Here is a 57,671-nt window from a genome sequence, read left to right on the forward strand (position 1 = left end):
AAGCTGCATTATGGAGAACATGTGCTGGCCGACAGCAATGCTTACCAATTGCACATCTCGAAGCAGGAAGACCTTGCGGGATTACCGGAAGGCATTGTCGAGGCGGCGCATGAACTGGCGAAGGAAGAGGGCAAGGAAGGCTGGATCTTTACATTGGACTACCCGAGCTATATCCCCTTCATGACCTATGCCGACAACCGTGCGCTACGGAGGGAGATGGCGATAGCAGCGGGTAAAAAAGCCTACCAGAACAACGAGAACAACAACACGGATATCGTGCTAAAGATCGTGAACCTGCGCCACCAGCGGGCGCAGATCTTAGGCTATGCTTCCCACGCACATTTTATCCTTGAAGAACGCATGGCCAAAGATCCTGAGACGGTGAAATCATTTCTCGGCGACCTGCTTGCGAAGGGTAAACCTGCAGCGCTCCGTGAATTTGATGAGCTATCGGCTTTTGCCAAAGAACTTGACGGCTTGGATCAGCTGGAAAAGTGGGACGGCAGTTACTACAGCGAAAAATTGAAGCAGCAACGCTTCAACCTCGACGATGAAAAATTAAAACCGTATTTTAAATTGGACAATGTCCTGAACGGTGTATTTGACATTGCGCACCGCCTGTTCGGTCTGAACTTCAAAGAGGTGGGCACCATCGACAAATACCATCCCGAAGTACAGACCTTTGAGGTCCGTGATGACCATGGAGGGTTGGTTGCGATATTTTATGCGGACTTCTTCCCACGGAAGGGAAAGCGAAATGGCGCTTGGATGACGTCATTTAAACCCCAGTATCGACTGCATGGTGTAAATGAACGTCCTCATGTGTCCATTGTCTGTAATTTCTCCAGACCGACACCGACGAAACCATCGCTGCTGACTTTTAATGAGGTCACCACATTGTTCCATGAATTCGGCCACGCCCTTCACGGCATGCTTGCAGATACCACCTACCCTACCTTATCCGGAACCTCCGTTTATTGGGATTTCGTGGAGCTGCCAAGCCAGATCATGGAAAACTGGTGCTATGAAGAGGAGGCGCTGAAATTATTCGCCAAGCACTACGAAACCGGGGAGCTTATCCCGATGGAGTATGTCGAAAAAATCAAGGAAAGTGCGTCTTTTCTGGAAGGATTGGCCACCGTTCGTCAGATCAGCTTCGGTATGCTCGATATGGGTTGGCATGGCCAGGACCCATCGGCAATCAAAGACCTGAAGGCCTTTGAAAACGAACAGTTCGCGCCTACCCAGATCTATCCGGATGTGCAGGAGAATGCCATGAGCCCATCTTTCTCCCATATCTTCAATGGCGGGTATTCCTCCGGCTATTATTCCTATAAATGGGCAGAAGTATTGGATGCAGATGCATTCGATTATTTCAAACAGGAAGGGATATTCAATCCGGAAGTCGCACGGAAATTCAAGGAAAATATTCTATCCAAGGGCGGGACGGTCCATCCGATGGAGCTCTATAAAGCGTTCAGGGGACAGGAACCTTCCGTCGAACCACTCCTCAGACGAGCAGGTTTATTGGATTAAAACATGGGCAGCCAAGGGTTCAACAGATCCCTTGGCTGTTATTTACTTCACTAGCTAATATTTACTACATTTGACCATGCAGATTCCCATTAAGAATATGGTTTGCCCGCGTTGCGTGATGGCTATCGAACAGATCCTCGACCGCATGGATATCCCCTACAGTGAAGTCAGCATTGGGAGTGTAAATTTGGAAAGGGACCTGCAACCGGAGGAGCTGCAACGATTCGATCGGGAATTGCAGGAAATTGGCTTTGAAATCCTGCAGGACAGAAAACAGAAGCTTGCGGAAGAGATCAAGGTTGCCCTATTGGAAATGATCAATATGCCAACAGAACAACCCCTCAAGACGTCAACCTGGCTTTCCGAGAGATTCAATCTGGAATACACTTACCTCAGCAGCGTCTTTTCGGAGGTACAAGATGAAAACATCGAGAAATACCTCATCAAACTCAAGATCGAAAAAGCGAAGGAGCTCATATCCTACGACCAAAGCATGGCTGAAATAGCCGATCGCCTGCAATACAGTAGCGTAGCCCACCTCAGCAATCAATTCAAGAAGATAACCGGCATGACACCTTCGGAATACCGTAAAAATGTGCAGTTGAATCAAGGTTAAAAGAACAGAAGCGAAATAGTTACACCCCTGCCGGGTTTAGGTGGTGTAAAATGTACCCCATTAATGATAGCGTTATTATAGTGCGATCAACAAGCCCCTCACTGTCTCAAATCTCACATCTCATATCTCACATCTACCCATAAAAAAATAGGGGGTGTTTTTTGAAAACACCCCCTTTTTTTTATGGGCTAGAGCCTACTTCAAGTTATCTCTGTAAACTTTAGCTTTCTTTACTTCTGTTTGGATATCTTTACGGGAAGCATCGTACGTCAACACTTTCTCGTAATCTGTTACCGCTTTGTTGTAGGCTTCAGTAGCTGCAGCTTTGTTGTAGTTTGCAGCTCCTTTAGTACCTGTAAGGATACCTAGGTCACGGTAAGCGATTGCACGGTTTTGGTACAATTTAGCATCGTTCGCATTTACAGCGATTGCTTTTGTATAGTCAGCAACTGCAGAAGTCAATAAAGCTTGACGTTCTTGGTTGCTCAATTTTAGATCTTTGTTAACTGCCATGTTATTGTTCGCTTTCGCTTTGTAATAATATGCAGAAACATTCTTAGGGTCTAATGAAATAACCTTGGTGAAGTTAGCGACTGCTTTTTTGTAATCGCCGTTCTGAAATTGAGAGTAACCCAATAAATAAACTACTTCTGGTTCACTACCTGCTTTAGGAAGTGCTTTCTCAAATTGACTCGCAGCAGTTTTAAAATCGCCATCTAACAATGCTTTCTCACCGGCGCGTACGTTCGGGTCACTGTGCTGTTCTTTTGTCTGTGCTTGTGCACCCATCGTAGCTAAAGCCAATGCCACTGTAGCTAATCCAATCTTTACTGATTTCATCTGCGTATTTAATTTATTAAAGTTCATATCCGATTTTTATGTTGTTTTCCAATAATGTACGTGGTTCTCACGTATAGAGTAAAAATCCATCAAATAGTTTAACCGAACAACGAATAGTTATAAACATTTCCACATTTCAACGCTTTGTCTACTACCGTCCCTTTCTTTGGTCAAAAGTGACAAACGCCGTTCGATAACTGACGATTTAACAGATACGTTAACTTATTAGCATAAAATGTACCAAAAAAAACTCTTGGCACTTCCCTTGCATATCATAAGTAACATAAACATTAAAGATAATAAGCCGACAACGCTGACAACTTGTCGTTCTCGGCATGAAATAAAACATATGAGCAAATTTGATTCATTCAACTTTAATCAAACATTACCTATCATAAACGAAGAAACCGAATTCTTTCCTTTATTATCCCAACAAGATGAGGACGAGATGCAGAATGCGGAGGTACCGGAACAACTTCCGATCCTGCCCCTGCGCAATACGGTTTTATTCCCAGGGGTAGTGATTCCGATTACTGTTGGACGCGATAAATCCATCAAACTGGTAAAAGATGCCTACAAGGGCGATAAAACCATTGCGGTGGTCTCCCAGAAAGATATGAATGTGGAGGATCCTACTTTTGAGCAGATCAATAAAGTGGGAACCGTAGCGCATATCATCAAGATATTGCAGATGCCCGATGGCAATACTACAGTTATTATCCAAGGTAAACAGCGGATCAGACTAATGGAGCTTGTCCAATCGGAGCCTTACTTGATCGCGCAGGTCGAGCGTTTCCCGGAAGAGAAACCGAAGACCAGCAGCAAAGAATTCAAGGCTTTGATATCCTCGGTTAAGGAGTTGGCCCTGCAGATCATCCAATTATCGCCAAACCTACCTAGCGAGGCGGGCATTGCGATCAAGAATATCGAAAGTCCAACCTTCTTGGTGAACTTCATTTCCTCCAACCTGTCGCTCGAACTGGAGCAGAAACAGGATTTGTTGGAGATTAAGGATTTCGTCAAGCGGGCAAAGCTGTTATTGGAGCACCTGACCACGGAAATCCAGATGCTGGAGCTGAAGAACCAGATTCAGAATAAGGTTCGTGTTGATCTGGACAAGCAGCAGCGCGACTATTTCTTAAGCCAGCAGCTGAAGACCATCCAGGAAGAACTTGGCGGCAGCACGCCGGATTTGGAACTGGAGGAATTGAAGAAACGCGGCAAGGCCAAGAAATGGCCAGAAGATGTAGGCAAACATTTCCAGAAAGAACTGGAGAAGTTGGCACGCATCAATCCTGCTGCGGCGGACTATTCCGTTCAACTCAATTACCTGGAGTTGCTATTGGATTTGCCATGGGGTGAATTCAGCAAGGACAATTTCGACCTGAACCGTGCGGAAAAAATCTTGAACAAAGACCATTACGGCTTGGATAAGGTTAAACAACGTATCGTGGAGTATTTGGCTGTACTGAAGCTGAAGAACGACATGAAAGCGCCTATCCTTTGTTTGGTGGGTCCTCCAGGAGTCGGAAAGACGTCGTTGGGGAAATCCGTCGCGAAGGCATTGGGTAGAAAATATACCAGGATGGCGTTAGGTGGTATCCGTGATGAAGCGGAAATCCGCGGTCACCGGAAAACCTACATCGGTGCCATGCCGGGGCGTATCATACAATCCCTGAAAAAGGCAGGCACGTCAAATCCGGTATTCGTACTGGATGAGATCGATAAATTGGGATCTGATTTCAAGGGTGATCCTTCCTCCGCGCTATTGGAGGTTTTGGATCCGGAACAGAATACCCACTTCTACGACCATTATGTGGAGATGGAATATGACCTTTCCAAGGTGATGTTCATCGCAACGGCCAATTCCCTGAGTGGAATTCAGCCTGCATTATTGGACCGTATGGAAATCATCGAGGTGAATGGATATACCATTGAGGAGAAGATAGAAATTGCGAAGAAGCACCTGTTGCCAAAGCAACGCGAGATGCACGGCATCCAGGCGAAGGACATTGCACTGAAACCGAAGATGATCGAAAAGATCATTGAAGAGTATACACGGGAATCGGGGGTTCGTGGTCTGGAGAAAAAGATTGGTTCTGTGGTTCGCGGTATTGCAACGCGCATTGTCATGGAGAAGGATTATTCACCGAACCTTTCGGCAGAAGAAATTGAGGACATCCTCGGCGCACCGATATTTGACAAGGATCTCTACGAGAACAATGACATTGCTGGTGTGGTAACTGGACTTGCTTGGACTTCTGTAGGTGGTGATATCTTATTTATCGAATCCAGCTTAAGCCCGGGTAAGGGAAAATTGAGCCTTACGGGTAACCTCGGCGATGTAATGAAGGAGTCTGCTGCCATTGCCATGGCCTACCTGCGGTCCCACTCGGATGAGTTTGGCATCGACTACAAGGTGTTCGACCAATGGGATGTCAATATCCACGTTCCTGCGGGTGCTACCCCGAAGGATGGACCATCAGCCGGTGTGACGATGCTGACGGCGCTTGCCTCCCTGTTCACCCAGCGGAAAGTGAAATCCAAATTGGCCATGACCGGCGAAATCACCCTACGCGGAAAGGTGCTACCGGTTGGCGGGATCAAAGAAAAAATCCTTGCAGCCAAACGGGCAAACATCAAGGAGATCATCCTTTGCAAAGCCAATCAAAAGGATATCCAGGAAATCAAGGAAGACTATGTGAAGGACTTAACCTTCCATTATGTGACCGACATGAAGGAAGTGGTGAAACTAGCGCTTCTGGATGAAAAGGTAAAATATGCAAAGGAATTGAATCGCGCAGATTAAGACCTTTAGACTATAGATTTTAAAAAACCTGCCTCCACTCTGGAGTGCAGGTTTTTTTATGTTTCAGGATTGGTTGGGCGCATCCTTTTCTCCCCCGTCATGGGAATCTTAAAACTTCCGTTTCATTTCCATCCCTCCTGAAATTACTGTATGTTTGCAACAATGAATCCCACAAGTAAAACTACTCGTTTTATTAGCAGAGTCATCACCTCTCCCCTTTTGATTTATATTATCAGATGTCTGATAGGTTTTGTGATCGGATACCTCCTATATCTTCGCTTTAAACAATTCGAGATTTTCTGGGCTTTATTATCCATTATCCTGGTTATTTCACCGGAGGAAAAGGATTCCAAGCGGCTATCCATCGAGCGATTTAAATCGAATTTCGTCGGTTCTGTTGTGGCGATGGGATGCGTATGGCTGTTGCCCAAATCCGTGTACAGCATTATGGCGGGCATCGTCATTACCATTATCCTATGTCGGGCCTTCAAAATTCTGAACATGGCACGTGTTGCCATCGTGGCGCTGCTGATCATTATGATCGAACCGCACCATACTCAAGTGGCCTATACGCCGATCTACCGCGCGCTTTCTACCGGTATAGGTTGTATTATCGGTCTAACAATCGTCATTGCTAGCTCGGGCATTATCCATTTCCTGCGCAATAAATACCACATCTTCACCAACCCTTCGGATTAGCGGTTACCCATTTGCTCCCCTTTTCGGGCAGAATCCAATTAAATCCTTATTTTTGTTTCAATGATCGAACTTTACACAGACGGGGCATCCAGCGGCAACCCGGGACCTGGCGGATACGGAACTATATTACGTGCTATCTATCAGGGGGCAAACCCGGAATTTCAGGGTAAATTGATAGAGAAGGAATTTTCGGGCGGTTTTCGCAAGACGACCAATAACCGAATGGAACTGCTCGCCGTCATCATTGGCTTGGAAGCCTTAAAGAACCTCAATCAACAAGTCACGATCTTTTCAGACTCCAAATATGTCATCGATGCTATCGATAAGCGTTGGGTGTACGGCTGGATCAACAAGGGTTTCCAGGGCAAGAAGAACAAGGATCTCTGGATGCGGCTGATGAATGTCTATAAGCTCCACCAGATTAAATTGGTATGGGTCAAGGGGCATGCCGGCCATCCGCTGAATGAGCGATGCGATCAGCTCGCCGTTAAAGCCTCAAAGGACAAGAGCAATTGGAAGATCGACTCCGTATTCGAAGCCGAAATGCAGAAGGGAATGGATCTGTAAGGATCCTTCAACGCTAAGCTAAGTAACTCCGAGGTTTTAACTTTTCAAATGCCATCGGTAGGAAATCGATAAGATCAGTTGGCAACATACTGATTTCACCGAACTTTTCCTTTGCCAAATCCGCGGTCAAACCGTGTATAAATACCCCTAATTTTGCCGCTTCGAGCGGAACATATCCCTGTGCCAACAGGCTGCAAATGATCCCCGTGAGGACATCACCACTACCGCCAGTTGCCATTCCCGGATTTCCCGTAGAATTGAAATAGCAGGAACCGTCTTCGTCAATGATGGCTGTGTGAGCGCCTTTGATCAACAGGATAACCCCATGCGCTCTCGCAAAAGTTTTCGCCATTTCGATTTTTTCATAATCATCGGACCATTCGCCGATTAAGCGTTGCAATTCTTTGGGATGTGGGGTTAGAATAGTTTGTCGTGGTAGGAATTTTAGCAGATCCGCATGTTCCGAAAGGATATTGAGCGCATCAGCGTCCAGGATAATGCGTGCTTGGGACTTGAGATCCTGCATCCATTTACTAAAACCACGAACGGTAGATTCCCCCTTTCCCATACCGATCCCAACGCCAAAGGCTTGAAAGTTGCCATTATTTGAGAATTCTTCCAGTTGAAGCTTGCCACTATCCACCGAGAGCATCGCTTCCGGAACTGTAGATTGTAGAATAGGATGACCGATCTGTGGCACAACGGCTGTCAACAGGCCACAGCCCGACCGGAGTGATGCACGAGCACTCATCACGACAGCTCCCATCTTTCCTTCGCTGCCACCGATCAAACAGGCATGACCGAAAGTTCCCTTATGGGAAAACCGCGATCTTGGACGTAACAAACCTGCCACATCCTCGGCCACCGTATAATGGTATGCACCTTCGGCCTCGTCAAGTGCTTGCGTATCCAATCCGATATCCAAAACGGTGAATCCTCCTACCGCATAACCATATGCCGGGAGCAACAGATTGAGCTTGGGTACTTGGAAGGTATAAACTTTATCCGCATGCACCATCGGTGCACCAGAATCGATTAAACGGTCTGTCAGCAATCCCGAGGGCATATCGATGGATACCACAGGACCACCGAATCCATTGATCCGCCGAATAATGTTTACCCAGGAAATACCCAACTCCGAATGCAGGCCAGAGCCAAATAGACAATCGATGAGTAAGCCTGAAGCGGGCAATTTCAAATCATCATCAAGCGTGAACATCTCCTTTGCACCCAACTTCTGTTGATTGATGAGATTGTCGGGACTGTAATTTTCCGAGTGCAATAACTTAACCTCAACGTTATATCCCTGTTCGCCCAAAATACGTCCGATGGCCAGACCATCGCCGCCATTATTACCTTTTCCACAGATTATAACGATGGGCAATTCCTGTAGCCCTTCTCCAAAATCACTTTCCATTGCTTCCACAGCTTTCAAAGCCGCGCGCTCCATCAGCTCCCACGAGCTGATGCCCTGCCGTTGAATGGTTAACTGATCGATAAGTTGAAGTTGAGCGCCGTTCAGGATTTTCATGGGACATACTGTTGATTGATATAAATTTAAGGGAATATTTACTTTATGGAAAAGAAAAAGAAAATCCTCCGATCCTTTAAAACAAAAAAGCCTCCATTACGGAGGCTTATATCATTATGTTAATTCGTTAGTTCAAGTGCTTATGGAAGAAGCCCATCATTGCTTTGTAAAACTGGATCTGATTTTCTTCTTTTCCAAAACCATGCCCCTCATCGTATTTCACCATGTAAGGCACATCGACTCCTTTATCACGTAGTGCTTTGACGATCTGGTCTGCTTCGGCAATCTTTACGCGTGGGTCGTTTGCTCCCTGTACCACGAATAGAGGCGCTTTGATCTTATCCACATGGAACAATGGCGACACCTCTTTGGCGATTGCGGCCTCTTCTGCATTATCCGGATCGTACCAGATTTGATAGAGCATCTCGCGATAAGGTTTCCAGTATTCAGGGATGGAGTTCAATAGGGTAAAGATATTGGACACACCTACGTAATCCACACCAGCCTTATACAGGTCCGGTGTTTTGGTCAATCCCCGCAATACAGCATATCCGCCGTGGGAACCACCGTAAATGGCGATATTATCCTTATCTGCCCAGCCTTGCTCGATAGCATATTGCACACCATCTTCCACATCGTCCATTGCTTTGCGGCCGATTTCCTTGAATCCTGCTTTCAGGAAGTCCTTGCCGTAACCTCCGGACACGCGGAAGTTCACCTGCAGGGTTGCATAGCCATGGCTCGCAAACAGTTGTGTCTCCGGATTGAAACCCCAACTATCCCGCACACCCTGCGGACCGCCATGCGGGTTCACGATCAATGGCACTTTCTTTCCTTCCACAGCGGCCTTCGGCAACGTAATGTAGCCATGTAAGGTCAACCCATCCCTGGATTTGAAAGTGATTGGGCGCATTTCCGCCATATCCTCTTCCTTCAACTGTGGCATCAGGTCATACAATAGCGTTACTTTGTTGTTGACGGCATCCAAGTGATAGTACTTTCCATATAGTCTATCGCTCTGCACCATCACCAAGTATTGGTCCTCATTGTCCGTCTTACCGACAATGGAGTATTCATAGTTCGGAAATTCTTTCTTGAACTGCGCATAGATCCCCTTGAATGTGCTACTTTTCGGCTCGATCTCCACGCGCTCACCTTCATAACCTACATAATCAATTTCCCAATTGCGCTTACGCGACAAGCCCAGGATCGTTGCATCGTAATCGGCATTCGAATAGATTTCCTTAATGATCTTCTTTTGACCTAGATCGTAAAGCACGATTCTAGCTTTATCCGAATCCAGGTTGGTGAGTACGTATGCCTCATCCGGATTCTTGGAGGCGTAATTGAAGGACAGGATCGAAAATGTATCATACCAATTAGTCGTTCCGAACAGGTCAAAATCAGGTTTTCCCTGTTGCTTGTAAAAGAACTGGGTCTGGATACCGTTAAGCATTTTCGCATATCCTCTCAAATTACCATCCTTATCGAACTCATAGCCAACAATGGCATTCTCCGGGTCGGTATTCGTATACAGTTTCTCCATTTCGCCCGTATGGATATTCACCTTATAGGGCTCGAAGATCTGTTTATTATCCTTGTTCATTTGGATAATAATGAAATCTTTCTGTTCTTTCAGCATGTTCAGGATGCTCGCTTGCACGCCATCGAATGGTGTCAGGTCAATACTCTTGGTACCGTCGATATTCACGGCATACAGGTGATAATTTTCATTTCCACCCTGATCCATCACATACACCAACCGCTCATCATTTACCCAACCCATACCACGGATCAGTTCATCCTTTTCTTCAATTGCACGAACTACTTTTCCCGTTGCCACTTCTTTCACCATCACATGGCGCTTATTATTGGCATCCTTCTCCCTGTAGGAGATATACTTGCCATTTGGCGACAGTTGGAATCCAGAAGATTTCGGCTTGGCAAAGTAGTCTTCGACCTTGTAGGTATAGTTGCCGGCACCCAATGCGATCAATTTTTCCAATTCGGCATCGGTGGATACCAAGGAAGGATCCCCAGGCTTGCTGATCTTGGTTTTCTTCAGCTGCAATGGCATTTCCATACCCATTTGTTTGAAGGTCCCTTCAATCGTTTCCCCCTTCAATTCGCCCTCGTAGGTAAATCCAGCCTGATCCAGACCAAGTGTGAGTTTGTTATTTTCAAATTTAGCGGTTGACATCGGCAGACCGGACGCACCTTGAGCGGGAATGTCCAACGTCGCTGATAAACCACCGTCCTTTTCGGCAAGGTGGAATACCATTTCCAATTTCTGTCCTTGGGCGTCGATCTCGCCCTTCCAATCTCCTGTAATTTGAGCTTCTGCGGTAATCATCCCCAAAAATACAAATACAGTGAGTAAGATGTGCTGTTTCATACAAGATTAAGTTTATAGATTAGTCGTATTCATAATCAATTTGTTACAGCAATAATACTAATTAAAAACCATGAATAGGAAAAATTATTTCATATAGATTAAAATAAAATAATCCTAGCGATCCCATTGGTGTTGCTGCGATGAATGAGGTCTGCTTTGGCACATGTATATAGCTTAAAAAACGTACTTCTCTCCTTTCGTAAAAAATATTTTTTGTCAGCACCCACATTCGAAAAACACCGGCGCACGTCTTGCCACTAATCTGCCTAGCAAAGGTACCTTATAAACGTTTAATCCTTAGTTTTCTCTTTACCTATAAAACAACAATAACACACTCACAATCAATATCTTAACACAAAATTAACTGTTTAACCTTCAAATTTCAGCCTGGACCTTGTCTGAGGTGCGTCCGAGGTGAGAGCGTACTGAGACCGTGGTGAGACCGTGTCTATAGACACGCTTCCACCCCGATTACAATGCGCTCGCACCACGGATGCACCTCGAACAAGGTCTACATGTGCTCCACAGCGATTTCACCGATCGGCTGAAAAACGATATTCGTCATGGTATACGTAAATCATGTAGAAAAATCACATAGTGACAGCGTGGTCAGCTTGCGGAAATTGCAGAAAAAAAGTGGAATAAATGAAGAACCTTCAATTTGTCTAAAGAAGTGCGATTATTGTGATTGCTTGGCTCAATATACTAAATATTCCAGCATCTAACGGAATCTTAAACGTTTAAGTGGTGCCGATCCGAAACCACCTGAAATCAGTTCCTATTCCACATCAATATCCAGGTACACATGGTCTGTATTCATGAGTGCCCGGATGTGGAGCGGGACGATATTTTTAATCCCTGCGCAAAGCTTCCAATGGTGATCGGTTCAATACCGACAGGCTGTTTAACATCCCGATCACAACGGTCGCTATAACAATAGCCAGCAGTATCAAAATGATTGTGGCAATTGGCACTACAAACGTCACCTCAAAAACAAAATAGGCGAGCAGAAAACTTGCCAAAATCGCCAATATAATTCCCGTTAAGGCCGATAATAAGCCAAGGAATAAATACTCACTGATGGTGATCATATAGATTTGATGCTTGCTTGCACCCAAGGTCCGCAACAGCACATTTTCCCTAATCCGTTGATATTTGGATATGCGCACAGAAGAGATTAATACAATGATTCCTGTCAGGATACTGAAGCCGCCCATGAACTGGATGACAAAACCGATCTTATCCAGAATCTGCTGCAGGATCTGCAGTACCGTATTCATATCGATGACGGAAACATTGGGAAAACCATTGACCACCTGCTGCTGGAATTTGGAGGATTCCGTTTCCGTAGGCACTTTGGTCATCATGACATAAAACTGGGGTGCTTTATCGATGGTACCCTTCGCGAAAACAACCCTAAAGTTGGATTGAAAGCGATTCCAATCCACTTCCCGGATACTACTGACCTTCGCCGGTACGTCTAACCCCTGTACATTGAAAATCAGGATATCGCCGACCTTTGCCTTGAGGTTTTCGGCGTAACTTTTATCCAAGGATACCGCCGCAGTGTCGCTAGGACCGACTTCCGGTACCCATTCCCCATCAGTCAGTTTTTCAGCGATAGTCAAACTGTCTCGGTAGGTCGCTCGGATTTCTCCACGGAAAGCACGTGTTGATGCATCGGCACTCGTGTCGGCAACCGTCTCTTCCAGCCCACGGCCATTGATCTTCTCCAGCTGCATCGTGACAATCGGAACGGACTCCATAATGGGATATCCTGCCTGTTGAGCCAAGCTCTCTAGGGAATCCTTTTGGGATGGCTGAATATCGAATAGCAACATATTGGCTTGATTCTGCTCTGAAGAAAGCTTCACACGATTGATCAATAGATCCTGGACCAAGAACATGGTTGTAATCAATGCCGTCCCCAATCCTATCGAAACGATCAGGATACTGGTCTGGTTATTCGGGCGGTACAGGTTCGATAGTCCCTGCCGCCACAGGTAATTCCATCCTTTGGGAAAGAACCGACGGACCAGCCCCGTAAATAGTTTCGCCACACCGTACAACAGCAGGAAGGTAATGCCCACACCGAATACAAACACGATGGTCTGGATCCAGTTGTCCATCTGCAGTCGTGCAAACAGGGTTATAAAACCTATGATCAACAGGTAGATCCACCATTTCAATGGATCTTTGAACAGGCTTTCTTCCTTATCGGTTATCCGCAAAGAATTCAACGGCGAAATATTACGTACGGCCAATAGCGGCAGCAGCGCAAACAGCACGGCAATGATGACGCCCAAGACCATACCTTCCACGATAGCAAACCACGATATCCCTGTCGTGATGGCGACTGGGAGCACGTCCTGAAGGACCAAAGGGATCAAAAACTGGATGAGCGACCCTAAAATGGCGCCGATAAACCCGCCCAATAGGCCGATTCCGGCAAACTGAATCAGGAAAATAAAGAAGGCCTGTTTGGCGGTGGCACCGATACAGCGCAGAACGGCCACGGACAGCAACTTCTCCCGGACATAGATTTGTACCGCCGAGGAAACACCGATACAGCCGAGCAGGAGCGCAACAAATCCCACGAGTTCCATGAAACTGGCCAGATCGGCAAACGATCGGCCTGTATTTTCTTTGGTCGTCTGAATGGTCGACGACCTCAATTGCGTCAGTTCAATGCGCTTCTCCCATGCTTTCAAACGTTGATCGATGGGATATCCCGGAGGCAATTTAAAATAAAAATGATGTTCAATCCGGCTTCCCTGCTGCCGCAGTCCGGAATTTTCCAATTGCTCAAGTGGCACATAGATGGTCGGGGCCATCGCACCGGCAAACGAGGTGGAACCCGGCTGGGAAAGAATATTGCCGAGTATGGGGTATCCGTTGTTTCCCAACTGGACACTATCCTTTACCTGCGCATTGAACTGCAACATCAGGGAATTCTCGACAAAAACCCCTTTTTGCTTTCCGAACATAGAAAATCCGTCGGTTGGTTTGGTCTCGATTTCCCCATAAAAAGGATAGGGTCCCGTTAAGGCGCGCACCTGCACCAACCGGGAGCCATCGGCTTTCGGGAAGCGGACCATGGAAACAAAACGTTCCTCTTGAGCATAGCCAACACTGATCGCCTTCATGGAATCGATAAACGCTAGGGCTTCCTTGGTCGGTTCCTTACCGGTCTCCAGGTGCAGGTCCGCTCCGATCAACCCGGCAGCCTGCAGGTCTATATCTTTCTGCAGGTTGGTATTGAAGGTATTCATGGCGACCAGCGCCGCAATACCCAAAATTATGGACGATATAAATAAAAAGAGTCGGCCTCTATTCTTGCGGCTGTCCCGCCAGGCCATCAAAAAGATCCATTTCCAATTCATTGTACACGTCCTCCCTTGATTGGAATGATCTTCTGGGTCTTAGCCGCCAGGTCCATGTCGTGTGTCACAATGACCAAGGTCGTTCCGGATTCGGTATTCAGTTGGAACAGCATATCCTCAATGATGACACTGGTTTCGGCATCCAAATTCCCGGTCGGTTCATCGGCAAAAAGGATCTTGGGTTTATTCGCGAAGGCCCGCGCTAGGGAAACCCGTTGCTGCTCCCCGCCCGATAATTGGGAAGGGTAATGGTCAGCGCGTTTTCCAAGGCCTACCCGCTCCAGCAGGGCCATGGCTTCAGTTTGTTTATTTTTCATGCCCCGCAATTCCATGGGAACCAGCACATTTTCCAGGGCTGTCAATGTCGGCAGCAACTGGAAATTCTGGAACACAAAACCCACATGCTCATTTCGGATGGCGGCCAATTTATCTTCGCTCAACCCCGTCAGGTTGATGCCATTCAGGATGATATCGCCTTCAGAGGCTTTATCCAAGCCCGCGCAGAGTCCCAATAGGGTGGTTTTCCCACTACCAGAAGGGCCAACAATGGATACCGTGGACCCCTCCTCGATCTCAAAATTGATATCCTGAAGGATGGGAAGTTGTTTGTCGCCGATAAGGTAATGTTTGAAAACGTGCGCTACACGCAATATCATAGTTGATGTCATGGAACTAAATTTATAGATAATTTTTAATTAAATTAGCTACATGAATCACAAGAACGTCCTACTATATGCAGTTTTAAGCTTTTTTTTACTTATATCTTGCAATTCGACCGGCAGTAATAGCCGGGCAGAAAATACAGCCGACACCAGTGCTATCGAACAGCCCAAGGTGGAGAAGAATAAACGTATTCTTTTTTTCGGAAACAGCCTTACTGCTGGTTATGGTCTGGATTCCAAGGATTTGGCCTTTCCGAACCTTATTCAGCAGAAAATAGACTCCTTAAATCTTCCTTATACCTGCGTTAATGCTGGATTGAGCGGTGAGACCACGGCAGGTGGTTTGGATCGGATCGATTGGATCCTAAAAGACCCTGTTGATGTCTTTGTTCTGGAGCTGGGCGCGAACGATGGTCTTCGGGGCATCTCCACCGAAACAACTACTAAAAACCTCAAAGCCATTGTGGAGAAAGTACGCAAAGCGTATCCCGATTGCAAAATGGTGCTCGCCGGCATGATGGTCCCTCCGAGCATGGGAGAAAAATACTTCAATGATTTCTCGGCAATCTTTCCGAAGGTAGCCAAAGAAGAGAATATGACCTTGGTTCCATTCCTTTTGGACCGCGTGGCGGGAATAACAGCCTTAAATCAATCGGATGCCGTACATCCGACCAAAGAGGGTCAGGTCATCCTGGCTGAGAATGTATGGAAACATCTGCAAGGTATATTGTAAGCGAGCAGATCGCTAAAAAAGAATAAAGGGGATACGCTGCGTATCCCCTTTATTCTTTAGCTTATTTCAGGAACACTTCCTGATGCAGTTGCGTCACATCGACATTCGGAAATTGCCTATCAAAGTCGATCAGCACATCGGTGGAATCCACTTTTCCATCCCCGTTGGAATCCCAATCCATGGCCACATAATATTTCACCTTATCCCCTTCATTGATGGCAGGTTTGATCAGGGAGGTATGGTCCACAGGAATGTTAAATTCTACAGAGAACGGAATGGTAGCGGCTTCGAAGTCTACTTCATCCAATAAGGTAGCTTCCACATCGGCCACATTTTCGGGCACAGCAAATAATTTCATCTTTCCTTTCGGGTTGGTAATACCAGAGTCTGCCTCGCCCTTAAATTCAACCGTCATCAGCGAAGGCTGTTTCTCAGCTTCACCAGAACCTTTTAGGCCACAGCTTGCGAATAGCAAGGCGCCCAAACTGAATAATACAAATGATTTCATAACTTATTTGTTTTGATAATTAAATATAACATTATTATATTAACTATAATGATTGGTCATCATAAATATAACAAAAATTTTTGTTAAAGGTTTTTACAAATTTTCAACCCAAGTTTTTGGTACGAAAACCATAACCATTCACATAGGGCAATAAAAAAACTGCTCAATCTCTTGAGCAGTTTCCTATACGTTTTATTGTGGATTGCTTATCCGAACTGACCTTGGATATAGTTTGCAGTCATCTCATTTACCGGGTTGGAGAAAATCTGGCGTGTTGGTCCTTCCTCTTTCACTTCTCCCAAATACATAAATACCGTTTTATCGGCAATACGCTGCGCTTGCTGCATGTTGTGTGTTACGATGACAATGGTATACTTCTCTTTCAGGTGGGAAATCAATTCCTCGATCTTCAAAGTACTTACAGGGTCCAGAGCGGAACAAGGTTCATCCATTAAGATAACCTCAGGGCGCAGGGCCACGGCTCTCGCAATACATAAGCGTTGCTGCTGACCACCGGATAACCGTGTTGCCGGCATCTTCAGATCCCCTTTCACCTCTTCCCAAAGGAAAGCTTCACGCAGGGCCTTCTCAATAACGGATTTATCGTGCGGCAGGTTGTTGATTTTCAAGCCGTACGCGATATTATCGTAGATACTCTTTGGAAAAGGGTTGGCTTTCTGGAATACCATACCGATACGCTTCCTGATTTCCGTTACGGGAACGGTACGGGAATAGAGGTCCAATTCTTCCAAACGCAAGTTTCCAGTGATCTTCGCATCAGGAGAAAGGTCGTGCATGCGGTTGAAGGAACGCAATAAGGTACTCTTACCGCAACCTGATGGACCGATCAAAGCGGTGATCTCATTCTCTGCGAACTGCACATTGATATCTTTCAGGACATGCTTTGTCCCGAAACTAATATTTAGATTTTCTGTAGATAGCTTAGTTTTCATTCTTTCTGTACTTATAACGAATATAAAATGCGGTCAGATTCAATAGAAAAACCACAATGATTAATACCAATGCCGTACCATATGCAATCGGGCGAACTTCATCGATCGATTGGTGCTGGGTAGAGAGCATATATAGGTGGTATGGCAGCGCCATGAATTCCTGATTGATGTAGCCGCTGGTACCGTTGATATAGAATGCAGCGCCCGTAAACAGGATCGGTGCGGTTTCACCGGCAGCGCGGGAAAGCGTCAGGACGACCCCGGTCAATATGCCCGACATGGCCGAAGGGATCACGACATCTTTAATGGTTTCGAATTTTGTTGCACCTACCGCTAGGGCAGCTTCGCGGGTACTGTTGGGTATCCGCATCAGGGCTTCTTCCGTCGTGGTGATGATATAGGGCAAGGACAGGAGGCCTAAGGTAAGGCCGGCAGCGATCAGGGAGGTCCCGAACTGCAGGGCCTGTACAAATAGGGCCAATCCAAATAGACCATAGATGATGGAAGGAACACCGGATAGATTCCGGATGGATGCCCGGATGGTTCTGGTCAACCAGTTGTCCTCTGCATATTCTTGCAGGTAGATGGCACAGGCCACGCCAAAAGGGATGGCGAACAGGGCGGTGATCAAGGTCAGCAATACGGTCCCGATAATGGGTGTGATAATCCCCCCTTTGGTCATGCCGTCCGTAGGGACTTTCGTGACAAATTCCCACGACAATTGGCCGGCACCCTTGGAAACAATTTCCCAGATCACAACGACCAAGAAGAAACAAACCAACAAGGTACTGATCAATAAAGTACCCCATTCTACTACACTGGATAATTTATTGGTTCTACGCAGCATGATATTTTCTAAATCGGTTAATAAAATATTCACCCAACATATTCGCTGCCAGGGTCATGATAAACAGCACTGTCGCGATGGCGTACAGGGCAAAGTAATGTGTCGTTTGATAAGGTACCTCACCCATTTCGATGGCGATGGTCGCTGTCATGGTCTTTACAGAATCGAACATGCTGCTCGGCATGATGGCGGCATTACCTGTGGCCATCAATACGGTCATCGTTTCTCCGATCGCCCGTCCGACCCCCAACATCACTGCAGCAATAATACCCGGAGCGGCCGCAGGTATGATCACCTTCCGGAGGGTCTGCCATTTGGTGGCTCCCACGCCATAACTGGCTTCCTTATAGGTTTTCGGCACCGCATGGATGGCGTCCTCCGCAACGGTGATGATGGTCGGAAGCGCCATAACAGCCAACAAGATTGCCCCGTTCAGGGCATTCAAGCCATTGGATAGGTCTGCGATACTCGCAATACCCGGACTAACGACTACGATTCCCAAGAATCCGATAACTACGGAAGGGATAGCCGCCAGCATCTCAATGGTAGGCTTCAATATATTCTTTAACCGTGGGCTAGCATATTCAGCAATGAATGCGGCTGTTCCAATCCCTAGCGGGATCGCGATCACCATAGCACCGAAGGTCACAATGGTGGTACTTAAAATCAATGGCAACATTCCATATTGTGGATTCTTTGCCGTTGGGTTCCATTCCATACCGGTAATGAAATCCAAAGGTCTTACATCCATGAAGAATGAAAAGGAATTGTAAACTAACATGGCTAGGATACCACCCAATAGGGCAAGTACCAGGAACCCTGTCGCCTTGAAAACGTACTTGAAGAATACGTCCAAGGATAAGCGTGCTCTATATTTCATTTGTTTGGTTTTCTAAGATGTAATATCCATGATCCTCAATCTGCTGTCTACCGGCAGGGCTTCGCTCATAGTTGATAAACTTGCGCACCTTTTCCCAGGACTCAGCTAGGATAAATTGATACAATGGTCTTTGAAAAAAATAGGTACCTGCATTGATTGCCGATTGGTCCATTGGAGAGATGGCTACCTCCCCTTTTTTCGGCGCTATTCTCAAGATTTTCACGTTCTGGGAAGCTGATGGATCGTGCGCCACATACCCTGCACCGACATAACCGACGCCCGTTTTATCGGCTTTGACACCTTCGATAATCTGTGCATTTCCGGTCATTTCTTTTGCGGTATTGGAGAACTCGATCTTTAGCTTTTTCTTGACGAAGGAATGGGTACCGGAACTGCTCTGTCTTCCGTAGATGTTGATGGGCATAGCTTTACCTGTAATGGATTCCCAATCGCGAATTTCACCGGAAAGAATTTTACCGAGCGTCTCCACGTCGATCTCCTCCAAGGGCAGATCTTTGTGCACGATAAATGCGGTCGCATCCTCAGCGAATACAACAGTCTTGATTTCTATATCCTTATCCTTGAACTGTTTTACTTCCTCATCCGAAAGCGGTCTGGAAGAATTGGCGATATCTGCTTGTCCATTCATGAGGGAAGTGATCCCTAAACCGGATCCACCACCAGAAATAGCAATGCTGAAGGTTGGATCAACTTTCGTAAAATTCTCAGCTAAATTTACGGCTAAATTTACCTCCGTATCCGAACCCTTCATCTTAATGGAGCTGGCCCCACTGCTGCAGGAAGCGAGGAAGAAAACCCCGAGCAAACCCGCGCAAGGAATGATTTGATTAAGTCGTATTCTCATCCCTGCAAAATTGAAAATTAGAAATTAACAAATTGTTAACTCAAGATTACCTAATCTGTCGAATTCAGGAATTATGTAAATAAATTGTAATAATCAGATTAAGCCGATGTTAAGTATTAGAATGAAATTAGCTGAATCACAATAAAATCTTCCCCTTGTAACTTTTTTGTCCCGATGTAGACCCCGACTATGTAATAGGCTGGAACGGCATATTGTTCTTTTACATATTCTAAAAAAATAATAATTTGCAAAAAATACTAACTATTTATGAGCCACGGGAAATTACGTGAGGACAAGACTTGCCTCAATTGCGGTCACACTGTCAACGAGCATTTCTGTCCGCATTGCGGTCAGGAGAATACAGAGCCGAGACAACCCTTCCATTACCTTTTCACCCATTTTTTTGAAGATTTTACCCATTACGATGGTCAGTTTTGGAAGACGATGCGCTATCTGCTATTCTCTCCGGGCAAATTGACCAAGATTTACCTATCTGGAAAGCGACAGGGATATGTCCCTCCTGTCAAACTGTATATCTTTATTTCCTTTGTTACGTTCTTTCTGGCGTCCTTTATGTCGGTCAATACCGGCGGTGACAGCAGCCATGGCGAGCACGCTGTTGTGGATAGGAATGAAAAAACAATCAACCTGCAGGATTCTATCCTGAACCGCGCTTTAAAGGACCCGGATCTGACAGCTGAAGATTCAGCCTTTCTCATCAAAACCATAGGCAATAAAAAGGGAAAGCAGCTAGCAGATGGTCTGCTCGGCATGACCGAAGACGAGGGGGCGCGTGCGGGAACTATCTATGGCACACGCAATATCGCCGAATATGACTCCCTGGTGCGTGCTGAAAATTCCTTTATCGGAAAGATCCTCAGGCCCTATGCGAATAAATTCTTTGAATTGAAAGGACATGGAAAAACCACACAAGAAATTGCAAAAGGTTTTATTACTGTATTTATGCATACCTTCCCGAAGGCCTTATTCTTTTACCTGCCCGTTTTCGCCTTTATCCTTTGGCTGTTCCATAACAAAAAGAAATGGTGGTACTATGAGCATGGTGTATTTACACTGCACTACTTTTCCTTCCTATTGATTGTTGCCATTTTCTTTATTTTGATGAACTTCCTGGAATCCTCGCTATCGGGCCAGGTCTGGTTCAATCACCTCAGTACGTGGATCTATACCATTGCATTGATCTATTCGGCAATCTACTTCTTTATTGCACACCATAGGTTCTATGCTACAAGAAAAAGAAGCAGCCTATTTATCGGCCTCTTGGTGTTTCTGTTCAATACGTTTGCTTTCGGCATTACCCTACTCCTATTGACGGGAATTAGCATCCTGTTGATTCACTAACCTAACAAAAACATAACAAAGCCGCCCAAGGATTTCCTTGGGCGACTTCTCTTTTTTCACTATGGCGATTTACCAACCTGGGTTCTGGCCCAGAAGTTCGTTCAGCACCAAATCTTCATTTGCTATAGGTCTAAGGTATTTTTTATCCTCAAATTTTCTGTTTTCATCCGCACGCCAGATAATGTGGCCTTTTGTTCCTTCGGAGAGTTTAGCCGCTTTTCCATCTACCACGTAATACACAACTCCGGCTTTTGGGCTTGCAGGCGTCTTGGTGACAAAAGATACATCTGGGGTACCATTGCCATCCAGATCCATCTCGCGATCCATCGCCGGCACATAGATACCTTTCCATGGCATCTCCAAGAGCTTACCTTTTCTCCATCGCATCAGATCCTGATAACGCAGCCCTTCGTACACCAACTCAATGCCTCGCTCCCTACGTACTTCCATCAGGAATTTATCCGAAACTTCCGGGAAGTAAACCTGTTGCAGATACGTGTCCAATGTTGCAGGAACTGCGGCATTTACGCCAGCACGTTTCCGCAATGCGCCAATGGTCTGATCCCAAATACCGGCATCCATTTTCCCCAATTCCGCTGTCGCTTCAGCATAATTCAAGAGGATCTCCGCATAACGCATCATCGTTACGGAGTTGTAGCTCTCGGTAATACCATCTAAGCGCTTGTCATCCAAGCTGAATTTCAACAGGTGATATCCGGTGAAGGTATAGCCAAAGTTGGCGGGAGCCGCCGAACCATCGGACCGCTTGTAACCCAATCCACGGATGGTCTGGCTCAGGCGCGGATCTCTGTCTTTCATCTCGTCTACGAAAAGAATTTCATCATATCCTGGCTTATCGGTAAAACGGCTGCCATCCTTGTTCAGATAGGTATTCACGAATTGCTTATTCAATCCCCATCGTGCACCGAAAGTGGCAGAATTGAATTTCCAGGTTACTTCATGCCAACGCTTCAGGGCATTGTTGTATACGTTTGCCCACATCACCTCCGTATTCACTGGGTTTTCGCTGGTAAATAGCGTGCGGTAATCGGAATTCGGTGAACCTGTGCTATATAGACTATACTGTTTGGCATCCATAAGCTCCTTGGAAGCATTCATGGATTCCGTCAGCCATTTTTCGGAGGAGCTCTGCAGACCCAATTGCGTATGGTATTTTCGATAGGTTCCTTCGAAGAGGCACACTCTGGATTTCAAGCCCAAGGCCACCCATTTGGTGATCATGGATGATGAATTATCCTTTTTGTTCCGGATATTGGCGACCGCATAATTCAAATCCGCCAACACCGAATCCATCACCACGGCGCGTTTATCACGTCCCTTGTACAATCCTTCTTTGTCATCCGGTGCCAATGGCTTCCCATACCAAGGTACATCCCCATAGGTCTGCACCATATCGAAGTAGAACATGGCCCTGAAGAACCGCGCCACACCCGAATAGTGTTTCCGCGCTTCCTCTGGAATAGCCGGATTATCGTATTTACTGAGGAAATAGTTTATATTCCTCAATTTTGTCCAGGACCACACACCCTGATCGACAGGTGAAAAGTTTCCCGCGATAAAGGTCGGCGAATTGTTCTTGGAGGTATACTCCCCCATTTCATCGGCCTGCACAATGGCAAGAGCAGACGGTATAAATTGTTGGTAGAAAGAATTCGAATAGAGTTGCAGGTCCGTCTCGGTTGCAAAAAATGTATTCGGCGTTAATTTATCGAAAGGTTGGCGGTCCAGGAAGTCCTTGCTGCAGGACGTCATTGCCAGGGCTGCCAGACCCAATATACTATATGTTATGAATTTCATGGTTGCGCGATTTAGAATGAAATGTTTACACCAAAGGTTGTCGTTTTCAGCATCGGATAGGCATAGCCTTCACCCGACCCGTTGGTCAACTCCCCGAGTGGCTTCTCGATAACCTCTGGGTCAAAGTTGTCCGTATGCTTGAATAAATTGGAGAAGGTAAAGAGGTTCTGCGCTGTCGCAAATACCTGGATGCTTCCCAGTTTTGTTTTCTCCACCCACCGTTGCGGGAACGAATAATCCACCGTCAGGGTTTTCAGGCGCAGGTACGAGATATCCTGTAGGTAGCGCGTCTGCGGTGCCCCCAGTGAACGATCTGTCCCCAATGCGGTATAACCTCTATACCTAGGGAAATACGCATCCGGATTCTCTTCGGTCCATATATTTTCCATCATCTTGGTCGGTTGATAGCCATACGGACGGTTGTATGGGCCATAGAATAGACCAGCTTCAGGACTGAAATAATAGTCACGTTTTCCGACCCCTTGGAAGAATGCCGACACACCGATACCATTCCAACGCCCCGATAGGTTAAAACCAAATTGGTAGCGCGGTGATTTATTACCGATGACACGACGGTCTCCAGGGTTGTTCACTGTATTATCGCCGGCATTGATAACCCCATCCGTTTTTCCGGAGGCATCAGGTAGGTCAGCGAATTTCAGGTCTCCTGGCAACCAAACATTGTTGTTGGAGTTTTTGATGAAGGATTGGTCTGCATGATTCGCAATCTCCTCCTCGGAAGTAAAGAAACCAAGCGTTTGGTATCCCCAGATTTCTCCGATTTCCTGACCAACGTAGTAGCTGGAAAGTTTGAATTTCGGATTGTTGAATCTGGTGATGTGGGATCTGCTATCCCATAGGGACCCGTTGATACCCCAGTTGAACGGTTTGCCTGCCAACTCAAATTGGTTGTTGTAGTTTACTGTCAATTCCCAGCCTTTGGTGGACATATCGGCGTAATTACCGGACGGCACAGCAGCACCGAATACATTCGGCAATGGTTCTCCGAGGGTGAACATATCATAGGTCATCCGGTTATACCAATCGAAGGTAAAGTTCAAGGAATTTCCGAAGAAGCCCAGGTCCACACCTGCGTTGAAGGTCGTTGATTTCTCCCAGGTCAGGCCATCTGGAATAACCGCAGGAAGTGAAGTATAGCTAGGCTGCACCCCATTCAGGATAACACCTGTTTTGGCAACACCCATCTGCTCCATATAACGGTATGGATTGATGTTTCCATTTCCAAGTGAACCATAAGATGCACGGAATTTGAGGTTGCTCACCGTGTTTTTCACAGGCGCAAAGAAGGTTTCATTGGAAACAACCCATCCACCGGAAACAGAAGGGAAGAATCCATAGCGTTGATTTTCCGGGAATTTCGAAGAACCATCATAACGGCCATTGACCTCGAAAAGGTATTTGTTGTCGTAAGCATAATTCACACGGTAGAAAAGTCCGATATATGCCCATTCCTCACCACCACCGGTAATGTTATAATTCAGACCGTCCATCAGGTTGAAATCCGGTTTTTCCGGCATGATGATACCGTCGCGCTGTGCATTCAACTTCTTGAACGTTTGTGATTCGACGTTATATCCCAAGAGTGCATTGAAATCATGCTTATCAGCAAATTTTTTGGAGTAACTCGCTGTGATATTACCAGCAATATATTTCGTCCGCTCACCAAGCTCGCGCAAGAGGCTGCGTCCGAAACGATCGATCACACCCGGGCTGTTGCTGAAATTGATGTAGTTGTTGGTTCTTGTTTCATCCTGCCAGGTCCGGGAATAAGTTAGATCCCCTTTCAAGGTTAAACCAGCAACGGGCTTCACGATCACACCAGCTGTATTGCGCAAGACCGTGTTGTTCAGATCGGAAGCATTGCTACCTTCGATAAAGGAAGCTATCCCCGTATAGGCTGCGGAATGGGTATAGGTTCCATCCGGATTGTAGATGACCGCCATCGGGAATCCCTGGTGCTCAAACTGGCGCCAGATATTGCCATCACCGTCGGCGAACATCGGGTAATGGTAATCGTAGGTACTCAATTCCATGTTGTTCTGGAAAGTCAACCAATCCGTCACCTTTACCTCGCCCTTACCACGGACGTTGTATTTGTTGAATTTATCGGAGTTGTAATTGAACAAACCATCTTGGTAAAAGTATCGTCCAGACAGGTAATAGGATGCTTTCTCGCCACCTCCGGAGATACTCATGGCCTGTTCTGTACTCGGCATATTGTCGCGGTAGACCATATTATACCAATCTGTACTTCCGAAATATTCGTACCGGTTTTTTGCTGGATTGAAAACAGCCTCTTCACCGGTTGGGTTTTCAGCATATTGACGCAGAGACTCTAGATATTCCAGTGAAAATGGGTAGATGTTATTTACGGAAATTGGTGTTGATTTATAATCGTACCACGCATTGAATGCATCATTGAAATTCTTCGCCCATTCATAGCCATTCGTCACCAACTTAGGTTCCACCGTCCGGTTGTTGAACGACAGATTGGAACTTACTGTTACCAGTGTTCGGCCAGATTTTGGTGTTTTCGTGGTGATCAGGACCACCCCGAAGGCAGCTCGTGAACCGTAAATGGCTGCCGAGGAAGCATCCTTTAAAACCGTTACACTTTCGATATCGTTCGGATTCAGCATATCCGGATTTCCTTCCACCCCATCGATCAGCACCAGCGCACTACCGCCGGCACCTATGGAGGTAGTCCCCCGCACATTGAATGTTGCACTCCTAGTTGGGCTTCCATCAGCCATGACCAGGTTCAAGTTGGGAAGCTGGCCCTGCAACATCCTGCTCAGGCTGGATGCCGGGCGGTTTTCCAATGCTTCGGAACTGATCTGCGACACGGCCCCCGTCAAGTTGGCTTTCTTCTGCGTGCCATATCCGACAACGACAACCTCATCCAGATCGTTCTTGTTATCCAATTGGATGACAATGGCGTTTGGATCGCCTTCCACCTTATGAGTCTTTGTCGTAAAGCCAACATAAGATACCACCAAAGTGATATCGGATTTGGAGGATTCCAGTGTAAACTGTCCGTTTTTATCCGTTGCTGTGGCACGGTTGGAACCTTGAATGGTTACCGTTGCACTTTCAATCGGATTTCCCGATCCATCGACTACTTTTCCGGAAATTGTCTGCTGCATTTCCGCAGCATGCATCAATTCAATCCGCAAATTTGAAGCATGGGTATCCATGGGCAGAGACAAAAGCGTCCCTGCCAATAGAAATATTGGTAAATATGTTTTCATATGGGTAAGCTAGAAGCTTATTTTAGGTTGATATCAAATGTTAGGTGCTTATCACTTCGGATGTAGGTCGATACGACATCATAACTCAGGACGGACTGCCCTGCATCTGCCGTAAGGATCTGTGTGGATTCTGGGTAGAGCACCAGTTTTTTGGTTCCTTTTCCAGTTTTCAATTCCAATTCGAAATACAGGTCGCTGTTGTTCTTCACTTCATAATATTTGGTTACTTCCTTGGTTTTCGCATTCGTTTTTTCGAAATACGCTGGAGAAACGCTTACACAGGCATTCATCAGATCCCGTACGTTTTCTTCCTTCCCAAACAGGTAATTGCTGGACCAAGCCACCGTACGTCCTACATCTAGGGCTTCCCGAATGCCAGCAGCGCTACGATCTTTTGCCATCACTAAGGTCATGGTACGATGTACCCCTTCACGTTCAATATCATAAGAATTGGCGATCAAGTTGTGGATGTCCGTATTGCCAATGATCGTTAAGTTTCTATCCAACGCCCAATCCAAAGCCTTTTTATGAAATCCCAAACCGTTGACCACCTCTATACCATGCAATTTTTTATCCTTGTACTGTTTTTCTACGAAGTCAATCCATTCATAGGAACCCGGAATTTTATTTACCTGCCATCCTGGATGATTCCAGAAGATAAAGGCTTTTTGTTGATATACACGATCAATTGCTTCCTGATCCATCTTGGGATCATTATCTGAAACCAATGTATTTGCATCCTCGATAAAAAGAGCATTGAAGTGCCCTGGAGGCGTTTGGCGGGTAACTTCTGTTCCTTTCACCAAGACAATGTTATTCTCTTTCGCCAGGTTAACGGCAAGATCATGTGATCGGTTGTGATCCACCTTGACATCATCTTTGTGTGGATTGTATTCCATGTGCTCCGTAAAGGAAATCGCATCCAACCCTTCGCGCCAAGCTTCCTGCACACGGACATTCGGCCAAACATGACCGTCAGTGAATACAGTATGCATATGGAAGTCACATTTCAGCACTTGAAAACCATTCACATTGGGAATATTTAGGTTGTTTCTTTTCACGGGGTAAGCAAATTCCTCCAAACGCATTACGCCGTTGTCAGTCTGTGCCTGCAATCCGGATACGGACAATAAAAAGGCACTTAAAATGGTTAGTTTAATCTTCATTTGTTTATGGGTTGAGTATTATGGCAACAAAATTAGCCAAGGTTTATTAAGGAAATATTAAGCGTTTATTGTTAAAAAATTAACATATTTTAAGTTTTAGAAATTAAAAATAAACAAAAATCAATATTTTAAAAACAGGAATATTCACTTAAAATAAATACGGAAGTACATGAAATCCAACAACATAATTGTTTTAAAAACCCCTGAATTTCACAACATGTAAAAACAGAAAATAAAACATTGACCCTATCACGATATTTATTGAAACAAACAAAGTTTAAACACCCAACAGAAATTCGTTAATTTTTCAAAAACAAATTGTAAAGATTTAAGAAATTCAATTATTCTATACGAATTAAAATATCAATAATTAGTCTTTTTGAGATCGGATTCAGGAATGTTAAATTAGTTTTAATAATGGATTTTTTTGTAGAGCACGGGGAAGGATGGTAGGGTTTCTTTTCTGGAGGGACAAGGGTTGTGTGGTAGGATGTTTAGCGTGGAATTTTTCTGCAGATGCCATGTTTAGGCAGCAGACCACCAACAAGCTGGCGCAAGAGTTGTGCGGTTGGGCAGTGTGGTGGATCTCTTGTGCCTTTGGCAAAATCTTATGGTTACACCCCTCTGGGGTTATTTCGCATTCCAATTTGTGAGCTAAAATAGTGACACCCCTTCGGGGTTGGATAGCGTGTTATAAACCAATTTAAATTGTTTATATCTTCATATGTCTTGGATGGTAAGGAAGATGGCTTGGATTATTTGTACCTCGGAAATTGGTTTAAGCACCAAATCCGTCATGCCATATGCCATGCTATAATTAAATAAATGACACCTCCGGACAAATATCCGCCATGCAACCCCAGAGGGGTGTAACTATTTTAGAGCATGTTGGATCAAACTCATGCAACCCCAGAGGGGTGTAACTATTTTATAATCAAACAAAACCAACCCATACAAACCGTGCCCCAGCATGCGTTTTAGGGTGTTTAAGTGAGGTAGGGGGATGGAAGTGAAGCGCCAAGCGCTTCACTTCCATCCCCCTACCTCACCCATTTTTTTTCCAAACCAAAACCCCCTGGCGCAAGAGTTGTGCGGTTGGGCAGTGTGGTTGATCTCTTGTGCCTTTGGCATTTTTTAGGCCAAAAAAGAGCCTATAATTTCTACCCAAGGGTTTGCCATGCCCCCCCCTCCGGGGTTGCATGGCGCAAAATGGAAAAATGTTTCCTAGTACTGATTTGCGGAAAACGCTGGGCGGTGGGATCTCTTATGCCTACAGCATGTCCCCACCAATTCCGCCAACCTATTCGTTATTATTCTCTTTCGTCAATTCAATCAAACCTTTCTTTAATTTTTCGGATTTAAAATCCATCATGCCAACTTGTTTTCCGACGATATCCCCATTTTTTGCCAAAATAACCGTCATGGGAATAGAATTGCTCATTAATTCTGCAGGCAATTGCGAATCGATCGTGTACAACGGCAGGGTATATTTCTTTTTGGCCATAAACTGTGCGGCCCGATCGATATCCCCATCGACATCGATCGCCATAAATACAATGTTCTCCTCTCCTTTTAGCTCCTCATGCAATTCCTGCAGCGAAGGCATTTCGGCAATACAGGGCGGACACCATGTGGCCCAAAAGTTCATGACGACAACCTTCCCCTTCAGATCCGCCAGCGAAACACTTTCCCCGCGAATATTCTTGAAACTGGCTTCCATCGCTTGCCCCTCTCCGACCATGTTGGCCGAAGATACTTCTTCATTTGATTCCACGGGAACCTGCTCTACGGTTTCCTTCGAATTCCCGGGCTGACAACCAACAACTGTTATTGCCAACAATACTAAACTCACTATACTTTGCATACTCATCATAACTGTTTTTTATTCCTTTTATTTTACCACATTTACTTTTTGGCCATTGGCCAATTCTTCAGAAGCTTTCAGCACCAACGAATCATTCGGGGAAAGGTCACCAAATATTTCCTGCAACTCATCCTGAGATTGTCCAAGTTTGACAGGCACCCGTTCAACCTGCTGCTGAACCAAGCGCAGCACAAAAACACCTGCTTGCGCATTGATTATACTACTTTTTGGCACGAATAGGGTCGGTCGATTCCGTTTAAGCTGCAAATTAACCTCTGTATAATCCCCTCCGTTGAGCTCATCCGCATGATTAGGCACATCGAACTCCAAGGCCAGCGCACTGTTCAGTGGGTCGATGACCTGGGCGTTGTGCAGCAATTTGGCATGGAAAACCTTAGTCGGATTGCTAAGCACACTAAATTCCGCTTGGGTACTGTCGGAAACGGATTGCGCATGCACCTCCGGAACGACAACCTTTAACTTGAGTCGATCATTATCCACCAATTTAAAAAACGGAACACCTGAATCACCAATGAGGGCGCCTATCGAAAAATTACGTTCCGTGATCACACCAGAAAAAGGCGCGCGAACGATCAAGTATTCACGGAGTTGATTTGTTTTTCGGTGGGAAAATCGCCCTTCCAGCAAGGCCGAACTGTCCCGCAGCATGGCCCCGTAGGCTTGTTCATATTCCAATTCAGAAACTGCGCCCGGGCTCTCCTGCTTCACTTTTCTCAACCGTTCGTAGCGACGTCGGCTAACCTCATAATTCGCACCCAACTGCTGGGACCTAGCCCCATCTACCGTGCTCTGTAAATCCATTTCAGGTGCTTCCAGAACAGCCAACACCTGCCCCTTGCGGACCTTCGAACCCACATCTACATGAATTTTGCGTACAAAACCTTTAACCTTCGCAAAGACATCCACGGATTCATATGGATGAAGCTCTCCCGGCAGCTTCAGTTTATAAACGGGTTGCTGTTCGATCGCATGGACAACCGAAACTGAAACTGCCTGTTTGGCTGAGGATACTTTAGCCTCTTTATTTTCTTCACTTGTTGCTTGGCATCCTGCCAAGAAGACAACCAAGCCAACCATACCTATTATTTTCATCTTAATTTTCTTGATAATATCTACTGTTTACATCTTCGGGATCTAAGGAAGGGTCGCCATATTTGGCTTTCTTCATCATGGAACCGAATATCAATGGAACAATTAATAATGTTGTTACTGTGGAACTGATCAGGCCACCGATTACGGCCTGTCCAAGTGGGGCAATCTGTTCACCACCGTCACCCATTCCCAACGCCATCGGGGTCATCCCCGCCAACATGGCCAATGCTGTCATCAGGATCGGCCGGAACCGGGATTTGGCCGCTAGCAATGCCGATTGTGACGCCGGAAGGTGTAGATTCTTACGGTACCATTCTGCCTGATTGATTAACAGGACAGCATTGGAAACCGACACCCCAATGGACATAATGATTCCCATATAGGATTGCAGGTTCAATGTACTACCGCCCAACCAGATCATCATGGAACTACCCGCAATAACCGCAGGTACCACGGAAAGGATCACCAGGCTCACCCTTACGGATTGGTAATAGGCCGACATCATAAAGAAGATAACGACAATAGCAATCGAGAGCCCCGAGAGCAATCCATCCAATGTTTCTTCCAATAGGGTCAGGTTCCCCTCCTTCCAAATCCGCGTTCCTTTCGGCGCTTCCCCGGCTTGCTTGATGGCCGCATCGACCGCCTTATTTGCTGTCCCGAGGTCCTTCTCATACACATCAGCAATAATGCTGACGTATCGGTTGGGTCCTCTACGGTTAACCTGTGCGGGCACCTCGCCCGCCGTAATTGTTGCCACATCCTCCAATACAGGTGTTGCGGAACCCTTACGGATAGGCATGGATTTAATATCCTGCAGGGATTGGGTCATATTTTCAGGAACTTGGACCTGCACCTGAAAGACCAATCCTGATTTGGGATCCACCCACAGATTCTTATCGGTAAATCTACTGGAAGAAGTGGTGGTCGAGATATTTCGCGAGACCTCCTGTACTGTCAGACCAAATGCTGCTAGGCGGCGTCGATCAATCTTGATATCGATGGTCGGATAGTTCAGCGGTTCAGCAATCTGCACATCTTGCAGAAAGTCGTGCTTCGCCAATTCCTTCTTTATTTTTTCGGCATGTGCCTGGGCGGTCTTCAATTGCGCGGCACTCACTTTCACTTCAACGGGAGTCATGGCACCCTGACCGATAATCTTTTCCATTAATTCCATGGGTTCAAAATTGATTCGGACATCTGGATAGTGTTTTTGAATATGATCCCGGACATACTTTTTGAAGGCGTCGGATTTCATCCCCAGCTTCTTTTTATCCATGGACAACTGCAGCACCCCTTCCCCTGTCGAACTCGTCAAGAGAAAGATCGTATTGATAGGGTTCGCCGAAGGATGCATCCCCATAAAAGCGGAGGAGATCTTCAGGCTATTTTCAGGCAAATCGGCCATGAGGCTGTTTGTTATCGCCTTCATCGTTGCTTCTGTTTTTTCCAATCGGGTACCCTCCGGCATCCGGAGGCGAATCTGGAAATCTCCACCTTCGGATCGCGGCATAATATCGGTTCCAAGGACGGAAAGACCAAGCGCCACCACACCGAAAGCAACCAGAACGTACAGTCCGATAATCATCCCGGACCGTTGTAGGAAACTGCGCAGCTTATAGGTATATTTCACATTGACCTTATCCATAAAGTTCCGTTTGTACTTACCAACCGAATGTTTCTTCATTTTCATAATCCAATTGGCCATAATTGGCACAAAAGTTTGGGAAGAAATAAATGAGGCTATCATGGCAAAGGCCACGGCCATAGATAATGGCATAAACATATCCCTAGGGATACCTTCCATCATCAAAGCAGGCGTCAAAACGGCGAGAATACTCAGCAAGATCAATAATTTGGGGGCTGAGATTTCCAATAGCGCATCCAATATAGCACGCGATTTTTTCTTGCCCAATTCCATGTGCTGATGGATATTCTCGATGGTAACTGTCGCTTCGTCGACCAATATACCAATGGAGAGCGCCAAGCCCGAGAGGGTCATGATGTTAATGCTCTGACCAAACAGATGTAGGGTGATGACAGCGGTCAGTATCGCAATGGGAATGGTCAGGATAACGATAAGTGCGCCTCGAGGGTCCCGCAGGAAGAAAAAAACCATCAACCCCGTAAGTAGAGCGCCCAAGGCACCTTCAAAGATCAGGTTGGAGAGCGACCGAGAGATATAGACCGATTGGTCAAATGCATAACTGATGCGCACCTCTCCCGGAAGTAGACTTTCCAACATAGGCAATGCCGATTTCAGGTTGGAAACTGCCTCCAATGTGGAAGCATCAGGCTTTTTGATAATCGGGAGGTATACCGACCGTTTCCCATTGATCAAGGCATATCCTACCGTTTGATCGGCAGCATCCATCACGGTGGCAACATCTCCGACGAAGATGGTTCGGCCATTGACATCCTTAATGGGTGTCTGCAGAAACTCATCCACACCGGAAGATATGGAGTTCATGGGTGCCATGAAGTTCGTATCCCCAATGCGTACATTTCCTGCAGGCGAAGGGACTGAATTTTTGGTGATTGCGATTGTCACTTCCTCTGGAGAAAGTCCTGCCGCTTTCATGCGCTGCGGGTCTATATTCACGACCAAGCTGCGCATGTTTCCACCGAATGGCGCTGGCGCTGTTATCCCTGGGATATTCACGAACATGGGTCGGATTTTTGTCAGGGCCATGGTCTGCAATTCGACAACGGAATGTTTTTCGCTGTCGAACAGCAATTGCCCTACCGGTAAGGAGCTGGCATCGAACCGCACTACCATGGGCGGCACGGCCCCCGGAGGCAAAAAGCCCATCGCCCGGGAAACCTGCATGCTGATTTCCCCAGCAGCCTGTGACATATCCGTCCCAGGGTAAAAGGTCAGCTTCATCAAGGTCATTCCTTGAACGCTCTTGAAGTCCAACTGCTTGACGCCATTCACAAAGAGCAACACTTTTTGGAATTCATTGGCCATAAAGCCATCCATGTACGCGGGAGAAAGTCCACCGTAGGGCATGGCAATATAAAATGCCGGAGACTCGATCTCCGGGAAGATATCTACTTTAATTTTCTTGATGACCGGCCATGAGAAATAGGCAATCGCCAGGATTACCATAATGATGGCTATCGGTCGTCTAAGGGCAAATCGTATTAAATTCATCGGATCGGATTAAAAATGATTGAAAAGCGGGTTAAAATCTGCTTGCTGATAACTTAGCTTGATCATCAGTTGCCAATAGTTCAGGTAGGCCATCAGATGTTCATGTTCGGTCTTCAGCAGAATTTCCTGCACCTGCAATAGGTCAGAAAGACTGATCAGTCCACCTTCATACCGTGTTCTGTAAAGCGAGAAGGCGGCATGGGCTTCATCCATACTCTGTTTTGATTCGGCAATACCGCGCTCCGAGGCTTGCAATTCTGCTTTTAACTGCTGCTGTTTCGCTGTGAGCTCATTTGTCAGCAACTCCTGTTCATGGCGATTGTCCTGCAGCTGCAAGGCGATTTTCTCCCGATCCACTTTTGAGCGGAACAGGTCTTGGAGGTTCCAGGTCGCCCCAACACCCACAAAATAATTGTTGGCAAAATCACTGTACACATCGCCATAGGCTCCTGAAACATACCCCATATTGGAGATGCCCGAACTGCGGTTGGAAAGCCCGCCGAGCAATTGCACCCGTGGGAGGACCTCTCTGGCTTTTCGCTTGTGCAATAGATCGAGGCTTTCCGCATCCTGCTCCTTCATTTTGAGTAAGGGATGAATCGCCAACTCCGTTTCCTCCGGTCCCATAAGGGTCATAAATGGTGATTCTACACCATTGGCAGCCTCTGCCATTTCCGTGTTGCTGAGCTCCTTGATCAGGTACTTGATCCCCTGCGCCTTTCCGTCAACCTGGAGCAGGGCACTTTGGACATGCTTCAGGGAAGAGGATGCCAATAAGGAATCTGCTCCCGGTACAAGGCCCCCTTTCGCTAGGCCACGTGTAATGGTTAGAACGGAATGATAACGACCAGCATGCCGCGCAAACCATTCCTTAAGTGTCTGATAATAGAGGTATTCAATATACCGTGTGCTCAATTGTTGCTGAATATCCAGCTGGAAGACTTCCTGATCCAGACGCGCCTGTGCAATGGCCGTACTGGAAATTGCCATATCCAATCCCTTCCTACCAAAATTAAGGATATCCCATTGCATGGTTCCGGAAAGGAAATGGTTGAATGTTGAAGAGCTTCCCTCCAAATTGGCCCCGGCAGAGATATTGATCACGCCAGGAAGGGGCAGAAATGCTCCTGATGTTCCTGCAACGGAGCTGAGGCCCTGTTGCAGCTGCGCTTGAAGAATAGGTTTATATTTGATCTGGGCAGCTATGGAATCTTGCTTAGCCAATTTGACAGCTTGATCCCGAATGTTAAAGCCCTTATAATACTGTGCAGTTTTATCCCAAAGGTGCTGAAGCTTCTGTGCTTGAACCTTCATTGATCCAAGGATACAGCACAGAACCAATAGGCTTATCAATCTCATATTCATACAGTTCTTTTACGAATGATATTTTTAATGATAAATCAGTTTTCCCCATGCGAACAGCATATAGGATATGGATATCCAATCCAAATACATATGCATATTGAAGGGACAAAAATTGGGACTGCCCGAATAAGGCAATCCTATCGAATGGTAGGATGGCTATAAATTCAGACGACTGGTCTGTAAGAGGAGGTCATTGGATGCCTGTTCAGGAACATTCCAATGCACCAAAACACGCTCTTCCCGAGGGAGGAAGACGAGTAGGATTAAGGCAAGAGCATAAAGCTGGATGGCAGGTAGCGGTTGGAAATCATTTGTGTGGACATCAAAAGATGTTTTCATGGTTTCCTGAGCGACACTACAATCCTCGGTAGGATAACCTACCGTGCTGTCCGAGCGGATAGCCTTGTTACTTTTGGTCTCTGTTTTGAAATCTTGGTTAAGATTCTGTTTAATGGATGCCTTAATCGGACAAGACGTTAACACGAACAAAAGGATAATCCCCAGCATTCTCGCAAGGATGGGCATTTGTTGGTGTAAAATATTTGTTCTCATAAGCATATTAACAATAAATATAGAAATTATCTTTAATAAAAAATAATAATTACTTATTTATCTATAAAGATTTTTTTTCATGATATTAGACCAGTACTCTGATTTCATTTCTCAAGAGTACGATTTTATCTTCATTTTCTAATTTTTTAAGGATTCTGGACACGACCACTCTGGAAGTATTTAAATCCGAGGCAATATCCTGATGGGTAACCGTTAGAATCCGATCATCCGTCAACCGGACCTTTTCCTTCAGGAAATACATGATACGGTCCTCCATTTTGGAAAATGCCAAGTTATCAATGGCAAACAGCATTTCGTTCATTCTGGAAGAATAGCTGTTGAGTATAAAGTTCCGCCAGGTTTCATATTTTCCCAACCACTCGTTGAGGTAATTATTGGGAATCATGGCCACAGTGGTTTCCATTTCCGCCTTTGCCCTGATTTCACTTTTCTTATTGCCTACGCAACAGGCAATGGACATGGTACAGGTTTCCCCTTTCTCTAAATAATAGAGCAGCAGTTCGCCTTCTTTCTCATCCTCACGGACAATCTTGATCGCTCCGGAAAGCAAGAGCGGCATGGACTTGATATACTGACCGATATCCATGATGATCTCTCCACTCTGGAAGGTCTTAACCAAGGCAACCGCCTCAATCTCATCGATTAAGGCGGGCTCTAGAATTCCTATATAGGCCTCTTGAATTAAACTCATAGTCAACTATTAAGTTGTTGTCGGCTTACCTTCCTTTTTCCAATCCAGAAAACTACCGGCATAATTGAAAATTTGATCGAATCCTTTCTTTTCCAGATAGGAAGCCGCCACAGTCGCCCGATCTCCGGATTGACATTGGATGATAATCTTTTTGTCCTTAATATCCGTAGGCAGATTTTTAGGAAGGTTACCGATGAAGCGGTGCTCTGCTCCTGGGATATGCTCTTGTTTGAATTCAGATTTTCCGCGGACATCCAGTAACACCGTATCTTCGCGATCTTTCCACGCTTCCACTGTATCTGCATCTACTACTTTAGTCTCCTGCAAAGTTGCACCCGATAGATCCGTCACAAAGGCTTTCACATTATCCATTCCGATCCGCATCAGTTTTCTGGTAATTTCTTCTTCACGGCCTTCATCCGCCACAACCACCAGGTTCTCGTCATAGCCAAGCATCCATCCCGCCCAATTGGCTAAGGATTTGTTGTTCTGAATATTAATGGAATCTTTCAGATGACCTTTGGCAAATTCCACCTTATGGCGCGTGTCCAACAAAGTAACATCGGACATCGCTTCTGCTTCCTTTACGGAAATCGTAGGATGGTTTGGCACTTCGACCAACAACGGGCGGTCTACCTTATTCAGCTTCTTCATCATCGCAAAATAAGTAGGTGCCTCCGGTTGATCGCTCAACAAATAATTTTTGAAGCCTTCATAATCATCTCCAAACTGGAAAGCCCAATTTCTGATTTTCTCATAACCTACGGTACTGCTCGGTACGGAGCCCAATGCCTTACCACAGGCTGATCCTGCACCATGTCCCGGCCAAACCTGAACATAATCGGGAAGAGCAGCGAATTTCTTTAGGGATGCGAACATCTGTTCTGCACCAATTTCCTTAGTTCCTACCATACCTGCCGCTTCTTCCAACAAATCAGGACGGCCAATATCACCGACAAATACAAAATCTCCGGTAAAGATCATTACAGGTTCTTCGGATGCCGGGTGATCACGTAACAATAGGGAGATGCTCTCCGGTGTATGTCCCGGCGTGTGGATTACTTCCAAGGAAAGATTACCGACTTTGATCACCGATCCTTCCTTCAATCCGACATGGGGAAACTCGTATTGCCAGTTGTCACCACCCTCATCTGAAAGGTAGAGCTCTGCTCCTGTTACTTGTGCCAATTCTCTGGAACCAGCCAGAAAATCTGCATGAATATGTGTTTCAGCAATATGCGTAATGCGCATATTGTTCTGTTTTGCAATTTCCAGATATGTGTCAATATCGCGCTTCGCATCTATTACAATCGCTTCATTCTTTGCCTGACATCCAATAAAATAACTCGCTTGCGCTAAAGTATGATCATATACTTGTTGAAAAAACATAATGTATTCCTTTTTTTTATCTATAGTTTATATTCGGGTTCTGTCTGCTTCTATATGTTGGCTCCAGGAAACATAGCCTCCATTGAGGTCGTAAATTTCCACGGCACCCATGGATTCCAGCATCCGTGCTGCATTCAGCGATCGTATCCCTGAATGGCAGAACAAATATATAGGTTTTTGCAAATCTACCATGGTATTAATCCGTTCTTTAAAATCCATACGTCTAACGTCTGCCAATTTGGCCCCGACGATGGTACCGGATGCAAACTCCTCTGCGGCCCGCACATCCAATAATTGAACGCCTTCTGCAGCAATCTGCGCCTTAAATTCTGAAAATGTTAATCTCTGTATCATTCTTAATACGTTTAATCAAATCTACCCCATCCAACCGATCTTTAGCGCAACTTATGTTACACTATTGATCAATTAATGAGGCAATTTATCTTTCACTAAACCATACAGATAAGTTCCCAGTACAGCAAAGGCAGCAACGATCAACATCGGATACACGCCAGCGCCAATGAGGACAAAAACTGGTCCTGGACAGGCACCCACAAGTGCCCAACCCAATCCGAACAGGATACCACCGATTAAATATCGGGGAATGGATTTGTTCTTTGGAGCTATGACGATTGGCTGCCCACTAATGTCCTTCGCTTTTTTTCTTTTGATCAACTGAACGGCGACCACACCGATGGCCAAGGCTGTTGCCATAAAACCATACATGTGGAAAGACTGAAAGTTGAACATCTCATAGATACGAAACCACGAAGCTGCTTCCGCCTTATACATCGCCATACCAAAAACTACACCTAATAAAACATATACTAATTTTCTCATCACTAAAATATTAAAGGGAACAACACATGAACCATAATCAAACCGCCGATAAAGAAACCTACTACCGCCACAAGGGACGGCCACTGCAGATCACTGAGCCCCGATATCGCATGCCCAGAAGTACATCCCCCAGCATAGCGCGTTCCAAAACCGATCAACAGACCGCCGGTCGCCAGCAGAATAATATTCTTTAAAGATAGATCCTGGAATATTTCGGTAGGTGCATAAGCCGATCCCGCACTATCAAACCCCAGACCCTTCAGTTGGCTGATCGTGGTTTCGGCAATTTCCGGCACCTGATTCGCAGATAGGAAATTCGCGGAAACAAATCCTCCGATTATGGCGCCCACCAAAAACAAGAGGTTCCATTTCTGCTTACGCCAATCGAAATCGAAAAAACTACAGGTATTCCCCGCACCCATAGCGGAACAGATATTCCTGAAATTGGAGGAGAAGCCAAAACTTTTTCCCAAGAAAATTAAGGCGATCATAACCAAAGCCACCAAAGCTCCACCTACATACCATGGCCAAGGGCCCATTATTAAATCCATACGTTTCTTTTTTGTTGTTGCACAAAATTACGCCAGAACCCACACTCCTACAGTAACTAATGTTACCGATAGAACATTCCATGGACCGTTCCGTTTGCTTGTGTAACCAAAGTGACGCAATCTCCCCCTCGATTCAACCAACTTTGCAGGAAACTTGAAAACAATGATTGAATTATTCGGCTTCTTAGCTTCTTTGGGAATTGGTCTTTCGCTCGGATTAATCGGCGGTGGGGGCAGCATATTAACGGTGCCCGTATTGGTTTATCTCTTTCACCTCGACCCTTTACTGGCTACCTCCTATTCCCTATTTATCGTTGGATCGACCTCCGCAGTTGGTGCAGTACCATACTTTCGGCAACAGCTTATAGACTTTAGATCTGCCGTTTACTTTGGTATACCCTCCATCATCAGTGTTTTTCTTACCAGACACTATATATTAGACCTGATTCCGGAACAGCTGGTTCAACTTGGCGAATTCACCCTTTCCAAAGATATGGCCATCATGTTGCTATTTGCGGTATTGATGTTCTTTGCGGCGCTGAAAATGATTGGTAAACATGTATCGAAGCCCGTTGATTCAGGAAACAACTACCTTCTCCCATTGATTCTTCAAGGTACAGGGGTTGGATTGATATCCGGATTAATCGGTGCTGGCGGAGGATTTCTCATCATTCCGGCGTTGATTATCTTCAACGGCATGCCGATGAAGACCGCCATTGGCACTTCCCTATTGATTATCGCGGCAAATTCGCTGTTCGGGTTCATCGGTAACCTAGATTTGCAACGGATCGATTGGACGTTCCTATTGAGTATTACAGGGATTGCGATGGTGGGTATTTTATTGGGCAGCAAACTTAGCCAACGCATTGATGGAAAGAAACTTAAACCTATATTTGGGTGGTTTGTATTACTCATGGCCTTTGTTATTATCGTTCAGGAATTAAATTAACACCTTCCGCCAGCGGATTCACCGAATAAAAACGGGCAATCACCGAAAATTTTCAGCAATTGACGGATATACACATTCCTGTATGCGAGAGGTACTGTATATTTGAATATCAAAAACTAAAAAAAGAATAGATTGTTAAACAGATAAAAAACACACAGTTATGTCAATTAAAGAAACATTTTCAGTAACCGGAGAGAATTTATTAAAAAGAATAAAGGAGTTGATCGCAGAGGGTAATGTCACAAAGATCAGCATCTCAGATAAGAACGGTAAGGACATCATGAGCTTCCCTGTAACCTTAGGGGTTATCGGCGTGGTATTGGCACCGATTTTTGCGGCTGTAGGCGCTTTGGCGGCGCTACTTACCGAATGTAAGATTACGGTGGAGCGCACCGATAAAAAGGATGAAACAGTTACCGAGGAACCTACGTCAGAACCAACTTCTGAACCAACGAACAGCTCCACAGGAACAGATATCGAAGTCCACTAAGCCAGCGGCTTCTTATTAAAAGATTTATATCGAAAGGCCTGCCATGTGCAGGCCTTTTATATTTCTGAGAATAGCCAAAATCACTAGCCTTACACCAAAATGGAATCCTTAACCTCCACTTTGGTCCAATATTTACCATATTTTTCCGAGGCAGCTAGATGATCCGGGTGTTTCTCATAGGTGTTGATATCTTCCATTGTCTTAAAAGTCACATAGATCGCATAGGAAAATGAATTATCGACAACGTCTCGAGGCGTTGTTGGTGCAGGCTTGCCAACCTGAAATGCATGAATGCCAGGTACTTTTTTCAGGGCTTCGAAGAAATTCAGAAAGTCTTGTTCCTCTTCAGCAGACAGCCCTGGCTTCAGCCAGAAATAAACCGAATGGAGAATATGTCCCGACTCATTCTCCGAAACGGGTGCATCTTGCTGGGCTGCACCTGATGCGCATGAACCCAATAGCGTAGTAGCCCCGGCAGTAAGGCATAGGGCCTTTATGAAGTGATTTCTTTTCATAATAGTGGATGTTTAGGTATTTAAATATACTAGATTTTCAGAAAATCACAGGTATCTGAAGCATATCGCACAACAAATAATACAATCCTTTAGCTTAATCATTACAAATGAAGCATATCTTTTCAGAAATACACAAGTTCAAACAGGTATTCCAAAAGAAAATATAAATTAAATCAATTTCCTAAAGATTAATATTACTATCATACATCTACAATCCAACTACTTTCTGTAAACAAATTGATTATTAATACAATATACGGCACATTCCTTGCTGATATTCATTGAAAATCAGGAACGAGACAACGAAAAAATTGCTTTTAAAACCTATATTTGCAATTAAATTATACATCACCAAATATCCTCTCGACTTAAACAAAATATGTTTAATCGTGTTAATAGAGGTATAATATTTATTAAAAAAGATTATCTAGCTAGCTTTGAATAGATTTGGCCGAATTGCTTTAAAGACCGTATTATGGATAATAGGTTCCATAATCGCTTTACTTTTACTATTAATTTTCTTAATCCGCCTACCTGCCGTACAGAACTACGTTGTTGGGAAGGTATCCAATTATTTGGAAAATAAGCTAGGGACTACCGTAGATATTGGCCATATCTATATCAATTTCCCCAAAAAGCTGGAGTTGAACAATGTGTTTTTCGCCGACCAATCTAAGGACACCCTGATTGCGGGTGAATCTCTTGTCGTGGATATCAACATGTTCAAGCTCTTGAAGAACACGGTAGAGATCGATGAGTTGGAGCTTAAGGGCATTACCGCAAAAATCAACCGCAAACTACCAGATAGCAGCTTTAACTTTGACTATATTGTGGCTGCCTTTGCCTCTGAAAAAGAAAGTACGCCCACTGCTGATAGTGCTTCCGCATTAACCTTTGATATCGATAAGGTCAATTTTGAACGCATAAAATTCGTGTATAAAGATGATGTCATCGGAACATCCGCTGACATCTACCTCAATAAGTTCAACACCAGGATCACCAAGTTTGACCTGACCAAAAACATGTCCTTCGGGTTGCCGAATGTGAAGATTGACGGTTTAACAGCGGATATCAAACAATGGGCGGTAATCACTTCTCAGGATTCTGTAAAAGCATCAGATTTTGGAATTACAGACCAATCTGTTGAAGCAACAAGTTTATTGCCGAACATTGACATTAAAACACTTGATCTAAAGAACATATACGTCAAATATGATGATAAAGCGATCAATATGGTCAGCAAGTTCGATATCAAAAATTTGGCAGGTAATGTAGAACAGATCGATCTGAACAAGGAAATCGTCAAGCTGAAGGAAATTAAACTTGCGCAATCCGATTCAGAAATCCTTTTCGGAAAAACAACCCAGGAGCATACCTTTGATGATGATACTCCTGCAGACACAGCCGCTAGCTCCATGAATTGGAAGGTGTCTGTGGATAAGCTCGTCATTGATAAAACGAATTTCTGGTTCAAGGATGATAATCAGCCTCGCACCAAAGGAATCGACTATTTCAACTTGAAATTGACCGATCTTGCAGGGGCCATGGATGATATTTATTATTCTGCGGATTCCATCTCCGGGAATTTGAAAGCGTTGATGGTCAAAGACCATTCCGGCTTCCAGCTGAACAAACTGCAAGGTGATTTTGTCTATACCAACACGGGAGCAACCATTAAGGACCTCTTGCTCGAGACACCGAACACACTGATCCGTGATGAGATCGTGGTTTCCTACCCTTCTTTGGATGCAGTTTCTAACAATCCATCCAGCATGACCATCAATGCCAATATCCGGAAAAGCCATATCGATATGCGCGATATCCGTTTCTTGGCACCAGATCTGGAAAAAGAAGAAGTCATGAAACCGTTGATGAACAAAAAGTTCTATATCGACGGACGGGTGACCGGCAAATTGAATGATCTACGCATTCCACGCTTTGACTTTAGAACACTAGACAATACCCATGTCATAGCAACAGCCCATATCAAGGGATTGCCGGACATGAACAAGCTTTATATTGACCTGGACCTTAAAAAATTGGTTACGGGTCGTAATGACATCAATAGACTGATTGCTCCTTCCCTATTGCCGGATAGCATCCAGCTACCGCGGAACATTAGCTTGAACGGTACCTTTAAGGGCGGTATGACCGGCTTTGATGCAAACTTGAAATTGGTGACCGAACAAGGAAATGCAACGGTCAACGGAAAGTTGAACATGGGGCGTGATACGACCTATAATGCTTTTGTAACCGTGGACAACTTCAACCTGGGGGAATTCCTGAAACAGGATTCCGTTCTGGGGTATGTCTCTGCACAGGCACAGGTGAATGGTGTCGGTTTAAATCCGAAAACCATGCGTGCGGATGCAACAGGTACCTTGAACCGCCTGGATGCAATGGGCTATAGCTACAAGGATATTGATTTTGACCTGACCGCAGTGGAAGGCGATATCGCCGCCAACCTCCATAGCCCCGATCCAAACATTGATCTGGATGCAACGATTCAGGCCGATATGCGCGGCGCATTCCCTAAGCTATATGCAGAGATGATGATCGATTCGGTCAACTTCAAGAACCTGAAATTGATCGATCAGAATCTGCGCTATCATGGAAAGATCATTGCTGATTTTGAGTCCTTGGATTTGGACAACCTCAACGGCTCGCTGTATGTCTCGAACTCTTCCATCGCCTATGATGATCAGCGCTATGTACTGGATACCATTGCTTTAACGGCACAATCCGACACAGCGAAGAATACATTGATCTTGAGTTCGGAATTCCTAAACGCCCATTTAACGGGTAAATATAAATTAACGGAATTAGGTTCATCCATTTCCGATATTATTCAGACGTACTATAATCCATCGAATAAGGTGGAGAAATATGAATATTCACCGCAGCAATTTGAGTTTTCGGCACGGCTGAACCATTCCCGTATTATTCGGGAGTTCTTACCGGCATTGGAAGAAATGCAGGATGTGACACTGGATGGTACCTTCAACAGTACCGATCACTCGCTCATGGCCAAGCTCCTTGCTCCGAAAATAATCTATGACGGAACGGAAATTGAGAATGTCGGGGTGGATATCATCACGGCAGACAGCACTTTGTATTACAACGCCCTGATCGGCCATATCTTGGTGAGCAATATCGAACTCCGCAACACAGTCATGAGTGGTAGTGTGGTCGATAATAACATTGACTTTGGCCTATGGATCAAGGATAAAGAAGATAAGGAACAGTATCATCTTGGGGCAACTATGCTCGTGGATGCCAATAACTACAACCTGAAGTTGAAAGAAGATGGTCTGATGCTGAACTACGAAAATTGGAATATTGACCCATCGAACTTGATCAGCTTCGGTCCAAAGGGCGTTCGAGCGCAAGGTTTCCGATTAACGAATGAAGGTCAGGAAATGCTCATTCAATCCCAAGATTCGACATTTAACTCTCCGATTGATCTAACGTTCAACAATTTCCGTATTGAGACCATTACAGAAATGTTGCAGTCTGAAACACTGAAATTAGGTGGTGGCATCAACGGAAATGCGACGGTATCACGTTTTGAATCGACGCCAGTATTTGTTTCCGACCTGACGATCGATCAATTCTTTTTCGGCACGGATACCATTGGTAATGTGGCCTTGAAGGTCAACAATATTAAGGAAAACACGTATTCTGCCGATGTGCGGATTACGGAAAATGGCAACGATGTCCACTTGATCGGTGATGTCATCTCCCCTCCTGAGGGTGATATGCAGATCGATGCCACATTGGAATTGAAACCGATGCGGATGGCAACCGTTCAGGCATTCAGTCTTGGCAACCTGCGTGATGCGCAAGGGGAAATTACCGGTCTATTGAAGATCAATGGCACGACTTCCGCTCCACGCATCAATGGCGAATTGACGTTCAATGATGCCGTCATCAACGCCTCCATGTTGAACTCCAACATGCGCGTGGACAACCAGAAGATCTATTTCAACGATCAGGGCATTACCTTCCGTCAGTTTAACCTGGTGGATGCCAAAAACAATACGGCTCGCTTAAACGGTACGATCAGAACTACAACGTATACAGACTTTGATTTCAACTTGAACTTGTCTACCGATGATTTTGAGGTCATGAACTCCACCAGGGAGGATAACGACTTGTTCTTCGGTAAGATGTATGTGACATCCAACCTTCGGATCACGGGCAATCTGGATAAACCGCGGATCGATGGAAACGTGAAGGCAAATGACCGTACGGACTTTAACTTTATCGTGCCTAACGATAATCCAGGTGTCGCACAACGCGAGGGTGTCGTGAAGTTCGTGGATAAGAGCGATACGGCTCGAGCGAATGTCTTTGCACAATTGGATTCCATGACGCAGGTGTCCAGTACGCTTTCTGGTTATGATATCGCCTTGAATTTAAGTACCGATAGGGATGCCAAATTCCGCGTTATCCTCGATGAGGGAACGCAGGATGCCTTGAATATTCAGGGTGTGGCGGAAATCAACACCAGTATCGATGCGAACGATAAGATTACGATGTCGGGAACATTTACAGTGGAAAAAGGAGATTATACCTTCTCCTTTGGCCCAATTTCCAAGGATTTCCAATTCCAGAAGGGAAGTACCATTGTCTGGAACGGGGATCCGTTAGATGCCCGATTGGATATCACGGCAATTTACACCGGAAGGTTCGCTACGCTTGAATTGGTGCAGAACCAGATTTCCGGCGAAAGCCAAAACCTTTATAAACAACGTGTGCCGTTTAATGTACTCTTGAAATTGACGGGTGAACTCTTCAAACCGCAGATAAACTTTGATATCGATTTGGATGAGAACAATGCGATCGTATCTCAAGAAGTGGTGAGCAAGGTGAATATTGCCCTGTCCAACCTGCGTGAGGACCCTGCGGAATTAAATAAGCAGGTCTTCTCCTTGATTGCATTGGGTCGCTTTATGTCGGCGAATCCATTTGAGAGTTTATCCGGTGGCGGTACGGAAGCCATGGTTCGGAGTACGGTATCTTCCTTCCTGACCGGACAGTTGAATAATCTTGCTTCTGACCTGATCAAAGGGGTGGAACTTGACTTCAACCTGAATTCAGAAGAAGATTACCTAACCGGAAACGCACAGACCCGTACGGATCTGAACGTAGGTATTTCGAAAATGCTATTTGACGACCGCTTGAAAATTACCATCGGTTCCAACTTCGAAGTGGAAGGAAATACACGTCCGGGTGAAAAAGCATCCAACATTGCGGGTGATATTTCCTTGGATTACCAATTATCAAAAGACGGCCGTTACTTCGCTCGCGTTTACCGGAAGAACCAGTACCAGGCAACCCTACAGGGGCAGTTCGTGGAAACGGGTATCGGTTTCATCATCAACATGAGCTACAACCGCTTTAAAGAATTGTTCATGAATTCCAAGGCGCTGCAGGAATATTACAATACGGACTCCAGAGGTTTCCGCCGTCGTTTTGACGTCGACAGAATGGAGACCGACTCGGTATACCGTGATAGCGTACGTTTGGTGATTCGCGACAGTTTGATGCTGCACAGTCCGGAGTTCAGAAAGCGTATGGAAGAGCGGGAGAAACAACAACAAGAAGAATTGAAAAAGCAACAGGACAGCACCCGGACACCGGTGGATACGTCCAGAAGAGATACATCAAGTTCCATGATAGACCCGAAAAAATCGGCGATTAAAAATGAAGAAGAAGAAGGGGGTGGCGATGAAAATTAAACATCTACTCGGCTGCAGCATGGGTGCCCTGCTGATCGCAAGCTGTAACCCAACGAAATACGTTGCTGACAACGAAAAATTCTACAAAGAAGGAGATGTTGTCATTCACAACGACACCATTCCAGAAGAGCGTAAGGAGCAATTCGAAACGTTTCTGGAGGAATCGCTCTTGCCGAAACCGAACAGTAAGTTTCTGGGCATGTACTGGAAAGTCGGCCTTTGGAACATGGGCGGTGGACCAGATACCACGAACAATTTTATCCGCAAATGGCTGAAGAAACAGGGTCAGGAGCCCGTTCTTTTGAGTGATGTCAACCGCGAATACAACCAGAATCTACTACGTGGAAAGATGGAGAACCTTGGGTTCTTTACCGCGCGCGTAACGTCGGATACCTTGATCGATGGCAAGATGGCCACGGTCAGATACGATGCCTTTCCTGGTCCTATCTACCGGATCAATGAAATACATTTTGACGTTGACAGTACCAAGAAATTGGGAAAATCCATTGTGGGAACTAAAGAAGGGACACTGTTACGCCCAGGAAGCAATTACAACCTGGATGTCATCCTGAACGAACGCGACCGCATTGACAATCGACTGAAAGAACAGGGCTACTACTATTTCAGTCCAGATAATATCCTATTGGAAGTGGACAGTACCATTGGCAACAACAAGGTCAACATGTACGTCACGGTAAAACCCGAAACACCGGCACAGGCGAAGGAACCGCAATACATTGGCAATGTCTACATTTTCCCGGATTGGAAAGAGACTTCATCGACCAATCGCCGCCGTGTACCGCGGAATACCGAAAAATACGATGACAAGTATTACATCGTCGACCCACAGAATAAATACCGGAAGAAAGTGTTGGCCAACCATATCTTTTTGCAGCCAGGCGACCTGTACAACCGCTGGAATCACAACCAGACCATCAATCACTTGGTCAACCTGAATGCCTTCAAATTCGTGAAGAACGACTTTGTGGACAGCAAGGACTCGACAAACCATTTGGATGTGTACTATTACCTCACACCAATGGAGCGGAAATCCATCCGTTTGGAACTTGTCGGAAAGACGGCGGCCGTATATAACGGTACGGAGGTAAATGCAAACTGGACCCTTAAGAATGCATTTAAGGGGTTTGAAACACTGACACTTTCGGTCTTTGGCGGTTATGAAACGCAGACCGGAGGAAATGTGAATCTAAATTCCAGTTATATCCGCTATGGAGCGGAGGTGGGCATTACCTGGCCGAGATTGCTTTCTCCATATAAATGGGCTCCAGGCAAGCAATATATACCCAAGACTTTCTTGAAAGCAGGTTATGAATTCCTGAACAGAAGAACGGCTTATACCTTGAATTCGATGACCTTGAATTATGGCTATGCATGGAAAGAAAACCTCCAGAAAGACCATAATCTGACGCTTGCAGAAATCATCTATGTACAGCCTCGTGGCATTTCTGATGAATATCGAGCACAGATGGACACAGTCCCTACCCTACGTCATATCGTTGATCCGCAATTTTCCTTCGGTCCGAACTACATTTACACGTTCACCAATTCGATGGAGAACAAGAAACACACGTTCTATGCAAAAGCGGGACTGAACACCTCGGGTAACATCCTGGGATTGATCCAAGGTGCCGATTACAATTCAGGAAAGATCAAGAACATTTTTGGCACTCCGTATTCTCAATTTATTAAAGCAGAGGCGGACCTGCGCCATTACATGAAGATCACCGCCAATTCAACCTTGGCTTCCCGCGTGATGATCGGAACCAGTTACTCGTACGGTAACTCCCGGTCCTTGCCTTACTTAAAACAATATTATACCGGTGGTCCGAACGGCTTACGTTCCTTCCGTGCCCGTGCGGTGGGTCCAGGTTCATCCCTACCGGAGAACATCGGTGAAGACAATTTCTTTGCTGATCAGACCGGTGACTTAAAACTGGAGCTGAATACAGAATATCGCGCGAAGATCGCCGGTATGCTGCATTGGGCGGCATTTATCGATGCGGGTAACGTGTGGTTGCAGAACGAAGATCCGAATAAACCGGGCGGTAAATTCTCCAAGGCTTTCTTGAGCGAACTTGCCGTAGGTGGTGGTTTGGGTCTGCGCCTGGATCTGGACTTCCTGATCCTACGTACCGATTTCGCGATCCCATTCCGCGTACCTTATCGTCCAAAGGATGACCGCTGGGTATTTAAATACATTGATATCCGCGAACGCGATTGGCGCCGCGACAACCTGATTTTTAACTTGGCGATCGGATATCCATTCTAGTCGACCAAAACCATAAAAACCACACAAAATCGGCCTTTTTGTTAAAACACAGAAAGGCCGATTTTTTTTACCTCCAATCGGTTAATATCTTCGTTTAAAACACTTCAAGGAACTTTTTAGGCATATCTGAGCAGAGAAACGGTCTGAATTTACTGCTCTTTTCCTGGACTTGTTGGGTGGACTGTCCAATCCTAAAAAAGCTATACACAAAAACAAAGTGTATGGAAACAATAGAAAGAGAGTTTGAGTTCGCTGAGCGGACCAGTAAGAAGCAGCCATTCGACAAGCGTCTGATCTTCCACATGCTGGATCAGATCGAACTTGGGGTCCCCCGCCGGGACCTGATGGAACAGTACGGTGTCTCCGAAGTGAGCCTGATCCGCTGGATGAAGAAGTTCGGGCGACAGCCCATTGGGCCAAAGCGGTATACCACCGAGCTGAAGCGTTCAGTGATCAGGGCGGTCCAGGACGGGATGAGCGCCTACCGGGCGGGGAACACCTTTGATATCTCCTCCGGTACGGTCTCCAGATGGGTCAGGGAATATAAGGGGGAAAATACCGAACTTAGTTCCCCAGAACCCGATGATATGGCCAACAAGAAACCCGTAGACCCCAAAGAGGCAGAGATCCTGGCCCTGAAGAAGGCCCTGGAATATGCAAACCTGAAGATCAGGGCATTGGATACCATGATCGATATTGCCGAGGAACAGCTCAAGATCGACATCAGAAAAAAGTCTGGTGCCAAGCGGTCGTAAAGATCAAACAGGAATCCCCAGCAATGGGGATCCGTTTGATCTGCGGACTGTTTGGCAGAACAAGGCATGCGTACTATGACCGCCAGTGGCGGGTTCAGGATGTCGGACTGAAGGACGAGATCATCCTGCTGCACGTGCTGCGGATACGCAGCGAACAGAAGAGGATCGGTACCCGGAAGCTGCTCCATATGCTCGCCGGCCCCCTGCAGGAACATGGGATCAGGATCGGCCGCGACTATCTCTTCGCCCTGATGAGGGAGCATTCCCTACAGATCAGGACCAGGAAGAGGAAGGCGGTCACCACCGATTCGCGGCACTGGATGAAGAAGTACGGAAACCTGATAAAGGGACTTGCGGTCGAGCGTCCCGAGCAGGTCTGGGTAAGCGACATCACCTATGTACAGCTCAACCGGCGCTGGGGATATCTGAGCCTGGTTACCGATGCCTATTCCAGAAAGATAGTGGGCTGGGCGTTCAGGGGCGACCTCTCGGCACAGGGATGTATCGATGCCCTGCAGATGGCACTGCAGCAGAGGCAGTATCAGGGAAAGGGACTGATACACCACTCCGATCGGGGTTCGCAGTACTGTAGCAAAGGCTATGTGGATATCCTACGCACCAACGGGATCGCGGTCAGCATGACCGAGAACGGGGATCCCTACGAGAATGCGATAGCCGAACGGGTGAACGGCATACTGAAGGCGGAGTTCGACCTCTACGCATCACAGAGTGGCCTGAGGGAGACCACAAGAAAGATCCGGGAGAACATCAGGGTATACAACAACCTGAGGCCCCACGCGAGCTGTGATTACCTCACACCTGAACAGGCACATAAGAGGTCAGGTGCGCTGAGAAAGAGATGGAGACCGAAAAAATATCCAATAGTGCAGAAAGAGTTTGTATAGTACATATAGTATTACCAAATTTGCCTGTATAATCAATTCAGAATTAATCCAATAATTTGTATAGCTATATAAGGACAAGACAGACCTTGTCTGACATGAGAGCGTGGTGAGAGCGTACTGAGAGCGTGGTGAGAGCGTGTCTATAGACACGCTCTCACCACGGCTTCACCTCGCTTGCAGTACGGCTTCACCTCAGACAAGGTATAAAGGAATGTACAGCTCTTCCAACTCCAGTATATCCAAGGAAATGAGATCTAATAGCACGCTCACTAACAGTCATGAAATTTTTGCATTATTCACAAAAATTGTTGTCTCAGGTATGGAGGTTTTACATAAAATAAACATAGTTAAGCCCCTATTTCCTGATAATTATTGTTACATTTATTGGAAACATATAAATCCTTAACCATATGAAAATAACCGTAGTTGGAGCAGGAGCAGTTGGAGCAACGACCGCCGATAATTTAGTGAGAAGAAACATTGCTGAAGAGATTGTTTTACTGGACATCAAGGAAGGTGTGGCTGAAGGGAAGGCTCAGGATATGATGCAGACCTCTGCCCTATTGGGTTTTGATTCCAAAATCAAGGGGGTAACCAACGATTATCTTTCGACCGCGGGCTCTGCCGTTGCAGTCATAACATCGGGAATCCCTCGGAAACCGGGGATGACACGTGAAGAATTGATCGGCACGAACGCAAATATCGTAAAATCCGTTGTTGAGAATCTTTTGAAACATTCGCCAGACATTATTATCCTGGTGGTTTCCAACCCGATGGATACGATGACCTATTTGGCGCTCAAATCAAGTGGATTGCCGAAAAATAGGATCATCGGAATGGGAGGTGCATTGGATTCTGCACGTTTCAAATACCAGATCAGTGATAAATTAAATGCTTCGGCAAATGACCTAAACGCCATTGTTATCGGTGGACACGGCGATACGACCATGATCCCATTGATCAAGCATGCGACCTGGAACTCCGTTTCGGTATCCAGTTTCCTTTCCGCTGAGGAAGAGGAAGAAATCGTAAAGAAAACGATGGTTGGAGGTGCGACCTTGACTGCCCTTATCGGCACTTCGGCATGGTACGCCCCTGGTGCTGCAGCAGCAGCCATGGTCGAAAGCATTGTCAAGGACCAAAACCGTTTGTTCACCGCCTCCGTATACCTTGAGGGTGAATACGGCCAGGAAGACATCAATATTGGTGTGCCTGTCATCATTAATAGCAAAGGATGGGACAGAATCGTTCCAATGGAACTATCCGAAGAGGAAGAAAATCTATTTAAAGCAAGCGCGGATGCTGTCCGTAAGATGAATCAAGTCCTTTTTGACGAAGGCGTATTAACGAAATAAGCAGCAACATTCATTATACATGCAAAAAATTCCATTTGAAGTCATCGGCCTCCAAGCCGATGGCTTTCATATTATTACAGAAATAGAATTACTGGATAAAAAATTCAAAATCGTCATTGACACCGGAGCATCGAAGACCGTTCTGGATAAGGAGACCTTGTTGGCTTCCGGCATTGATGAAGAGAATTTCCTGAATACTGACATTCTTTCCACGGGTTTGGGCACGAACAGTATGGAAAGCTTTATCCTGACCATTCCCACCCTTCAACTGGCAGAATGGAAAATTAAGAACTTCCAGGTCGCTGTATTGGACCTGAGCTCCATAAATTACGCCTATGAACAGATCGGTTTAGAGCGCGTAATCGGGGTACTGGGTGGTGATATCCTCAACATGTACGGCGCCAAGATTGACTATAAGAAGCAGGAATTATCCCTCAATCAGCGTAGATTGAGTTTGAAAAGTCGGCGCTGAATGTGAAGCCGCAGATAGATATAAAAGGCGATGGCGATTAAAATACCGCACCCTCCCATGATATAGAGGGTGTTTTTTATGCCCACAGCTTCAGCAATAGTCCCGGTAAGGAGACTGCCAACAGGGAATATTCCCTGAAATGCCATCACATAATAGGACATTGCCCGCGCTCGATAGGCAGGCACTGCATGGGTCTGAATGTAGGTGTTGATCGAGGAATTCTGCATCATCATACTGAAGGAAACAGCTCCTGTAAACAACAGTGCAGAGGGAAGGTAGTGCGCATAGGCCAGCAGGATCAAGGCCAATCCCATGAAAAAAGCCGAGAACATGACCCGATACCGCAGGTTTTCCCCCGATTTCATACGTGCCATATTGATGGCGCCGATCATGGCACCCAGACCTGCAGCACTTTCAAACCAAGAGAACGTACGCTCATCCCCAGAGAACAATTCCCGGGCAACGGCGGGCAACAAAGATGTATAAGGTATGACCAAAAGGCTGGAAAAGGTCAATATGATGATCAGGGAAGCGATATGTGGCGACCTGCGCAGGTAATTAAAACCATGAACAAGCCCCTGGAAAGCTGTTTCATTAGGGATGATGATGACCCTTTCCTTCACGTTCATCAACATCAAACAGATAATGACCGGGATAAAGCTGACAAAATTAATGGTAAAACACACGAGTTCTCCGTACATAGACAACAGCACTCCACCAATGGCCGGTCCGACCATCCTTGCTGCATTGAAAATGGATGAGTTGAGTGCAATCGCATTGGGCAAATCCTTCTTGTCATCGACCAGATTTACCAATAAGGACTGCCTTCCCAGCACATCAAAGGCATTGATAACCCCCTGAATAAACCCAAGAATAGAAAGATACAGCACCGATTCCATCTTCAGGAACACCAATAAGGTCAACAATCCGGCCTGGATCATCAACCCAATTTGGGTGATAAAAACGAGACGATATTTCTTATGCCGATCCACAAATGCACCAATAAAGGGCGATAGGATCAACGAAGGCAAGAGGGACACGAAGGACACAAACCCCAACCAAAATACGGACTCTGTTAATTGATAGACCAACCAACTGATGGCAATCCGCTGCATCCAGGTACCTAAAAGTGAGATTGCTTGTCCGATAACGTGTAATCTATAGTTTGGATACTTAAGGGATCTGAATATTTGCATGGATGCAGAAATGTATTTAAGTAAAGATAAGCAATTGAAATACAACAGGGATTTGGTTAAAAATCCTCAGTAGTATAACAGCAAAAATGGCCTTTTTGTTGTAATTCATGAAAAATTAAGCGGCAAAGCGCAGAAATATCTTATAGATGAAGGAGATATCTTCAAATGTTGAAACAATATAACTACCTTTGCACAAGTTTCGGCACACAGGCTGAATATCTAGAAAACAAATAAATTCAACACAATCATGAAATTTTTTATTGATACCGCAAACCTAGCACAAATCAAAGAAGCACAAGACCTTGGTGTTTTGGATGGAGTAACGACCAACCCTAGTTTAATGGCCAAAGAAGGCATTTCTGGTGAAGAAAACGTGATCAATCACTACAAGGCTATCTGTGATATCGTTGAAGGAGATGTTAGTGCGGAGGTAATTTCCACGGATTATGAAGGGATGATCAAGGAAGGTGAAGCACTTGCTGCCTTGGATAGCAAGATCGTTGTGAAGGTCCCAATGATCAAGGACGGTATTAAAGCGATCAAATATTTCAGCAAAAAAGGTATCAAAACCAACTGTACATTGGTATTTTCAGCGGGTCAGGCTTTGTTGGCAGCTAAGGCTGGCGCAACGTATGTATCCCCTTTTATCGGTCGTTTGGATGATATTTCTGTGGATGGTTTGGGCTTGATCGAAGAAATCCGTGAAATCTATGACAACTATGGTTTTGAAACGGAAATCTTGGCTGCTTCCGTACGTCACAGCGCACATATTTTAGGTTGTGCGAAGATCGGAGCAGACGTGATGACTGGTCCTCTTTCGGCAATTTTAGCGTTGTTGAAGCACCCGCTTACGGATAGTGGATTGGCTCAATTCTTAGCTGACCACGCAAAAGCTGCAGGTAAATAATAAGACTACTGTCAAAATAAAGGAAACCTCGGTACTGTTCGTACCGAGGTTTTTTTATGCGCCATATAATTCGTAATTTTAACGGTATGAAAGCGGACGCGAGCACAGAAATTACGGGAGAAAAATTGGAGGAATTCCAACATATTTTAAAGGCCAATCAACTCAAGGTAACCCAGCCTAGGCTTCGCGTTTTGGATACCATCTCCACCAAGACATCTGCTATTTCTCAACCCGAATTGGAGAAGATTTTAGGCAGTGAAATTGACCGCGTAACGCTTTATAGAATTTTAGCAAATTTCGAAGAAAAAGGTATTCTTCATAAAGTTTTTGACTTGAACGGAACGGCCACTTATGCCTTCTGTTCGACCAAGTGTTCAGCCGATCACCATCATGATCAACACGTGCATTTCATCTGCTCAGTTTGTAATTCGGTATTCTGTCTCGACGAAATCGCACTACCAAAGGTGAAGCTCCCGAACAATTTTTCACTACATTCCATCGCGATAAATGCGGTTGGACTGTGTGACTCCTGCAACGAAAAACAAGCGTAAATTTTCCATTTTTTTCTTTAAATTGCCACGCATATCCTCGCATGGCAATGAAAATCTATCTGCCCTTTTTAGAAGCAAAAACCATAGCTAAACTAAAATTTTTAAATTTGCTAATATTTAGTTTTTATATTTTTAAACGTTTGTTTCATAGCCACTTATATACTATCAATAACATTTAAATTTCAAAACAATATTTTTAGCAAAATAGAGTTAAAAAGAGCTTATTTCTCATTTATTGCTACAAATCAGCAACTTACAAAAATTAATCCATAAAACAGTTTTAGCAATTATATTATTACATGCTAATATTCAGCTAATTACAACAGCTAAAAACAATTGATTATTTATTTAAAAATGGGATAAACATTTCGAAAGATATTTTTCACCCTATTCAAACAAAAATGGGATGAAATGAGTATCTTAGATACGGAGTCAGATTTGCACGGCAATAAATCGTTTTCAGGAACGGCCGACCATCCTCTCCCCTTCCCTACCAAAAACAAAAATCTGTAGGGATTGATGTATTAAAGAACAAACTATGAGATCAAAAAAAGAGAATCCCTACAAGGAAGTAATGACCCAACTGATTGTAGACATTTTTGAAAAATCAGGAAACACCCCCCTCAATTATAAGCAAGTTGCCGCTAAGCTAAACATAAAGGAAAATGATGCTAAAAATGCTTTAGCAGATTTACTCGCGGATGTCACGAAAGAAGGAAAATTCATTCAGCCTGAACGAGGCAAATTCCAACTCAAACAGCTACATGTTTATGTGACCGGTAAGGTCGATATGACAGCCGATGGTTCGGCTTACATTGTACCGGATGACGAAACCGAAGGAGACATCTTCGTGGCTCCCCGCAAACTCCGCCAAGCGCTGCACAACGACATCGTCAAGGTGCATGTGTACGAACGCAAAAAAGGACGCAAGCGCGAGGGTGAGGTGGTCGAAATTCTGCAGCGTGCGAAGACCGATTTCACCGGTACGATAGACATTTCCAAATCCTACGCTTTTTTCCAACCGGACGACAGAAAGATGTTGCACGATATATTCATTCCACTGGACAACCTGAACGGCGCGAAGAATGGAGAAAAAGTTGTTGTCTCGATTTTGGAGTGGCCGAAAAATGCAAAGAACCCGATCGGTCGGGTGAAGAATATCTTGGGCAAGAAAGGCGAGAACAATACGGAAATGAACGCCATCCTGGCGGACTTCGGATTTCCGTTGGAGTTCCCAGCAAAAGTGGAAGAGGAAGCAAACGCAATCCCCGATACCATTTCGCCGGAAGAGATTGCCAAAAGACAGGATTTCCGCCAGACGACAACCTTTACCATTGACCCTGCCGACGCAAAGGATTTTGATGACGCCATTTCTTTCAAGAAATTGGAGAATGGAAATTACGAGGTGGGCGTGCATATTGCCGACGTCTCCCATTATGTCATCCCGGATTCCATCCTGGACAAAGAAGCTTTCGAACGCGGAACATCCGTCTACCTGGTGGACAGAGTAATCCCAATGCTTCCTGAGCGACTTTCCAACAACCTGTGTTCCCTTCGTCCAAACGAGGACAAACTGTGCTTCTCTGCGGTATTCGAGCTCGACGAGAAAGCCAATGTCATGGACCAATGGTTTGGCAGGACGGTTATTCATTCAGATCGCAGATTCTCCTACGAAGAAGCGCAGGAAGTAATTGAAGGCAAGGCAGACGATCTTTCCGAGGAAATCTTGAAGCTGAACGAGCTCGCGCTTATCCTTCGCGAACGGAAGTTTAAGGCCGGAGCCATCAGTTTTGAAACGGATGAGGTGAAGTTCCACTTGGATGAGAACGGCAAGCCTACTGGAGTGTATACCAAGGTCCGCAAGGAAGCACACAAGCTGATCGAGGATTTCATGCTGCTGGCCAACCGGAAGGTTGCGGAATACATCGGCAAGATGGGCAAGGGCAAGAACAAACTACCGTTCGTTTACCGTTTCCACGACGTACCTAATCCGGAAACCCTGACGAGCTTCTCCCAGTTTGCTTCCCGCTTTGGCCACCGCCTGAGCATCAAATCGGACAAGGAAACTGCAAAATCACTGAATTCCCTGATGACGAAGATCGAGGGCACAAAGGAGCAGAACCTCCTGACGTCCCTAGCGATCCGTTCCATGGCAAAAGCCATCTATACCACAAAGGGTACATCCCACTATGGATTAGCCTTTGACTACTACACGCACTTTACCTCCCCTATCCGCCGATACCCCGACGTGATGGTCCACCGCTTACTCCAGTATTACCTGGATGGCGGAAGAAAGGTCAATGCCGAGCATTACGAGAAAATGTCGGAGCACTCTTCCCAAATGGAAAAGAAAGCTGCGGAGGCAGAAAGAGCATCCGTAAAATACAAACAGGCAGAATTCCTACAAGATCAGATCGGCACAGAATACACAGGAATTGTTTCCGGTGTGACCGAATGGGGAATGTACGTGGAGATCGAAGAGAACAAATGTGAAGGTATGGTTCGCTTGCGCGACATCACGGATGACTTCTACACCCTGGATGAAAAGAATTACGCC

43 protein-coding genes (2 of these 43 cut by a window edge) are annotated in these 57,671 nt (G+C 45.5%); 18 read left to right on the forward strand and 25 right to left on the reverse strand.

Annotation, left to right across the window (positions count from 1 at the left end; genetic code table 11):
- Together G6N79_RS15655 and G6N79_RS15660 are read left to right on the forward strand one after the other, a co-directional pair.
- Window positions 1-1,536: the 3' portion of a M3 family metallopeptidase gene (locus tag G6N79_RS15655; RefSeq protein WP_103906139.1), read on the forward strand. 495 nt of this gene lie to the left of the window's left edge; 1,536 of the gene's 2,031 nt are visible here — the last part of the coding sequence; the start codon falls outside the window, past its left edge; it ends in the stop codon at window positions 1,534-1,536.
- Between the two features lie 76 nt (window positions 1,537-1,612).
- Window positions 1,613-2,152, forward strand: a complete 540-nt coding sequence (locus G6N79_RS15660) for a helix-turn-helix domain-containing protein (RefSeq protein WP_103906140.1) — start codon at window positions 1,613-1,615, stop codon at window positions 2,150-2,152.
- A gap of 195 nt (window positions 2,153-2,347) precedes the next feature.
- Here the strand turns inward: G6N79_RS15660 and G6N79_RS15665 are convergent, their stop codons facing one another.
- Window positions 2,348-3,019 carry a tetratricopeptide repeat protein gene (locus tag G6N79_RS15665; protein ID WP_103906141.1) on the reverse strand — a complete coding sequence of 224 codons (672 nt, stop codon included), beginning with the start codon at window positions 3,017-3,019 and terminating at the stop codon, window positions 2,348-2,350.
- 322 nt (window positions 3,020-3,341) lie between these two features.
- On the opposite strand from G6N79_RS15665, the gene lon reads away from it, so the two are divergent.
- The 3 genes from lon to rnhA all read left to right on the forward strand — a co-directional run bounded on the left by lon (window position 3,342) and on the right by rnhA (window position 7,067).
- Complete coding sequence (lon, locus tag G6N79_RS15670) at window positions 3,342-5,801, forward strand: endopeptidase La (protein ID WP_103906142.1); 2,460 nt, start codon at window positions 3,342-3,344, stop codon at window positions 5,799-5,801.
- Window positions 5,802-6,053: 252 nt separating this feature from the next.
- Window positions 6,054-6,500, forward strand: coding sequence for an FUSC family protein (locus tag G6N79_RS15675; RefSeq protein ID WP_200818781.1), 447 nt, complete (start codon window positions 6,054-6,056; stop codon window positions 6,498-6,500).
- 60 nt (window positions 6,501-6,560) lie between these two features.
- On the forward strand, window positions 6,561-7,067 hold the full coding sequence (rnhA, locus tag G6N79_RS15680; RefSeq protein WP_103906144.1) for a ribonuclease HI: 507 nt from the start codon (window positions 6,561-6,563) through the stop codon (window positions 7,065-7,067).
- A 13-nt stretch (window positions 7,068-7,080) separates the two neighbouring features.
- Here the strand turns inward: rnhA and G6N79_RS15685 are convergent, their stop codons facing one another.
- The 4 genes from G6N79_RS15685 to G6N79_RS15700 all read right to left on the reverse strand — a co-directional run bounded on the left by G6N79_RS15685 (window position 7,081) and on the right by G6N79_RS15700 (window position 15,044).
- Window positions 7,081-8,598, reverse strand: a complete 1,518-nt coding sequence (locus tag G6N79_RS15685) for an NAD(P)H-hydrate dehydratase (RefSeq protein WP_103906145.1) — start codon at window positions 8,596-8,598, stop codon at window positions 7,081-7,083.
- A 127-nt stretch (window positions 8,599-8,725) separates the two neighbouring features.
- Window positions 8,726-10,993: an alpha/beta hydrolase family protein gene (locus G6N79_RS15690; protein ID WP_103906146.1), complete on the reverse strand. Its 2,268-nt coding sequence runs from the start codon at window positions 10,991-10,993 to the stop codon at window positions 8,726-8,728.
- An 851-nt stretch (window positions 10,994-11,844) separates the two neighbouring features.
- Window positions 11,845-14,376, reverse strand: a complete 2,532-nt coding sequence (locus tag G6N79_RS15695) for an ABC transporter permease (RefSeq protein ID WP_103906147.1) — start codon at window positions 14,374-14,376, stop codon at window positions 11,845-11,847.
- Window positions 14,373-15,044: an ABC transporter ATP-binding protein gene (locus tag G6N79_RS15700; protein ID WP_200818782.1), complete on the reverse strand. Its 672-nt coding sequence runs from the start codon at window positions 15,042-15,044 to the stop codon at window positions 14,373-14,375. The genes G6N79_RS15695 and G6N79_RS15700 overlap by 4 nt, the downstream gene beginning before the upstream one ends.
- Before the next feature lie 40 nt (window positions 15,045-15,084).
- Between G6N79_RS15700 and G6N79_RS15705 the strand changes: the two genes are divergently transcribed.
- Complete coding sequence (locus tag G6N79_RS15705) at window positions 15,085-15,771, forward strand: arylesterase (protein ID WP_103906149.1); 687 nt, start codon at window positions 15,085-15,087, stop codon at window positions 15,769-15,771.
- A 61-nt stretch (window positions 15,772-15,832) separates the two neighbouring features.
- Here the strand turns inward: G6N79_RS15705 and G6N79_RS15710 are convergent, their stop codons facing one another.
- From G6N79_RS15710 to G6N79_RS15730, 5 genes are all read right to left on the reverse strand, one after another.
- On the reverse strand, window positions 15,833-16,279 hold the full coding sequence (locus G6N79_RS15710) for a hypothetical protein (RefSeq protein WP_103906150.1): 447 nt from the start codon (window positions 16,277-16,279) through the stop codon (window positions 15,833-15,835).
- Window positions 16,280-16,485: 206 nt separating this feature from the next.
- Window positions 16,486-17,232: a phosphate ABC transporter ATP-binding protein PstB gene (gene pstB / locus G6N79_RS15715; RefSeq protein WP_103906151.1), complete on the reverse strand. Its 747-nt coding sequence runs from the start codon at window positions 17,230-17,232 to the stop codon at window positions 16,486-16,488.
- Complete coding sequence (pstA, locus tag G6N79_RS15720; protein ID WP_103906152.1) at window positions 17,222-18,079, reverse strand: phosphate ABC transporter permease PstA; 858 nt, start codon at window positions 18,077-18,079, stop codon at window positions 17,222-17,224. The genes pstB and pstA overlap by 11 nt, the downstream gene beginning before the upstream one ends.
- Window positions 18,069-18,959 carry a phosphate ABC transporter permease subunit PstC gene (gene pstC, locus G6N79_RS15725; RefSeq protein ID WP_103906153.1) on the reverse strand — a complete coding sequence of 297 codons (891 nt, stop codon included), beginning with the start codon at window positions 18,957-18,959 and terminating at the stop codon, window positions 18,069-18,071. Before pstC ends, pstA begins: the two co-directional genes overlap by 11 nt.
- Entirely contained in the window at window positions 18,949-19,824 is an 876-nt protein-coding gene (locus tag G6N79_RS15730) for a PstS family phosphate ABC transporter substrate-binding protein (RefSeq protein WP_103906154.1), read from the reverse strand. Before G6N79_RS15730 ends, pstC begins: the two co-directional genes overlap by 11 nt.
- Before the next feature lie 267 nt (window positions 19,825-20,091).
- Between G6N79_RS15730 and G6N79_RS15735 the strand changes: the two genes are divergently transcribed.
- Window positions 20,092-21,186, forward strand: coding sequence for a DUF3667 domain-containing protein (locus G6N79_RS15735; RefSeq protein WP_103906155.1), 1,095 nt, complete (start codon window positions 20,092-20,094; stop codon window positions 21,184-21,186).
- Window positions 21,187-21,255: 69 nt separating this feature from the next.
- On the opposite strand, the gene G6N79_RS15740 is transcribed toward G6N79_RS15735, so the two are convergent.
- The 13 genes from G6N79_RS15740 to G6N79_RS15800 all read right to left on the reverse strand — a co-directional run bounded on the left by G6N79_RS15740 (window position 21,256) and on the right by G6N79_RS15800 (window position 38,985).
- Window positions 21,256-23,004: a RagB/SusD family nutrient uptake outer membrane protein gene (locus G6N79_RS15740; protein WP_103906156.1), complete on the reverse strand. Its 1,749-nt coding sequence runs from the start codon at window positions 23,002-23,004 to the stop codon at window positions 21,256-21,258.
- Between the two features lie 11 nt (window positions 23,005-23,015).
- Entirely contained in the window at window positions 23,016-26,276 is a 3,261-nt protein-coding gene (locus tag G6N79_RS15745; protein WP_200818783.1) for a SusC/RagA family TonB-linked outer membrane protein, read from the reverse strand.
- Between the two features lie 17 nt (window positions 26,277-26,293).
- On the reverse strand, window positions 26,294-27,442 hold the full coding sequence (locus G6N79_RS15750; RefSeq protein ID WP_103906157.1) for an Sb-PDE family phosphodiesterase: 1,149 nt from the start codon (window positions 27,440-27,442) through the stop codon (window positions 26,294-26,296).
- A 1,300-nt stretch (window positions 27,443-28,742) separates the two neighbouring features.
- Window positions 28,743-29,306 carry a TlpA family protein disulfide reductase gene (locus tag G6N79_RS15755; protein ID WP_160003712.1) on the reverse strand — a complete coding sequence of 188 codons (564 nt, stop codon included), beginning with the start codon at window positions 29,304-29,306 and terminating at the stop codon, window positions 28,743-28,745.
- A 27-nt stretch (window positions 29,307-29,333) separates the two neighbouring features.
- Window positions 29,334-30,419, reverse strand: coding sequence for an efflux RND transporter periplasmic adaptor subunit (locus tag G6N79_RS15760; protein ID WP_103906160.1), 1,086 nt, complete (start codon window positions 30,417-30,419; stop codon window positions 29,334-29,336).
- A 1-nt stretch (window position 30,420) separates the two neighbouring features.
- On the reverse strand, window positions 30,421-33,576 hold the full coding sequence (locus G6N79_RS15765; protein ID WP_103906161.1) for an efflux RND transporter permease subunit: 3,156 nt from the start codon (window positions 33,574-33,576) through the stop codon (window positions 30,421-30,423).
- A gap of 9 nt (window positions 33,577-33,585) precedes the next feature.
- Entirely contained in the window at window positions 33,586-34,935 is a 1,350-nt protein-coding gene (locus G6N79_RS15770) for a TolC family protein (RefSeq protein ID WP_164527218.1), read from the reverse strand.
- A 162-nt stretch (window positions 34,936-35,097) separates the two neighbouring features.
- Complete coding sequence (locus G6N79_RS15775; protein WP_146060612.1) at window positions 35,098-35,493, reverse strand: hypothetical protein; 396 nt, start codon at window positions 35,491-35,493, stop codon at window positions 35,098-35,100.
- Window positions 35,494-35,578: 85 nt separating this feature from the next.
- Window positions 35,579-36,205, reverse strand: a complete 627-nt coding sequence (locus G6N79_RS15780) for a Crp/Fnr family transcriptional regulator (protein ID WP_234993188.1) — start codon at window positions 36,203-36,205, stop codon at window positions 35,579-35,581.
- A gap of 9 nt (window positions 36,206-36,214) precedes the next feature.
- Complete coding sequence (locus tag G6N79_RS15785; protein WP_103906165.1) at window positions 36,215-37,594, reverse strand: MBL fold metallo-hydrolase; 1,380 nt, start codon at window positions 37,592-37,594, stop codon at window positions 36,215-36,217.
- A gap of 27 nt (window positions 37,595-37,621) precedes the next feature.
- Complete coding sequence (locus G6N79_RS15790; protein ID WP_103906166.1) at window positions 37,622-37,948, reverse strand: rhodanese-like domain-containing protein; 327 nt, start codon at window positions 37,946-37,948, stop codon at window positions 37,622-37,624.
- 72 nt (window positions 37,949-38,020) lie between these two features.
- Window positions 38,021-38,434, reverse strand: a complete 414-nt coding sequence (locus G6N79_RS15795; RefSeq protein WP_103906167.1) for a DUF6691 family protein — start codon at window positions 38,432-38,434, stop codon at window positions 38,021-38,023.
- A 2-nt stretch (window positions 38,435-38,436) separates the two neighbouring features.
- Window positions 38,437-38,985, reverse strand: coding sequence for a YeeE/YedE family protein (locus tag G6N79_RS15800; protein ID WP_103906168.1), 549 nt, complete (start codon window positions 38,983-38,985; stop codon window positions 38,437-38,439).
- 163 nt (window positions 38,986-39,148) lie between these two features.
- Here G6N79_RS15800 and G6N79_RS15805 point away from each other — a divergent pair, with 163 nt between their 5' ends.
- Entirely contained in the window at window positions 39,149-39,934 is a 786-nt protein-coding gene (locus G6N79_RS15805) for a sulfite exporter TauE/SafE family protein (RefSeq protein ID WP_234993189.1), read from the forward strand.
- Window positions 39,935-40,094: 160 nt separating this feature from the next.
- Entirely contained in the window at window positions 40,095-40,424 is a 330-nt protein-coding gene (locus G6N79_RS15810) for a DUF4342 domain-containing protein (protein WP_103906169.1), read from the forward strand.
- Window positions 40,425-40,513: 89 nt separating this feature from the next.
- On the opposite strand, the gene G6N79_RS15815 is transcribed toward G6N79_RS15810, so the two are convergent.
- Window positions 40,514-40,939, reverse strand: a complete 426-nt coding sequence (locus G6N79_RS15815; protein ID WP_103906170.1) for a Dabb family protein — start codon at window positions 40,937-40,939, stop codon at window positions 40,514-40,516.
- Between the two features lie 437 nt (window positions 40,940-41,376).
- Here G6N79_RS15815 and G6N79_RS15820 point away from each other — a divergent pair, with 437 nt between their 5' ends.
- The 6 genes from G6N79_RS15820 (at window position 41,377) to G6N79_RS15845 (ending at window position 52,460) form a co-directional block, all read left to right on the forward strand.
- Window positions 41,377-46,683 (forward strand): translocation/assembly module TamB domain-containing protein, encoded by a 5,307-nt coding sequence (locus tag G6N79_RS15820; protein WP_103906171.1) that lies wholly within the window; start codon window positions 41,377-41,379, stop codon window positions 46,681-46,683.
- A complete protein-coding gene (gene tamL / locus G6N79_RS15825; protein WP_103906172.1) occupies window positions 46,649-48,973 on the forward strand; it encodes a translocation and assembly module lipoprotein TamL in 2,325 nt (774 codons plus the stop codon). The genes G6N79_RS15820 and tamL overlap by 35 nt, the downstream gene beginning before the upstream one ends.
- A gap of 221 nt (window positions 48,974-49,194) precedes the next feature.
- Entirely contained in the window at window positions 49,195-49,728 is a 534-nt protein-coding gene (locus G6N79_RS17585; protein WP_206517945.1) for a transposase, read from the forward strand.
- A 23-nt stretch (window positions 49,729-49,751) separates the two neighbouring features.
- On the forward strand, window positions 49,752-50,633 hold the full coding sequence (locus G6N79_RS15835) for an IS3 family transposase (protein ID WP_164527209.1): 882 nt from the start codon (window positions 49,752-49,754) through the stop codon (window positions 50,631-50,633).
- A 410-nt stretch (window positions 50,634-51,043) separates the two neighbouring features.
- Entirely contained in the window at window positions 51,044-51,988 is a 945-nt protein-coding gene (locus G6N79_RS15840; RefSeq protein ID WP_103907783.1) for a malate dehydrogenase, read from the forward strand.
- Window positions 51,989-52,007: 19 nt separating this feature from the next.
- Window positions 52,008-52,460 (forward strand): aspartyl protease family protein, encoded by a 453-nt coding sequence (locus G6N79_RS15845; RefSeq protein WP_103907782.1) that lies wholly within the window; start codon window positions 52,008-52,010, stop codon window positions 52,458-52,460.
- Here the strand turns inward: G6N79_RS15845 and G6N79_RS15850 are convergent.
- A complete protein-coding gene (locus tag G6N79_RS15850) occupies window positions 52,427-53,656 on the reverse strand; it encodes an MFS transporter (protein WP_103907781.1) in 1,230 nt (409 codons plus the stop codon). The genes G6N79_RS15845 and G6N79_RS15850 overlap by 34 nt on opposite strands.
- Before the next feature lie 247 nt (window positions 53,657-53,903).
- On the opposite strand from G6N79_RS15850, the gene fsa reads away from it, so the two are divergent.
- The 3 genes from fsa to rnr all read left to right on the forward strand — a co-directional run.
- Window positions 53,904-54,563 carry a fructose-6-phosphate aldolase gene (gene fsa, locus G6N79_RS15855; protein WP_103907780.1) on the forward strand — a complete coding sequence of 220 codons (660 nt, stop codon included), beginning with the start codon at window positions 53,904-53,906 and terminating at the stop codon, window positions 54,561-54,563.
- An 86-nt stretch (window positions 54,564-54,649) separates the two neighbouring features.
- Complete coding sequence (locus G6N79_RS15860; protein ID WP_103907779.1) at window positions 54,650-55,114, forward strand: Fur family transcriptional regulator; 465 nt, start codon at window positions 54,650-54,652, stop codon at window positions 55,112-55,114.
- A 538-nt stretch (window positions 55,115-55,652) separates the two neighbouring features.
- On the forward strand, window positions 55,653-57,671 hold the 5' portion of the coding sequence (gene rnr, locus G6N79_RS15865; protein ID WP_103907778.1) for a ribonuclease R. It continues 111 nt past the right edge of the window; the window shows 2,019 of its 2,130 coding nt (coding positions 1-2,019); it begins with the start codon at window positions 55,653-55,655; its stop codon lies off the right edge, out of view.

This window comes from Sphingobacterium lactis (assembly GCF_011046555.1).
Classification (GTDB): Bacteria; Bacteroidota; Bacteroidia; order Sphingobacteriales; family Sphingobacteriaceae; genus Sphingobacterium; species Sphingobacterium lactis.

Bases quoted from the DNA above. Each gene is read 5' to 3' on its own strand.
- G6N79_RS15710 (WP_103906150.1), bottom strand. From the start codon at position 16,279: ATGAAATCATTTGTATTATTCAGTTTGGGCGCCTTGCTATTCGCAAGC.
- G6N79_RS15845 (WP_103907782.1), top strand. From the start codon at position 52,008: ATGCAAAAAATTCCATTTGAAGTCATCGGCCTCCAAGCCGATGGCTTT.
- G6N79_RS15760 (WP_103906160.1), bottom strand. From the start codon at position 30,419: ATGAAAATAATAGGTATGGTTGGCTTGGTTGTCTTCTTGGCAGGATGC.
- G6N79_RS15810 (WP_103906169.1), top strand. From the start codon at position 40,095: ATGTCAATTAAAGAAACATTTTCAGTAACCGGAGAGAATTTATTAAAA.
- G6N79_RS15795 (WP_103906167.1), bottom strand. From the start codon at position 38,434: ATGAGAAAATTAGTATATGTTTTATTAGGTGTAGTTTTTGGTATGGCG.
- G6N79_RS15755 (WP_160003712.1), bottom strand. From the start codon at position 29,306: ATGCAAAGTATAGTGAGTTTAGTATTGTTGGCAATAACAGTTGTTGGT.
- G6N79_RS15790 (WP_103906166.1), bottom strand. From the start codon at position 37,948: ATGATACAGAGATTAACATTTTCAGAATTTAAGGCGCAGATTGCTGCA.
- G6N79_RS15745 (WP_200818783.1), bottom strand. From the start codon at position 26,276: ATGAAAACATATTTACCAATATTTCTATTGGCAGGGACGCTTTTGTCT.
- G6N79_RS15690 (WP_103906146.1), bottom strand. From the start codon at position 10,993: ATGAAACAGCACATCTTACTCACTGTATTTGTATTTTTGGGGATGATT.
- pstA (WP_103906152.1), bottom strand. From the start codon at position 18,079: ATGCTGCGTAGAACCAATAAATTATCCAGTGTAGTAGAATGGGGTACT.
- G6N79_RS15850 (WP_103907781.1), bottom strand. From the start codon at position 53,656: ATGCAAATATTCAGATCCCTTAAGTATCCAAACTATAGATTACACGTT.
- G6N79_RS15695 (WP_103906147.1), bottom strand. From the start codon at position 14,376: ATGAATTGGAAATGGATCTTTTTGATGGCCTGGCGGGACAGCCGCAAG.
- pstC (WP_103906153.1), bottom strand. From the start codon at position 18,959: ATGAAATATAGAGCACGCTTATCCTTGGACGTATTCTTCAAGTACGTT.
- pstB (WP_103906151.1), bottom strand. From the start codon at position 17,232: ATGAAAACTAAGCTATCTACAGAAAATCTAAATATTAGTTTCGGGACA.
- G6N79_RS15705 (WP_103906149.1), top strand. From the start codon at position 15,085: ATGAATCACAAGAACGTCCTACTATATGCAGTTTTAAGCTTTTTTTTA.
- rnhA (WP_103906144.1), top strand. From the start codon at position 6,561: ATGATCGAACTTTACACAGACGGGGCATCCAGCGGCAACCCGGGACCT.
- G6N79_RS17585 (WP_206517945.1), top strand. From the start codon at position 49,195: ATGGAAACAATAGAAAGAGAGTTTGAGTTCGCTGAGCGGACCAGTAAG.
- G6N79_RS15665 (WP_103906141.1), bottom strand. From the start codon at position 3,019: ATGAACTTTAATAAATTAAATACGCAGATGAAATCAGTAAAGATTGGA.
- G6N79_RS15700 (WP_200818782.1), bottom strand. From the start codon at position 15,044: ATGACATCAACTATGATATTGCGTGTAGCGCACGTTTTCAAACATTAC.
- G6N79_RS15685 (WP_103906145.1), bottom strand. From the start codon at position 8,598: ATGAAAATCCTGAACGGCGCTCAACTTCAACTTATCGATCAGTTAACC.
- G6N79_RS15660 (WP_103906140.1), top strand. From the start codon at position 1,613: ATGCAGATTCCCATTAAGAATATGGTTTGCCCGCGTTGCGTGATGGCT.
- G6N79_RS15750 (WP_103906157.1), bottom strand. From the start codon at position 27,442: ATGAAGATTAAACTAACCATTTTAAGTGCCTTTTTATTGTCCGTATCC.
- G6N79_RS15805 (WP_234993189.1), top strand. From the start codon at position 39,149: ATGATTGAATTATTCGGCTTCTTAGCTTCTTTGGGAATTGGTCTTTCG.
- G6N79_RS15740 (WP_103906156.1), bottom strand. From the start codon at position 23,004: ATGAAATTCATAACATATAGTATATTGGGTCTGGCAGCCCTGGCAATG.
- G6N79_RS15775 (WP_146060612.1), bottom strand. From the start codon at position 35,493: ATGAGAACAAATATTTTACACCAACAAATGCCCATCCTTGCGAGAATG.
- G6N79_RS15860 (WP_103907779.1), top strand. From the start codon at position 54,650: ATGAAAGCGGACGCGAGCACAGAAATTACGGGAGAAAAATTGGAGGAA.
- G6N79_RS15840 (WP_103907783.1), top strand. From the start codon at position 51,044: ATGAAAATAACCGTAGTTGGAGCAGGAGCAGTTGGAGCAACGACCGCC.
- G6N79_RS15835 (WP_164527209.1), top strand. From the start codon at position 49,752: ATGGGGATCCGTTTGATCTGCGGACTGTTTGGCAGAACAAGGCATGCG.
- G6N79_RS15770 (WP_164527218.1), bottom strand. From the start codon at position 34,935: ATGAGATTGATAAGCCTATTGGTTCTGTGCTGTATCCTTGGATCAATG.
- G6N79_RS15800 (WP_103906168.1), bottom strand. From the start codon at position 38,985: ATGGATTTAATAATGGGCCCTTGGCCATGGTATGTAGGTGGAGCTTTG.
- G6N79_RS15815 (WP_103906170.1), bottom strand. From the start codon at position 40,939: ATGAAAAGAAATCACTTCATAAAGGCCCTATGCCTTACTGCCGGGGCT.
- G6N79_RS15765 (WP_103906161.1), bottom strand. From the start codon at position 33,576: ATGAATTTAATACGATTTGCCCTTAGACGACCGATAGCCATCATTATG.
- fsa (WP_103907780.1), top strand. From the start codon at position 53,904: ATGAAATTTTTTATTGATACCGCAAACCTAGCACAAATCAAAGAAGCA.
- lon (WP_103906142.1), top strand. From the start codon at position 3,342: ATGAGCAAATTTGATTCATTCAACTTTAATCAAACATTACCTATCATA.
- G6N79_RS15785 (WP_103906165.1), bottom strand. From the start codon at position 37,594: ATGTTTTTTCAACAAGTATATGATCATACTTTAGCGCAAGCGAGTTAT.
- G6N79_RS15735 (WP_103906155.1), top strand. From the start codon at position 20,092: ATGAGCCACGGGAAATTACGTGAGGACAAGACTTGCCTCAATTGCGGT.
- tamL (WP_103906172.1), top strand. From the start codon at position 46,649: ATGAAGAAGAAGAAGGGGGTGGCGATGAAAATTAAACATCTACTCGGC.
- G6N79_RS15780 (WP_234993188.1), bottom strand. From the start codon at position 36,205: ATGAGTTTAATTCAAGAGGCCTATATAGGAATTCTAGAGCCCGCCTTA.
- G6N79_RS15730 (WP_103906154.1), bottom strand. From the start codon at position 19,824: ATGAGAATACGACTTAATCAAATCATTCCTTGCGCGGGTTTGCTCGGG.